Annotated in this window: 58 protein-coding genes and 1 other RNA gene (2 of these 59 running past the window's edge); 29 read left to right on the top strand and 30 right to left on the bottom strand. The window is 32.9% G+C overall.

Annotation, left to right across the window (positions count from 1 at the left end; translation table 11 throughout):
• The 4 genes from AC1EUU_RS02050 to AC1EUU_RS02035 all read left to right on the top strand — a co-directional run.
• On the top strand, positions 1-131 hold the 3' end of the coding sequence (locus AC1EUU_RS02050) for an SDR family oxidoreductase (RefSeq protein ID WP_480199715.1). The gene continues 655 nt to the left of window position 1, outside the view; 131 of the gene's 786 nt are visible here — the last part of the coding sequence; its start codon lies off the left edge, out of view; its stop codon occupies positions 129-131.
• A gap of 94 nt (positions 132-225) precedes the next feature.
• On the top strand, positions 226-765 hold the full coding sequence (locus AC1EUU_RS02045; protein ID WP_480199714.1) for a 3-hydroxyanthranilate 3,4-dioxygenase: 540 nt from the start codon (positions 226-228) through the stop codon (positions 763-765).
• On the top strand, positions 758-1168 hold the full coding sequence (locus AC1EUU_RS02040; protein ID WP_480199713.1) for a PaaI family thioesterase: 411 nt from the start codon (positions 758-760) through the stop codon (positions 1166-1168). Before AC1EUU_RS02045 ends, AC1EUU_RS02040 begins: the two co-directional genes overlap by 8 nt.
• A 71-nt stretch (positions 1169-1239) precedes the next feature.
• Positions 1240-2325, top strand: coding sequence for an amidohydrolase family protein (locus AC1EUU_RS02035; RefSeq protein WP_480199712.1), 1086 nt, complete (start codon positions 1240-1242; stop codon positions 2323-2325).
• Between the two features lie 11 nt (positions 2326-2336).
• Here AC1EUU_RS02035 and AC1EUU_RS02030 read toward each other — a convergent pair whose 3' ends face one another.
• The 12 genes from AC1EUU_RS02030 to AC1EUU_RS01975 form a co-directional block, all read right to left on the bottom strand.
• Complete coding sequence (locus AC1EUU_RS02030) at positions 2337-3062, bottom strand: tetratricopeptide repeat protein (protein WP_480199711.1); 726 nt, start codon at positions 3060-3062, stop codon at positions 2337-2339.
• A gap of 113 nt (positions 3063-3175) precedes the next feature.
• Positions 3176-3589, bottom strand: coding sequence for a hypothetical protein (locus AC1EUU_RS02025; protein WP_480199710.1), 414 nt, complete (start codon positions 3587-3589; stop codon positions 3176-3178).
• 37 nt (positions 3590-3626) lie between these two features.
• Positions 3627-4229 (bottom strand): hypothetical protein, encoded by a 603-nt coding sequence (locus AC1EUU_RS02020; RefSeq protein ID WP_480199709.1) that lies wholly within the window; start codon positions 4227-4229, stop codon positions 3627-3629.
• A 117-nt stretch (positions 4230-4346) separates the two neighbouring features.
• Positions 4347-4889 carry a hypothetical protein gene (locus AC1EUU_RS02015; RefSeq protein ID WP_480199708.1) on the bottom strand — a complete coding sequence of 181 codons (543 nt, stop codon included), beginning with the start codon at positions 4887-4889 and terminating at the stop codon, positions 4347-4349.
• Positions 4890-5004: 115 nt separating this feature from the next.
• Complete coding sequence (locus tag AC1EUU_RS02010; protein ID WP_480199707.1) at positions 5005-5682, bottom strand: helix-turn-helix transcriptional regulator; 678 nt, start codon at positions 5680-5682, stop codon at positions 5005-5007.
• A 73-nt stretch (positions 5683-5755) separates the two neighbouring features.
• Positions 5756-6916, bottom strand: coding sequence for a 4-hydroxyphenylpyruvate dioxygenase (gene hppD / locus AC1EUU_RS02005; RefSeq protein WP_480199706.1), 1161 nt, complete (start codon positions 6914-6916; stop codon positions 5756-5758).
• A gap of 11 nt (positions 6917-6927) precedes the next feature.
• Positions 6928-8094, bottom strand: coding sequence for a homogentisate 1,2-dioxygenase (locus tag AC1EUU_RS02000; protein WP_480199705.1), 1167 nt, complete (start codon positions 8092-8094; stop codon positions 6928-6930).
• A 158-nt stretch (positions 8095-8252) separates the two neighbouring features.
• Positions 8253-8582 carry a 2Fe-2S iron-sulfur cluster-binding family protein gene (locus AC1EUU_RS01995; protein WP_480199704.1) on the bottom strand — a complete coding sequence of 110 codons (330 nt, stop codon included), beginning with the start codon at positions 8580-8582 and terminating at the stop codon, positions 8253-8255.
• Positions 8575-9483, bottom strand: a complete 909-nt coding sequence (locus AC1EUU_RS01990) for a sterol desaturase family protein (RefSeq protein ID WP_480199703.1) — start codon at positions 9481-9483, stop codon at positions 8575-8577. Before AC1EUU_RS01990 ends, AC1EUU_RS01995 begins: the two co-directional genes overlap by 8 nt.
• Before the next feature lie 63 nt (positions 9484-9546).
• A complete protein-coding gene (locus AC1EUU_RS01985; protein WP_480199702.1) occupies positions 9547-10599 on the bottom strand; it encodes an NAD(P)/FAD-dependent oxidoreductase in 1053 nt (350 codons plus the stop codon).
• Between the two features lie 66 nt (positions 10600-10665).
• Positions 10666-10902, bottom strand: a complete 237-nt coding sequence (locus AC1EUU_RS01980; protein WP_480199701.1) for a NifU family protein — start codon at positions 10900-10902, stop codon at positions 10666-10668.
• 3 nt (positions 10903-10905) lie between these two features.
• On the bottom strand, positions 10906-12042 hold the full coding sequence (locus AC1EUU_RS01975; protein WP_480199700.1) for an Mrp/NBP35 family ATP-binding protein: 1137 nt from the start codon (positions 12040-12042) through the stop codon (positions 10906-10908).
• A 114-nt stretch (positions 12043-12156) separates the two neighbouring features.
• On the opposite strand from AC1EUU_RS01975, the gene AC1EUU_RS01970 reads away from it, so the two are divergent.
• On the top strand, positions 12157-13053 hold the full coding sequence (locus AC1EUU_RS01970) for a sterol desaturase family protein (RefSeq protein ID WP_480199699.1): 897 nt from the start codon (positions 12157-12159) through the stop codon (positions 13051-13053).
• Positions 13054-13069: 16 nt separating this feature from the next.
• Here AC1EUU_RS01970 and AC1EUU_RS01965 read toward each other — a convergent pair whose 3' ends face one another.
• A complete protein-coding gene (locus AC1EUU_RS01965) occupies positions 13070-14659 on the bottom strand; it encodes an Ig-like domain-containing domain (RefSeq protein WP_480199698.1) in 1590 nt (529 codons plus the stop codon).
• Positions 14660-14693: 34 nt separating this feature from the next.
• Positions 14694-15380 (bottom strand): ComF family protein, encoded by a 687-nt coding sequence (locus AC1EUU_RS01960; RefSeq protein ID WP_480199697.1) that lies wholly within the window; start codon positions 15378-15380, stop codon positions 14694-14696.
• Between the two features lie 259 nt (positions 15381-15639).
• Between AC1EUU_RS01960 and AC1EUU_RS01955 the strand changes: the two genes are divergently transcribed.
• Together AC1EUU_RS01955 and AC1EUU_RS01950 are read left to right on the top strand one after the other, a co-directional pair.
• Positions 15640-16548: a hypothetical protein gene (locus AC1EUU_RS01955; RefSeq protein WP_480199696.1), complete on the top strand. Its 909-nt coding sequence runs from the start codon at positions 15640-15642 to the stop codon at positions 16546-16548.
• Between the two features lie 94 nt (positions 16549-16642).
• Positions 16643-18184: a glycine--tRNA ligase gene (locus AC1EUU_RS01950; RefSeq protein ID WP_480199695.1), complete on the top strand. Its 1542-nt coding sequence runs from the start codon at positions 16643-16645 to the stop codon at positions 18182-18184.
• A gap of 65 nt (positions 18185-18249) precedes the next feature.
• Here AC1EUU_RS01950 and AC1EUU_RS01945 read toward each other — a convergent pair whose 3' ends face one another.
• The 6 genes from AC1EUU_RS01945 to AC1EUU_RS01920 form a co-directional block, all read right to left on the bottom strand.
• The gene (locus tag AC1EUU_RS01945; RefSeq protein ID WP_480199694.1) at positions 18250-18825 is read right to left on the bottom strand and encodes a DUF3575 domain-containing protein; all 576 of its coding nucleotides are present in this window, start codon (positions 18823-18825) and stop codon (positions 18250-18252) included.
• 286 nt (positions 18826-19111) lie between these two features.
• Positions 19112-19468, bottom strand: a complete 357-nt coding sequence (locus AC1EUU_RS01940; RefSeq protein ID WP_480199693.1) for a nuclear transport factor 2 family protein — start codon at positions 19466-19468, stop codon at positions 19112-19114.
• A gap of 36 nt (positions 19469-19504) precedes the next feature.
• Positions 19505-20725: an outer membrane beta-barrel protein gene (locus AC1EUU_RS01935; protein ID WP_480199692.1), complete on the bottom strand. Its 1221-nt coding sequence runs from the start codon at positions 20723-20725 to the stop codon at positions 19505-19507.
• 76 nt (positions 20726-20801) lie between these two features.
• The gene (locus AC1EUU_RS01930) at positions 20802-24191 is read right to left on the bottom strand and encodes a hypothetical protein (RefSeq protein ID WP_480199691.1); all 3390 of its coding nucleotides are present in this window, start codon (positions 24189-24191) and stop codon (positions 20802-20804) included.
• A 73-nt stretch (positions 24192-24264) separates the two neighbouring features.
• Entirely contained in the window at positions 24265-24753 is a 489-nt protein-coding gene (locus tag AC1EUU_RS01925; RefSeq protein ID WP_480199690.1) for a methylated-DNA--[protein]-cysteine S-methyltransferase, read from the bottom strand.
• A complete protein-coding gene (locus AC1EUU_RS01920; protein ID WP_480199689.1) occupies positions 24737-25504 on the bottom strand; it encodes a TatD family hydrolase in 768 nt (255 codons plus the stop codon). The genes AC1EUU_RS01925 and AC1EUU_RS01920 overlap by 17 nt, the downstream gene beginning before the upstream one ends.
• Before the next feature lie 77 nt (positions 25505-25581).
• Here AC1EUU_RS01920 and arsC point away from each other — a divergent pair, with 77 nt between their 5' ends.
• The 9 genes from arsC to AC1EUU_RS01875 all read left to right on the top strand — a co-directional run bounded on the left by arsC (position 25582) and on the right by AC1EUU_RS01875 (position 35732).
• A complete protein-coding gene (gene arsC / locus AC1EUU_RS01915; RefSeq protein ID WP_480199688.1) occupies positions 25582-25920 on the top strand; it encodes an arsenate reductase (glutaredoxin) in 339 nt (112 codons plus the stop codon).
• A gap of 90 nt (positions 25921-26010) precedes the next feature.
• Positions 26011-28386: a TonB-dependent receptor gene (locus AC1EUU_RS01910; protein WP_480199687.1), complete on the top strand. Its 2376-nt coding sequence runs from the start codon at positions 26011-26013 to the stop codon at positions 28384-28386.
• A gap of 373 nt (positions 28387-28759) precedes the next feature.
• Complete coding sequence (locus tag AC1EUU_RS01905) at positions 28760-29224, top strand: hypothetical protein (protein ID WP_480199686.1); 465 nt, start codon at positions 28760-28762, stop codon at positions 29222-29224.
• A 22-nt stretch (positions 29225-29246) separates the two neighbouring features.
• On the top strand, positions 29247-30134 hold the full coding sequence (locus tag AC1EUU_RS01900) for a hypothetical protein (RefSeq protein WP_480199685.1): 888 nt from the start codon (positions 29247-29249) through the stop codon (positions 30132-30134).
• A gap of 89 nt (positions 30135-30223) precedes the next feature.
• On the top strand, positions 30224-30625 hold the full coding sequence (locus AC1EUU_RS01895; protein ID WP_480199684.1) for a hypothetical protein: 402 nt from the start codon (positions 30224-30226) through the stop codon (positions 30623-30625).
• Positions 30626-30644: 19 nt separating this feature from the next.
• Positions 30645-33092 (top strand): TonB-dependent receptor, encoded by a 2448-nt coding sequence (locus AC1EUU_RS01890; protein WP_480199683.1) that lies wholly within the window; start codon positions 30645-30647, stop codon positions 33090-33092.
• An 81-nt stretch (positions 33093-33173) separates the two neighbouring features.
• Positions 33174-33794 (top strand): YqaA family protein, encoded by a 621-nt coding sequence (locus tag AC1EUU_RS01885; protein WP_480199682.1) that lies wholly within the window; start codon positions 33174-33176, stop codon positions 33792-33794.
• A 60-nt stretch (positions 33795-33854) separates the two neighbouring features.
• Positions 33855-35252, top strand: a complete 1398-nt coding sequence (gene fumC, locus AC1EUU_RS01880) for a class II fumarate hydratase (RefSeq protein ID WP_480199681.1) — start codon at positions 33855-33857, stop codon at positions 35250-35252.
• Between the two features lie 9 nt (positions 35253-35261).
• Complete coding sequence (locus AC1EUU_RS01875; RefSeq protein WP_480199680.1) at positions 35262-35732, top strand: nucleoside deaminase; 471 nt, start codon at positions 35262-35264, stop codon at positions 35730-35732.
• Here the strand turns inward: AC1EUU_RS01875 and AC1EUU_RS01870 are convergent.
• Positions 35729-35911 (bottom strand): hypothetical protein, encoded by a 183-nt coding sequence (locus AC1EUU_RS01870; protein ID WP_480199679.1) that lies wholly within the window; start codon positions 35909-35911, stop codon positions 35729-35731. The two genes, AC1EUU_RS01875 and AC1EUU_RS01870, sit on opposite strands and share 4 nt — an antisense overlap.
• Before the next feature lie 89 nt (positions 35912-36000).
• Between AC1EUU_RS01870 and hutI the strand changes: the two genes are divergently transcribed.
• Positions 36001-37239, top strand: coding sequence for an imidazolonepropionase (hutI, locus tag AC1EUU_RS01865; protein WP_480199678.1), 1239 nt, complete (start codon positions 36001-36003; stop codon positions 37237-37239).
• Between the two features lie 75 nt (positions 37240-37314).
• Here the strand turns inward: hutI and bamJ are convergent, their stop codons facing one another.
• Positions 37315-38046, bottom strand: coding sequence for a BamJ family beta-barrel-assembly machinery protein (bamJ, locus tag AC1EUU_RS01860; RefSeq protein WP_480199677.1), 732 nt, complete (start codon positions 38044-38046; stop codon positions 37315-37317).
• Positions 38047-38166: 120 nt separating this feature from the next.
• Here bamJ and ftcD point away from each other — a divergent pair, with 120 nt between their 5' ends.
• From ftcD to AC1EUU_RS01845, 3 genes are all read left to right on the top strand, one after another.
• Positions 38167-39858 (top strand): glutamate formimidoyltransferase, encoded by a 1692-nt coding sequence (gene ftcD / locus AC1EUU_RS01855; RefSeq protein ID WP_480199676.1) that lies wholly within the window; start codon positions 38167-38169, stop codon positions 39856-39858.
• Positions 39859-39925: 67 nt separating this feature from the next.
• Positions 39926-40417, top strand: a complete 492-nt coding sequence (locus tag AC1EUU_RS01850) for a MarR family winged helix-turn-helix transcriptional regulator (protein WP_480199675.1) — start codon at positions 39926-39928, stop codon at positions 40415-40417.
• A gap of 11 nt (positions 40418-40428) precedes the next feature.
• A complete protein-coding gene (locus AC1EUU_RS01845; RefSeq protein ID WP_480199674.1) occupies positions 40429-40893 on the top strand; it encodes a GNAT family N-acetyltransferase in 465 nt (154 codons plus the stop codon).
• Positions 40894-40928: 35 nt separating this feature from the next.
• Here AC1EUU_RS01845 and aroQ read toward each other — a convergent pair whose 3' ends face one another.
• Together aroQ and AC1EUU_RS01835 are read right to left on the bottom strand one after the other, a co-directional pair.
• Entirely contained in the window at positions 40929-41345 is a 417-nt protein-coding gene (aroQ, locus tag AC1EUU_RS01840; protein ID WP_480199673.1) for a type II 3-dehydroquinate dehydratase, read from the bottom strand.
• A 78-nt stretch (positions 41346-41423) separates the two neighbouring features.
• Positions 41424-41993: a porin family protein gene (locus tag AC1EUU_RS01835; protein WP_480199672.1), complete on the bottom strand. Its 570-nt coding sequence runs from the start codon at positions 41991-41993 to the stop codon at positions 41424-41426.
• Between the two features lie 56 nt (positions 41994-42049).
• Here AC1EUU_RS01835 and xerD point away from each other — a divergent pair, with 56 nt between their 5' ends.
• Positions 42050-42946, top strand: a complete 897-nt coding sequence (xerD, locus tag AC1EUU_RS01830; protein WP_480199671.1) for a site-specific tyrosine recombinase XerD — start codon at positions 42050-42052, stop codon at positions 42944-42946.
• Between the two features lie 57 nt (positions 42947-43003).
• On the opposite strand, the gene rny is transcribed toward xerD, so the two are convergent.
• The 4 genes from rny to AC1EUU_RS01810 all read right to left on the bottom strand — a co-directional run bounded on the left by rny (position 43004) and on the right by AC1EUU_RS01810 (position 45384).
• Positions 43004-44569, bottom strand: coding sequence for a ribonuclease Y (gene rny / locus AC1EUU_RS01825; protein ID WP_480199670.1), 1566 nt, complete (start codon positions 44567-44569; stop codon positions 43004-43006).
• Between the two features lie 48 nt (positions 44570-44617).
• Positions 44618-44745, bottom strand: a non-coding RNA gene (gene ssrS / locus AC1EUU_RS01820) — 6S RNA.
• Between the two features lie 50 nt (positions 44746-44795).
• The gene (locus AC1EUU_RS01815) at positions 44796-45086 is read right to left on the bottom strand and encodes a cell division protein ZapA (RefSeq protein ID WP_480199669.1); all 291 of its coding nucleotides are present in this window, start codon (positions 45084-45086) and stop codon (positions 44796-44798) included.
• A 7-nt stretch (positions 45087-45093) separates the two neighbouring features.
• A complete protein-coding gene (locus AC1EUU_RS01810; protein WP_480199668.1) occupies positions 45094-45384 on the bottom strand; it encodes a hypothetical protein in 291 nt (96 codons plus the stop codon).
• A gap of 164 nt (positions 45385-45548) precedes the next feature.
• Here AC1EUU_RS01810 and AC1EUU_RS01805 point away from each other — a divergent pair, with 164 nt between their 5' ends.
• The 6 genes from AC1EUU_RS01805 to AC1EUU_RS01780 all read left to right on the top strand — a co-directional run bounded on the left by AC1EUU_RS01805 (position 45549) and on the right by AC1EUU_RS01780 (position 51966).
• Complete coding sequence (locus AC1EUU_RS01805) at positions 45549-47249, top strand: M23 family metallopeptidase (protein ID WP_480199667.1); 1701 nt, start codon at positions 45549-45551, stop codon at positions 47247-47249.
• Positions 47250-47267: 18 nt separating this feature from the next.
• On the top strand, positions 47268-49724 hold the full coding sequence (locus AC1EUU_RS01800; RefSeq protein WP_480199666.1) for a TonB-dependent receptor: 2457 nt from the start codon (positions 47268-47270) through the stop codon (positions 49722-49724).
• A gap of 114 nt (positions 49725-49838) precedes the next feature.
• Positions 49839-50378, top strand: a complete 540-nt coding sequence (locus AC1EUU_RS01795; protein WP_480199665.1) for an RNA polymerase sigma factor — start codon at positions 49839-49841, stop codon at positions 50376-50378.
• Positions 50379-50416: 38 nt separating this feature from the next.
• Positions 50417-51091 (top strand): hypothetical protein, encoded by a 675-nt coding sequence (locus AC1EUU_RS01790; RefSeq protein ID WP_480199664.1) that lies wholly within the window; start codon positions 50417-50419, stop codon positions 51089-51091.
• A gap of 8 nt (positions 51092-51099) precedes the next feature.
• Positions 51100-51564 carry a hypothetical protein gene (locus AC1EUU_RS01785; RefSeq protein WP_480199663.1) on the top strand — a complete coding sequence of 155 codons (465 nt, stop codon included), beginning with the start codon at positions 51100-51102 and terminating at the stop codon, positions 51562-51564.
• A 45-nt stretch (positions 51565-51609) separates the two neighbouring features.
• Positions 51610-51966, top strand: a complete 357-nt coding sequence (locus tag AC1EUU_RS01780) for a DUF6515 family protein (protein ID WP_480199662.1) — start codon at positions 51610-51612, stop codon at positions 51964-51966.
• Between the two features lie 49 nt (positions 51967-52015).
• On the opposite strand, the gene AC1EUU_RS01775 is transcribed toward AC1EUU_RS01780, so the two are convergent.
• Positions 52016-53632 (bottom strand): ABC-F family ATP-binding cassette domain-containing protein, encoded by a 1617-nt coding sequence (locus AC1EUU_RS01775; RefSeq protein ID WP_480199661.1) that lies wholly within the window; start codon positions 53630-53632, stop codon positions 52016-52018.
• 155 nt (positions 53633-53787) lie between these two features.
• On the opposite strand from AC1EUU_RS01775, the gene AC1EUU_RS01770 reads away from it, so the two are divergent.
• Both AC1EUU_RS01770 and AC1EUU_RS01765 read left to right on the top strand, forming a co-directional pair.
• Entirely contained in the window at positions 53788-55185 is a 1398-nt protein-coding gene (locus AC1EUU_RS01770; protein ID WP_480199660.1) for a TlpA family protein disulfide reductase, read from the top strand.
• 115 nt (positions 55186-55300) lie between these two features.
• Positions 55301-57046, top strand: coding sequence for a DEAD/DEAH box helicase (locus tag AC1EUU_RS01765; RefSeq protein ID WP_480199659.1), 1746 nt, complete (start codon positions 55301-55303; stop codon positions 57044-57046).
• Positions 57047-57109: 63 nt separating this feature from the next.
• Here the strand turns inward: AC1EUU_RS01765 and AC1EUU_RS01760 are convergent, their stop codons facing one another.
• Positions 57110-57671, bottom strand: the final stretch of a protein-coding gene (locus AC1EUU_RS01760; RefSeq protein WP_480199658.1) for an MFS transporter. It continues 737 nt past the right edge of the window; the window shows 562 of its 1299 coding nt (coding positions 738-1299); the start codon falls outside the window, past its right edge; the stop codon is at positions 57110-57112.

Here is a 57671-nt window from a genome sequence, read left to right as displayed (position 1 = left end):
GAATTCCTGCGAAACGGTTTGCTCAGCCTGGTGAAATTGCAAATGCTGTAGCATTTTTAGCAAGTGAGGCGGCAAGTTATATCAATGGAATTAATGTTCCCGTTGATGGTGGTAGAACAAAATCTTTGTAACTTAGACAAGAGAACAAAGAAATGAGACAAAAAAACCTTTGAAATTTGTCTTTTATCAATTGTCTAATAGCTAACATCTTAAATCTTAAAAAATATGAGCAGTTTAGTATCTCCAATAAATTTTAAAGAATGGATTGAAGAAAACAGACATTTATTAAAACCTCCTGTTGGTAATAAGGTAGTATGGAAAAATGGCGATTTTATCGTAATGGTAGTTGGAGGGCCAAATAGTAGAAAAGATTATCATTATAATGAAACACCAGAGTTTTTCTATCAAGTTGAAGGCGATATTGTCTTGAAAGTTATTGATAAAGGCACTCCAAAAGACATCCATATTCGTGAAGGCGAAATATTTCTGTTACCACCAAAAGTACCACATTCACCTCAACGTGGAGCCAATACCGTAGGGTTAGTAATTGAATATCCAAGAGAAAAAGGGGTACAAGATGCTCTACTCTGGTTTTGTGAAAACTGCACCACGAAATTATATGAAGAAGATTTTACACTAGATAATATAGAAACTGATATGCCTAAAATCTTCGATCAATATTATAATGATTTAGAGAAACGATCCTGCCCCAACTGTAATGCAGTTATGGAACCGCCAAAAAAAGTACAATTAGAGCATGATTGAAGCTTCTAAGGACAGTTTCTATAGACAAGGTTTTATGAAAACCTTAGGCGCTAAATTGATTTCCATTAAAGAAGGGTTGGTAAAAATAGAATGTGACTTTAATGAAAAACTCACACAGCAACATGGCTATTTTCATGCTGGTGTATTAACCAGCTTGGCAGATGTGGCCTGTGGTTATGCTGCACACTCAATGATGCCAGATGGATCTGATGTATTAAGCGTTGAATTCAAAACCAATTTCATTAGAGCTGCAAAAGCAAGTAAAATTGTAGCAATTGGTAAAGTTGTTAAAAGTGGTAAAACATTAACTTTCTGCGAAGCTAAAGTTACAGATGGAGATGAAAACTTGGTTTTTGCAACTATGCAAGCCACAATGATTTGTTTAAAAAAAGAGCAATTATAATTCCGTGCTCGAAACGGAATCTAAATAGAATATAACATTTAAAAAAATGCTCACTTTCGTGGGAAATTAATATGAGCAAAAGAAAGTTAAGAATTAATGGTCATTCGCATTTACTACCCTATCCTGAGGAAATTCCTCAGTTTATGAAAGATAAAGGCATCTTTTGGGTAGATAAAGATCGAAAATTTATGTTACAAAAAGATTGGAGCCGTCCAGTAACAGATTCTAGTTTCTTTTTAAATGAAAAGTTAGAATGGATGGATCGTTTTGATATAGATCATGCGGTAGTTCTAAATCTTTCACAGCTTTATGGAAATGGGCTTCGTTTAGAGGAAATGAAACAAGCATTGAGGTTTCAGAATGATTTCAATGCGCGTATTCAGCATGAAAATCCAGGTAAATTTACTTGCGGTTTCGTGGTACATCCAGGATTTGTAAGAGGTGCCTGTTGGGAAATAGAACGTTGTGTAGAAGTATTAGGAATGCGATTGCTATGTTTGCCAACACACTATATGGATACCATTGGCACCTGGCGATGCATTTTTGATGAAGAAAACGAACCCATATTTGAATTAGCAAATAAATATAATTTAGCCGTTGAAATTCACCCCTATGATGGTGAAAAATTCATTAAATTAGAAAATACTTCTTGGCGTTTTCATTTAATCTGGATGCTTGCTCAGTGTGCAGATGCCTATCATTTCTTGACTTTAAATGGATATTATGAAAAATATCCTAACATGCGCATTTGCTTTGCTCATGGTGGACAATTAGCACAAATTAATTTAGGGCGACGTATTCAAGGTTTCGATGGACGACGAGATTTATTTGAAGAAAAAGTGCATCCGCGTAAGGCAGTTGGGCATAAGAATATTTTCTTTGATACTCTTGTACATGATACGGGCTCTTTGAAATTACTCATTGAAAATCAAACTTCAAAACAAGTTCTTATAGGTTTAGATGACCCTTATCCATTAGGGGAAATGGAAAGTACAACACAATCTTCCTATCCCGGAAAGATTTTAGACCTCGCAATAGACAGAGCGATCATTACAGAAACCGAAAAGGATGCGATGTGGGAAGATAATGTTTTACAATGGTTATATGGCGATGATGAAAAAGCTAAGCAACAATTAATTGATAAAATAGTGTTATAACTCTGTTTATTCTAGTTATTTTTTGAGGAATCAATTTTGGCCTTAATCTCAATGATTTCTTCTGGTATCCAATCGAAAGATTTATCAAGCTCATAAGCTTTTTGCTTTAATTCTAATGCTTCTTTATACTTTCCGAGCTGAAGCATTAAATCTGCTTTAGAATCGTATGGATTTCCATTTTTAGGTTCACATCTTATGAAGTTATTAAAAGCTTCCTCCGCCTTATTAAATTGTTTATTATTTATGAATGCATACCCCAAAATATTATAGCCAGATCCATAGTTTTTATCTAGTTCTACAGATTTTTCTCCTGCTTTGATAGCCAGAGCTGGATTTTTTCTAAAAAGTAAAAAGCAAATAGTATGATGGAGATATTTATCATCAGAACATAATGCCGCCAATTCGAATAACCTTTTTTCTTTTAGGTCATCTGGATGGTTTAATCGATATTCTGTAGCCTCCACCAGCATTTGTTCTTCTTTGGAAACCAGATGTTTATATTTCTTAGCAAGTTCATGATTCGATCTCTTTACTGAATCATTTAATGCATACATCGAAATATAATTATACATTCTTACAAAAGAGCTATCATGCTCAATCGCTCCCTTATAATGCACTTCAGGACTGTTGTTTAGTCCATTTTGAACTAAGGTGCGCGCTTTTATAAAATGCTCTTTTGCATTTTGAGAAGATGTAGTAATTGGAACTGTTTTCAATAGTTTTTCTTTAGTATTCATTCGACCGTTTTTGCAGGATGTAATTGTAATGAATAATAATAAGATCATTAACCTCATATCTTTGATGTTTATTTAGTTTTTTTCCTTCTGTAACCTCCATTTGGGTTCATTAATTAAACATTAGCAACCTCATCACTCCAAATTACCGAAGCAATCTTCCAACCGTTGTTAATTTTTACAAGCTGAAAAATCTTAAGCCCCTTTGTTTCAAAATATTTACCATTAGACTTTCCTGATTTTCTATAATAGCTCGTTCTGTGAGCAATTCTTCCAAAAACGTTGGTTTCTGAAGAAGTTTCTTTTTCTAGAAAATCAATTAAAGTACCATCTTTTAGAATTCTCTCTCTTGGTTCAATAAAGCTCTTTATATTGTAAACTATAGGGCTGCTATTTGTATGGTTGATGATTATCGCTTCAGGAACTAATAAATCATAAATCTTGTTTAAATCTGGTAATTGCTTAACATTTGTAAAGACACTGTAAAAAGTAATTACCAGATTGTTAATATTTTCGTTATCATAATTCATTTCTCACAAAGCTAGTTTAACATTAAAAGTTGGCAGCTTACTCAATAGTAAATTCATACAGTCCATTTTCATTTGCATTTACAATGGAAGTGTATAGATCAATTTGTTCATTTATATTTTTATCGAATGCAATCCTTACGCTTCTTTCTTCACCGAAGTTTCCGCCATTTCGATAACCTCCCCCAATAAAATAAGTGCCGGGTTCAGATATTTTGATTTTAATTCTGCTAGCAAACGCTTCTTTATCCTCGTAAAATAAGTTTGAAATTGATATTCCGAATGCCAGTTCAGATAAAAACACTTCTCCTAATTCCGCCTCAGCATATTCAAAATTTACTCCTTCTAAATCACCATTACTCGACTTTTTAAATAAATAAAGCCAAAATGAGATCTCTTTTCTTATATCTTGCTCAAAAGAATCAGTTATCAAAAGGTTATGTCCATCAACGGTCATCTGAGAATTAGGAATTGCCGTATTTATGACAATGTAATCTTCTTTAGAAAATATATTTTGATCATTAGCTATACTTACTAGGTTTGGATTTTCTATAGTTTCTATAATCTTAGGTTCGTCGTCACTACACTGAAATGCCGATAATAGAGTAATCAATAAAAAATATAATAAGACTTTCTTTTTCATTTTATAATTGAATTAAAATTATTCTTTTGTGATTTTAGAGTTAGGCTTCTTATACACAAAACCAAAAATACCTGAATGCAAATCGAAAATATGTAGCCATATGGCTAAAAATTTCAATTATTCAACCTTGGTCATAAACATATACCAGTTCCACTCCCAAGTTTTACCTTTATCTTTTGAAAAAGCTTGGCACCAATTAGGATTAGAAGGGTTCGTTGCATCCCAGCGAAAAACAACAATAATATCTTCACTATTAAATGTGTCTTTTGTAAAAAAATATCCAACTTTATTTTCAAATGAGCCTACAACCGGTAGATCAAATTTTCCTCGATTCGAATCTGCCCAATACATGCTCCACAATTTTGTTTCAGGATCAAAAAGCCGTACCGTCATTCCTTCAAACGGTTTACCATCTCGTGTCGCTAAAAAATTATCAATATTACCTAAACCATGTAGAATTTTATACATTTCTTGGGTAGACTCAAATTCGATCCATTCATTAGAATTATTAAAGATTGATTTTCTCTTTTTATTTATCAACTTAAACTTCCCTTGATAAAAATCAAAGTCATTTTTAGAAGACGTAATGCTTGGCTTAATAATTAACTCTCCAGCAGCATCAAAAGAAACCTTTGGAACTTCAAAATTTTGAATAATCATGTTTTGAGATTTTACAGATAAAAAATTAATAATAAAGATTGTTGTAATTAAATATTTCATGCTGCAAGTATAAAAAGCACTAATGACAACCCTATGTCAGTAAAACTTAGAAAAATTAAAAACTTTTTAAATAATCTTGAATGGTATATGAATGTTCATTTTTAAAAGGCTGATTTACATTGGTTAACTGAAGAATATTATTAAGCTTAAAATCTCTATAATCTTTTCTCAAATGACACCAGGCAATAAGATGCCATTGATTGGTATAAAAAATTAAACCTATTGCCTCAATTTCCCTTTGCGTTTTGTTACTTTTTTTATCAATATAATCAATTCTTAAAATATTTTTATCGGTAATAGCATTCTGAACTTTAGATAGATAATACTTCTTATCATTAGAATTTTGTGGTATATATACTTCAACTTTAGATTGAATCCTTTCAAATTTCTTCCAATCCTGAAACTTAAGTACAGCTCTTATTTTGTCGAGTGCTTGCTGTGATTCTTTTACAACAGAATCATCGGTGAATTTTGCCGCTAGTGATTGTAATAATAATAATGAATTGGCTTCATCTATTGTAAAAGTTAACGGAGGTAAAAAATAACCTTGTACTAAGGCATATCCTTTATTTGGTTCAAGATAAATCGGAACTCCTATTTCATTTAAAGCCTTAATATCTCTATATATTGTTCTAATACTAAGGTTATATTTTTCTGATAAGGCCTCTGCAGTAACATGTTTTTTTGACTGTAGCGTTAGCAAGAGATTCATTAATCGGTCAATTCTGTTCATTTAAGGTTTTTCTTAGTAAAGTAAAAAAGCCTCAGTAAGTGAGGCTTTTTAAAAAAAAGGTATTAAAATATTATTATAAGGTGCCCCTATTCGCTTGCTCTCTTTCGATAGCTTCAAATAAGGCTTTAAAATTACCAACCCCAAAAGATTGTGCTCCTTTACGTTGTATAATCTCAAAGAACATCGTAGGTCTATCTACCACTGGCTTTGTAAACAACTGCAACAAATAACCTTCTTCATCTCTATCAATTAGAATTCCATGTTCTTTAAGAACCTCAACATCTTCATCGATCTTACCTACACGTTCTAAAAGATCGTCATAATAGGTCTCGGGTACATATAAAAATTCAACACCGCGATCGCGCATGGCCGAAACCGTCGCAACAATGTCATTGGTTGCTACAGCAATATGCTGTACTCCTGCTCCATTATAGAACTCTAAATACTCTTCAATTTGCGATTTTTTCTTTCCCTCAGCAGGCTCATTAATTGGAAATTTAATTCTACCATTACCATTACTCATTACCTTACTCATCAGCGCAGTATAATCTGTTGAAATATCATCATCAGTAAATGAAATAATTTGCGCAAAGCCCATTACCCTAGCATAGAATTCACACCATTCTTTCATTTTCCCCCAACCAACATTACCAACCATATGGTCTATGAACTTTAATCCAACGGGCTCAGGATTATAATGTGATTCCCATTTCTGGTACCCCGGTAGAAAGATGCCATTATAATTTTTTCGCTCCACAAAAACATGAACCGTTTCACCATAGGTATAAATTCCCGAGCGAATTACATATCCATTTTCATCTTCCTCTTTTGTAGGCTTCATAAAAGGTTTTGCACCTCGTTTTGTGGTTTCTTCAAATGCTTTTGTAGCATCATCAACCCAAAGTGCAACCACTTTTACGCCATCACCATGTTCTTCAATATGTCTATTAATTTCACCTCCTTTTTCTAGTGGTGTTGTTAATACCAATCTAATTTTATCTTGTTTTAGAACATAAGAAACACGGTCTTTCAATCCGGTTTCCAGTCCGGCATAAGCTTCCGATTGAAATCCGAATGCCGTTTTGTAGAAATGGGCTGATTGCTTCGCATTGCCAACATATAATTCTACATAATCTGTTCCATTTAACGGAAGAAAATCTTCTGCTTCATCAAATATTTTTTTAATACCATATTCGGTATTTTGTAAATCTGTTAAATCTTTTATTCCTGCCATTTTGTTTTTTTTTAATGATTTTCATCTAACCACGAAGTGTGATAATCTCCTGTATCAATTTTTACTGCTTCTGCAGTTACCATTAATGGTTTAAAAGTATCGACCATTACTGCCAATTCTTCTGTTTCAGTTTGTCCGATACTACGTTCCATTGCTCCGGGATGTGGACCATGCGGAATACCAGCCGGATGTAATGTGATTTGACCAATATCGATATTATTTCTGCTCATAAAATCGCCATCAACATAATACAACACCTCATCAGAATCGATATTGCTATGATTGTAAGGTGCTGGTATTGCCTTTGGATGATAATCATACAACCTTGGTACAAACGAGCAAATTACGAAAGCGCTCGTCTCAAAAGTTTGATGCACCGGAGGTGGTTGATGCACTCTACCAGTTATAGGCTCGAAATCATGAATAGAAAATTTATACGGATAATTGTAACCATCCCAACCAACAACACTAAATGGATGATAGCCATATACATATTCATGAATCATATCTTGCTTTTTAACTTTCAAGATAAAATCTCCTTTATCAGTATAGGTTTCTAGTTCGTTTGGTGGATGCATATCACGTTCACAAAAAGGTGCGTGTTCTAAATGCTGTCCGAACCAATTTCGATAGCGTTTCGGTGTATAAATAGGGTGCTTTGATTCTACAATGAATAAACGATTGTCTTCGGTATCAAAATCAATTTGATAGATCATACCACGAGGGATCACTAAGTAATCTCCGTATTCAAAATTGATATTTCCTAAAAAGGTTCTTAGCTTTCCTGTTCCTTTATGAATAAAGATCACCTCGTCAGAATCAGTATTCTTATAAAAATAATCTCGCAATGACTTCTTAGGAGCCGCCAATATGATATGACAATCATTATTAACTAAAATAGCTTTTCTACTTTCTAAAAAATCATCAATAGCGGGAACCTGAAATCCGTTAAGACTCATTGATTTCATGTTCTTTTCTACTGCAATTTTTGGCGCTACACTATACGACCTTAAAACTTCTTTTACCTGTGTAGGTCGGTGTGTGTGATATAATAGCGATGACATTCCGTCAAAACCAATAGTACCAAATAATTCTTCGTAATAATAGTTCCCTTCAGGGCTTTTAAAAATGGTATGCCTCTTTGAAGGTATTGAACCTAATTTATGATATCTGGGCATTTTTTATATTTTAATGTTATACAATAAAGTTCTCTAATCAAGCTGATTAGGACTTCATTCTGGGTTTCTCTTGATCAAGAATTTGAGAAGTAATAATAATTCTTCGTAAGACGATTGCATCTTCTGTAACATTAACTACTCAAAGATACAGAATAATTTTAAGATTCAGGAGCTAATTCAACTTCTAACCCATCCAATTCTGGAGTAATATGTATTTGGCATCCTAAACGGCTATTGTCTTCTACATAAAAGGCTTCAGCTAACATTAAATCTTCATCTGGCGACATCTCTGGTAATTCATGGTCTGACTTAACATAACACTGGCATGAAGCACACATTGCCATACCTCCGCATACGCCAATGGTACCTTCTGGCGCCAATTCATACGAACGTACTACTTCCATAAGATTCATTGCCATATCGGTAGGGGCAAGAATTTCATGAAATACTCCTTCTCTATCGGTAATTTTAATGGTAATATCAGACATTTTCTAATTCCTTTAATTTTTTTCTTAACACTTTCGCACGTTTATCTTCTCCATCATGGCTCCAACCTGGTGCATAAAATATATACTTTAATTTATCAGATACCTTGGTTGCTCGCTTCACATCTTTATAAATAGCGGCATACTCATGCGTAGCTACTTTAACCGGATGAAAAGTTTCTATATTTATTGTTAACCCATAAACCGGATGATCAATTTTCTTGACTTCTTCAGAAAATGTGCCAAATATACGGTCCCAAATAATAAAAATACCAGCGTGATTACAATCTAAGTAACGAATATTTGATGCATGATGTACTCTATGATGTGAAGGTGTATTGAAAATAAATTCGATGGGTTTTGGAAGTTTATCTACTAATTCTGTATGAATAAAAAACTGATAAATAAGGCTAATTCCCATCATAGTAAACATCATAAGAGGATCAAATCCTAATAACGGAATCCAAATCCAAAACAAAAATTTATGAATACGCTCTCCAACCCCTTGTCGTAAGGCCGTTCCAAGGTTTAGGTAGACCGAAGAATGATGTGGTACATGCCCTGCCCAAAATAAACGAACTTCATGATTCATTCTGTGAAACCAATAATAGGCAAAGTCATCTGCAAAAATCAGTATTACCCAAGCCCACCACTGACGTTGTACAATATCTCTAAGCGGACTAATTTCATGTAGATAGAAAAAGACTATAAAGGCTAAAACTTTGGGAATAAATTCAATAATCCCAGAAAAGATCATCATTAATAATGACACTCCTGTATCTTTAGCGTAGTACTTTTCTTTGGCAATAAAGTACTCTATTACCATAGCAAATAGAAATACAGGAACTGCAAAATAGATAAGCTTATCTTGCGATAGTTGCTGTATGTACTCTAAAAAAGTCATTTTTATAATAATGAAATTCCGAAATAATATTGAATTAAGCTTAGCACAGGGTTTAGGATGATGTTATTCTATTTTTTTGACCACAGCCTTTGGTGCTTCTTTCTTTGTTCCATCAAAACCTTCAACACCACCTACAGTTGTATATTTCATAACATATTTTTTATCGGGATGAATGCGTTTATAAGCACTTTGACACATAAGTGTTGCCTCATGAAACCCGCATAAAATAAGTTTCAACTTACCGGGATAGGTATTTACATCACCAATGGCATATATACCCGGAATATTCGTTTGATAATCAAGGGCATTGTTCACCTTAATTGCATTTTTCTCGATTTCTAGACCCCAATTGGCAATAGGCCCTAATTTAGGTGCCAATCCGAATAAAGGAATAAAATGATCTGTTTCTAATACAAATGATTCTCCAGATTTATGAACTTCAACACCCGTAACATGACCTTTGCCAATAATTCCTTTTACTTCAGCAGGAGTAATAAGGGTAATTTTACCCTCATTTTTAAGTTCTTGAACCTTATCAACACTATCTAAAGCTCCTCTAAATTCGTTTCTTCGATGAATTAAAGTAACTGATTTGGCTATATCTGTTAAGAATATTGACCAGTCTAAGGCTGAATCTCCGCCACCGGCTATAACTACTTTTTTATCGCGATAAATCTCTGGTTCGCGAATCATATATTCAACACCTTTATCTTCGAAATTAGAGATGTTAGGAATTGGTGGTTTTCTTGGTTCAAAGCTTCCTAATCCACCCGCTATTGCAACCACAGGTGCATGATGTTTTGTACCTTTGTTTGTAGTTACTATAAAAGTACCATCATCTTGTTTTTCAATAACATCAGCCCTTTCACCTAAAGTAAATCCAGGTTCAAACTGTTTGCATTGCTCTAATAATTTATCAGTAAGATCTCCAGCAAGAATTTCTGGGTATGCTGGAATATCATAAATTGGTTTTTTGGGGTAAATTTCTGAGCATTGTCCACCAGGCTGTGGCAATGCATCGATTAAATGGCAACGAAGCTTTAATAAGCCTGCCTCAAAAACAGTAAAGAGCCCTGTTGGGCCCGCTCCAATAATTAGTATGTCTGTATTGATCATTTATATAAACTACTGTACAAAACTATCTCGATAACTCCTTTAAAAATATGATAAAAGTCAGCTATTTTAAGCTACACTAATAACCTCTTGAACTTGAGGTGCATATTTTTTTATAGTAGCCTCTACTCCATTTTTTAAGGTCATTTGATTTACAGAGCAACTAATGCATGCTCCTTCTAACTGAACTTTTACTATATCGTTATCAATTGAAACTAATGAAATATTACCGCCATCGGCTTCTAAAAAAGGTCTTATCTCTGTTAAAGCCTTTTCTACATTACTACGTAATTCTTGTTTCTTCATCGTTTAGTTTTTAATGGCACTACAACCTGCCATAGTGGTTATTTTAACTACTTCAGTTGGTGGCAATTCTTTGTTTCGCTGTACTAACTGAGTAACCATATTCTTTGTTATATCTATAAATGCATTCTCTAAAGGAGTTCCTGCTTGTAAGGCTACCGGATGCCCAACATCTCCCGCTTCTCGAATACTTTGTACTAGCGGAATCTCACCTAAAAATGAGGTTTCTAAATCTTCAGCAAGCTCTTTTGCCCCATCTTTTCCAAAAATGTAATACTTATTATCTGGCAACTCTTCAGGAGTAAAATAACTCATGTTCTCTATAAGCCCTAAAACAGGTACCTGAATACTCTTTTGTTCAAACATGGCAACTCCTTTCTTTGCATCGGCTAAAGCAATATTTTGTGGTGTACTTACTATGACAGCTCCTGTTATTGGTACTGCCTGTACAATTGATAAATGAATATCTCCTGTTCCGGGAGGTAGATCAATTAGCATAAAATCTAACTCCCCCCAATCAGCATCAAAAATCATTTGATTCAACGCTTTTGATGCCATAGCACCTCGCCAAATCACTGCTTGATTAGGTTGTGTAAAAAAACCTAATGATAATAGTTTCACACCATAGCTTTCTATGGGTTTCATTTTAGAGCGTCCGTGTACAGTAACAGCAACAGGTTTTTCATCAGCAACATCAAACATTATTGGCATAGATGGTCCATATACATCGGCATCCAGCACTCCTACTTTAAAACCCATCTTAGATAAAGTAATTGCCAAATTGGCTGTAATTGTAGATTTACCCACACCGCCTTTACCTGAAGCCACAGCAATAATATTCTTAATACCTTCAATTTTTTTACCTCTAATAAGGTTCTGTTCAGGTTTTTTTGGTGCATTTACTTTTACATTCACTTTCACATCAGCCTTTTGATATACATGCTCATGTATAGCTTTCATGATCTCCACTTCAACCTTCTTCTTTGCCTGCAATGTAGGGTTTGAAATCATTACATCAACAATAACTTCTTTACCGAAAGTAACTACATTTTGTATCGCTTTACTCTCTACCAAACTCTTTCCCTCTCCTGGGGCTGTAATGGTCTCTAAAGCTTTATATATTTCTTGCTTATCCAGCTTCATATTTATATTCATTCTAAATTACAAAGATACAGAGTTACAACGAGAAAAAGAACCCAACCTATAGATATTATTTATGGTCATATTATGTTATTTTAGCTCGTCTTAATTTTAATAATGGAAGTAATTGATTTAATAAATAAGTTGGCATATCCAATAGCGATTCCATTCTTTATTTTATTAATATTAATTGAGATTTATTTAGGATGGAAAGACCGTCAACAAAACCATGAGCTAAAGGATACGTTCATTAATATAAGCTCGGGGCTAGTTTATTTTATTATAAGTCTATTAACTAAATCGATTAAACTTATACTATTCTTTTATATCTATTCCAATTTTAAAATTTTTACTGTTGATTATAGTGTTTGGTGGAGTTGGCTGTTACTTTTCTTTTTAGATGATTTCACTTTTTATTGGGGTCATAGAATTGCGCATTCTGTATCGTTCTATTGGGCAAGTCATGTGGTGCATCATTCGTCACAACATTTTAATTTTTCTACTGCTTTGCGAAAAACATGGACTTATGATGTTATCGGGCATTTTCTATTTTGGGTTTGGTTAGCCGTATTAGGGTTCCATCCATTGCAAATTTTTGCAATGAAGACCATTAATTTTATTTATCAATATTGGATACATACCGAGAAAATAGGAAAGTTGCCAAAACCAATTGAGCTTATTTTCAATACACCTTCACACCATAGAGTGCATCATGGTTCAGATTTAAAATATTTAGATAGAAATCATGCCGGTGTTCTTATTATCTGGGATAAATTATTTGGCACCTTTCAACCCGAAGAAGAAACTCCTAATTATGGATTAACCGCTAATATTCATACTAATAATTTATTTAAAGTTGAATTTCATGAATGGAAAAGTCTTTTCATAAAAATGAAACATAGCCCAAACTTTTTCACAGCAATGAAACAGCTGCTAATGCCACCAGGATGGAGTCATGATAAAAGCACCTTAACCACTAAAGAAATGAGAAAAGAAACTGCTCGGAATTCGTAAACGATTATTACACAAATTACTTCAAAACAAAGGTCTCCGTCATTTCCCAATTTGCCCGTACATCTAATTCTGTAGGATAATAAACTACTTTTTCTGGCTGCAGTTTTAATAGAAAATTACCAGTATCCCATTTGCCATTTTCATTATCATCATAAATTAATCGAACCCTATATTTGGCCGGTTCAAGATTTTTAAAAGTAAATTCCTGATCGGCTTCAGCATAAATCTCTTCTATAATTTCTCCACTCGATTTTAATAATTGTACAATTATAGGGTAACGATTTACATTTTGCAGTGTTAAATAAAGATTCCCATAATCTGAAGCTTTCTTGGTTTTAAAATTATAGCGCAAAGAGTCATTTACATTATCAAGAAAATCTTTAAATGCTCCTGGCAATAATTCTAGTTTATAGGCCTCTTGTTCCTTCTTATCGAATTCAACATTTAACTCTTTAGAGAATTTATTAAATCTAATAGCATAATTTACACTAACCGTATCCTTATCAGTAAAAACAAATTTAGTGGTATCAATAGATGCTATTGGAATATTACTAACAAGTTTTAATGTATCTCTTAAAGATAATGTGCCTCTTGCGTTACTGGTAACTTGCAATGAATCTACATCTTTTGATCTTCTTCTGATAGCCAAAGTATCAACATAGGTTTTATTACGCACTTCCAATAAAAGAGAGTCAATCGTGGCATTTTTATACCAATAGTTCAAACTATCCTTGTCTTTTTCAAACACAATTAATGAAGGAATAGATTCATTAAGGTTTTTTATTTTAATACTATCCACAATACCTTCATAGCCAAATAGCAAACGATTTTTTGTTTGTTCACTAGGTCGGTTAATTTTATACGCTAAGGTTTCTTTGAATACTATGATTTCATGACCTATAGAATCTTCAGGAATGTTTATCTCTTTCTCTAAAAATCCTATTTTATCTTGTTTTGGTGTAAAAACATAGTCTTTACTAGCATCTTTTAAAGCTATAAGTTTATACTTTCCTGCTTTTATATTACTTATCTCCCAAATACTGGTGTCAAGTGAGTTACCAACATAGAGTGGTTTTTCTTTGTAGATTAATGAATCGGTATATGCTTCATTAAATTCGTAGAGTAAAATAGAAACATCTTTATCAACTTCTTCTTTAAATGCGTCTTTGATAGTACCGCTTACTTTTAATGAATCGATATAATTTCCCGTTGAGAATACATATTTAAAATTTCGTAAAATATTGCCTTCGGTATTATCAATTACACTTTGCCCGAAATTAAAAGTATAAGTAGTATTTTCTTTTAAGGTATCTAATAATTTAATTTTAATATACTTGCTAGGCGTACCCAAAGGGGTAATTACCGGGGCGTATTTCATTGGTGGTGAAATAACTAGTTGTTTGCTTAAATCTTTTAGCTTAATGTATTCATCAAAATAGATACGTATTTCATCGTCATCAAAGTTAGTAGACTCAAATGGTGGTCGGGCGGTAACCATTATAGGCGCTATTGAATCTTTAGGCCCTCCAGTTGGGCGACCTCTTTTAGCACAATTAGAAGTGACTAAGATTAGAAAAAAAACAATTACAAATACTCTAAAAATCATTCAAAAATATTTATGGCAAATTAACAACTATTTTTTACGATGTAAAAGCCAAAGCAGCGATGCTTAGTTTTATTTTTTTTGTTCTTAGTAACTGAACACCACAGGCTTCTATGGTTGCTCCCGTAGTGATAACGTCATCAACCAATAAAACACTTTTATTTTCAAAGAACAGCGTATTTTCCAGATAGAATTTTCCAATTACATTTTTCCATCTATCCATTCGTTGCTTATCAGTTTGTGTTTCATTAGTTAAAATTGACAATAGCTGTGTGTCATTAAACTTAGCACCAATTGCAATTGCTATTTCTTGGGCGAACCTAGTTACTTGATTATATCCTCTTTTCTTTAATTTCTTAGCATTTAATGGAACTGGTATTACATAATCTATTTTGGGCAATCTAGTACAACCTGATAATTCACTTCCGAGCCATTGTCCAAAAAGAACTCCTAAATTTTCCTGATTACCATATTTTAATTGATGAATTAATTTTTGAGTAATTCCTTTACGTTTAAAAAGTAATAACGCTGTTGCAAATTCAATATTAAGTCTACCGTAGAATGTTTGTTCTACTTCATTATTAATAACTTCGGTCATCTCCGCTAAAGGTAGATCGAATCTACATGTTAGGCATATAAGCTCTTCATTTTGTACTAGTGGCTCCTCGCAATTTTCACATATTTCAGGGAAAAATAAATAATAAAGATCTTTAAGGATTTGCATCTCTAAACATTTTATTTCTTGTTCAAGAAGTCAAAATTATTTAGATATGCTCTTTATTTATATTTATTCTTACCAGTTTCTTTAGATTCTCTTTAGAATCTTAAACTAATTTTGCGCATTTGAAAGATTTAAATAAGTCTTTTTTTATAAATTGTTATTAACGAATTAAAAAAACAAGAGTTTAATTATACCAATTTAGCTATCTTTACGTTAAAGCAACTATAGTTAATTTTAAACTCTAAAACTAAACTTTTAAACCATGGAAGAAAACAAATCTTCAAACAGTAAACAAATTATCATTTGGGCTTTATTAGCTTTATTGGTAGGTCTAGGTGTCTACACTTTTAGAAGCAATACAAAGCATAAAGAAGCTGAACAATTCCTTAAAGAAGAAAAAGAGCAAATTTTAGGAAACTTAACAGCTATGGAAGAAAAGTATGACAAAGCCATAGCACAGAATACCTCTTTATCTGATGAGTTGAAATTAGAAAAAGACAAAATTGTTCTTTTTATGGATTCTGTTAAAAATCTAAAAAACACGAATTGGAGGTTAATTAGAAGATACAGAAATCAAATTGCCGGCTTGGAAAAAACAAATGAAAGATTAATTAACCTAACTGATTCATTAAAATTAGTTAACAATCTTTTAGTGGTTGAGAAAGATAGTATTACCGGCGAATTAGTTGAGCAAAGAAGCTATAATGATACGTTAGTAGCTCAAAACTTAGACTTGGCGAAGAAAGTTGAAATTGGAGGTGCATTAAGAGTGAGTACTGTAAATGCAACTGCAATGCGTTTAAGAAGTAATGGAAAATATACAGAGACAAATAAAGCACAAAAGGCTACAGCAATAAGAGTTGGTTTTAGAGTAGAGAAAAATGAGATTGCTGAAGTTGGTGAAAAATTATCGCATGTTGTAATAAATACACCTTCAGGCAAGATTATTAGTCAAAAAGGTACATTTAACCAAACAAGTGACGGTTCTGAAGTAGGTTATACTGATGAAATAGCTATTGACTACCAAGGTGCGGCGAAAGATGCAGTGATCTTTGTAGAAAATATTTCGCATAAATTTGAAAAAGGATTATACCCAATTAAAGTATATGTTGATGGGGTTTTAGTAGGCGCTACAACACTAGAATTGAAAGATGCTTTCTTAGGATTATAAGAGAGAAAAACCTAATTTAACCAAATATTGAGGGAAGCAAATTGCTTCCCTTTTTTATTTCATCATTCTTTGAATTTAGCTATTTTTGCGCCCTATGGCAAATCAAGACGATCAATTTAAAAAGGTAGTATCTCACGCAAAAGAATACGGATACATTTTTCAGAGTAGCGAAATCTATGACGGACTAAGTGCTGTTTATGATTATGCTCAAAATGGTGTAGAATTAAAAAAGAATATACGTGACTATTGGTGGAAAGCAATGGTGCAAATGCATGAAAATATTGTTGGCATTGATGCCGCAATTTTTATGCACCCTACTACTTGGAAAGCCTCAGGTCATGTTGATGCCTTTAATGATCCATTAATTGATAATAAAGATTCAAAAAAACGCTATCGTGCTGATGTGCTAATTGAAGATTATTGCGCCAAAATTGAAGCTAAAATTGAAAAAGAAGTAAAGAAAGCTCAAAAAAGATTTGGTGATTCATTTGATAAAAAACAATTCCTAGCTACCAATCAACGCGTCTTAGGTTATCAAGAAAAGATCGATGCTACGCTATCAAGAATGGCTAAATCATTGGAGAATGAAAATCTTGCTGATGTTAAGGCACTAATAGAAGAACTGGAAATTGCAGATCCGTTAACCGGAAGTAAGAATTGGACAGATGTTAAGCAATTTAATTTAATGTTTGGCACCAAGCTAGGAGCTTCGGCAGAGAGCGCCATGGATTTATATTTACGCCCTGAAACTGCACAAGGAATTTTTGTAAACTTTTTAAATGTACAAAAAACAGGACGTTTAAAAATACCATTTGGTATTGCTCAAACAGGTAAAGCATTTAGAAATGAGATTGTTGCTAGACAGTTTATCTTTAGAATGCGTGAATTTGAGCAAATGGAAATGCAATTCTTCATAAAGCCGGGAACTCAGAAAAATTGGTTTGAATATTGGAAAGAAACACGTTTAAAGTGGCATTTATCACTAGACATGGGTGAAGATAATTATCGTTTTCATGACCATGAAAAACTAGCTCATTATGCAGACGCCGCTACAGATATTGAATTCAAATTTCCCTTCGGGTTTAAAGAGCTTGAAGGTATTCACTCAAGAACAGACTTTGATCTAAAGCAACATGAAGAATTTTCTGGGAAAAAATTACAATATTTCGATCATGAGGAAAATAAAAGTTATGTTCCTTATGTATTGGAAACTTCAATCGGTTTAGATAGAATGTTTTTAGCTATATACTCTAACTCTCTAAAAGAAGAAACATTAGAAAATGGTACTACAAGAACTGTCTTGAAATTACCGGCTGTTTTGGCACCTACAAAAGCAGCAATATTGCCGTTGGTAAAGAAAGATGGTTTACCAGATATTGCTCGTAAGATTATTGACGATTTAAAATGGGACCTTAATGTGGTTTATGATGAAAAAGATGCCGTTGGACGTCGTTATCGTCGTCAAGATGCTGCAGGGACTCCATTTTGTATTACAGTTGATCATGATACTTTAGATGATAACACGGTTACCATTCGACATAGAGATACTATGGAGCAAAAACGTGTAAAAATTGAAGAATTAAGAACTATTATTAAACAAGAGGTTGATATGCGTTCTTGGTTAATGAAAATATAAGTATTATAACTTCTAATAAAAAAGGCTGCAAATTAGATTGCGGCCTTTTTTTTATTATTTTTTTGTTAGAATCGATATCCTAATGCAACTCCTAATCTCGGCACCAGCTCAGAACCCACGTCGTTATTTGAGGTAGACAAATTTCTACCAATACCACCAAAAAATTCAAAAGCAAATCCTTTTTTACTAACGAACTTTCCACCAACAGAAATACCTACGGCAAAATTATTAGAGGTTTCTCCTGAGTCTCTGCTCACGAATACATCATTCACATTGTCATAATAGTCATAACCATCAAAATCTTTCTGAATATTATACATCCCAAAAGCTTCTAAGAAAAACCCCCATGCATGCTTCCTTGAAAAGAAACGTCTATAAAATGGAGTAATAGCCAAGGTTTCATTATAATAAACATTTATATCGTCATCTCTAATATCATCTTCATCTTGAAGGTTTGCCAAAATGGAAATCCCCACAGATGACTCTGAATCAATTAAATATTCATATGAGAAATCTAAGGATTTAAAAATAATTATATTAAAAGCATTTGCCTTTAACTCATGATGTTTAGTAATTTCTTTTTCTTGGGCAAATAAAGAAGTAACACTTATTAAAAGTATTACAAACAGCGTTCTTTTCATTCGGTTGAATTTTAGTTATTATGGCATAGATGCAACAAGTTCTGTGCCGTTGCTTTATAATTCTATTAAATTTTAGGGATCAATGATTAAATATCGAATGAATAAGTGATGTAATCTATTTAAATAAAGAAATTTGTGCAATCTGATAAGTTTCTGTTACACTTTTAAACCCTTCTAATTTAAGAACATCAATTAATACCACATATCTTTTTAAAATAAAAGCTTTCATTAAGAAGTAGTTTTCTTAATATTCGGCGTTCAAGTGAGTTATTTGTTACAGTATTTCTTAATCAGAAAGTTTCCGTTCTTCTCGTATTTCACCTATATGGTAGTGAGCAATGATTTTTTCAATTAATCCTTCTCTAATATAATACCATTCACTTACATCTAACTTGAAATCTTCTCCTTGTTTAGCAGTATAGCGAACACATGCTGTATTATTAGCATAAATTTCATCATGAATTACAAACTCATAACCTAAAAATTTATCCTTATTTGCTTCTACCAGGTCTAAATAGGCTTTTTTACCTTTGATGGTTCCAAAAGGGCTTGTATGTTCGAAATCTTTAGATACAGGAATATCTTGAAAATCTCCTTGCCTCCATACATAGAACCATTTTTCAACTAATGCTTTTGTATCCATAAATGTTAGTATGTACTAACAAGTTACGCATTAATTCTAAAATATTGTATACCCAAATATTAGTGCAATAGTTTTATAATCTGATTTCCAACCAGAATGAGTAGATAATAAATCTCTAGAAGTGGCGTATCTAATTTCTAAGCTATATCTATCATTATATTTATATCCAGCTCCAAAAGCCAGATTGCTATTACCTTTGATCTTCAAATCGGGTAGTCTCTCAAACTCAAACTTTGAGCTAGACAAATCAAATGCAATAGTTGCATTTATAAAAAATTTAGATCTATTATTTAAAAACATATAATGTCTAAACCCAATTGGTAGTTCAACAGAAGAATATTTTACCGTTATTTTATCATCTATAGGAATTGTACTGGTGGGTATATCAATCAACTCCTCTTCAGCCTCATAACTCTGATAAGTGGGTTCTAACAAAAGACTCCATTTGTTTTTATTAAAAGGTAGAACATACTCGAGTTCGAGACCAATTCGAAACCCGGTTTTGCCACCAAAATCAGTATCTCTGTTTGAAAACGCTCTGTGTAGACTTTCAATTTCTAAAGAAGAATTCTTTATACCAGGTCTAATTGAAATATGAAAAGGACTCTTTTTATCTTCCTTTTTTCGATACATGCTATAACTGACATTACTACATTCATTATACCTAACAAAAAAGGCTATTAATTTATTTTCGGTATAATTGATCTTCTGAAAATCTCTAATACTAACTTCTCCACATCGCATATCGTTTAACAGCTGTTGCCTAAAAATATTATTAGTCGCCACACTTCCTTCTTTAGTACGATATTTTTTATGAATTAATTGATCTACAATAGAATTTTCAATTTTGTAGAAAAATCTGGTTAAATTATTATCTACATATTTATATAAAATTGCTTTCCCATCAACAAGCACTTCTAAAAACAGTTGCTCTTTCTTAAAAATTGCCTCCTTTACACGACTCATTTGGCCTAAAACCTTACTAGATCTATCTATATCTACAGTATGTCTTGCATATTTAATGGCATTGTTTATTCCAAACTCTTTTACAGAAGTTATATGCGCCGTTTGTTCATCACCATCTTCAGTTAATTTATAGATAAATGCTTTCGGATTTTTCTTCCAATCAATATTTTTAATAAGACACGCTATTTTTTGGTCTGAATTATTGATATAATACCCTTTATCGAAAGAAATTTGTGAGAAAGAATTTAGGCTAATTGCCAATAAATAAAAGAAAAACAATCTCGTTTTCATATACTTAATTTTTGGTTTTAAAGCTGCCAAAGATGCAGAATAAGTTCTTAAAAAAGAAACTTCATTAAATAAAAAATTAAAATGTCGCTCTAAGTTGCACACTACCAGTATGTATTGCTTTTGAAGTGGGTGATTTTCTTCCTAGGTAATTTAAATTAACATCTAAATAAGAGGTTATTTTGTGTTGAAAATTCAGATTCCAAGTGTAATTGGTACCTGGCTGCAGGCCTTCTAACATCTGAAAAGCAACAGGTGAATTTTGATTTCCAGAAAAATCATTGAAAAATATGTTTGCGCTGGCATTAAATGACAATCGCTGTTTATTAGTAACAAAAAAATTGGCTCCGATATTTTGACTTTTTAAACTTTCTGAATTTCCAAGTTGATTTTCTTTATTCTTAAAGATGTAAAAAATTTCAAAACGTGCATTATTACTATAGATATAGCCAATTTTTGGGTTTAGCGTATAATTTTCCAGTAGAAAGTTTCTACTCACAAAATTGTTTGAAATACTTTCATTCTCGGCAACAATTCCCTTCATATCAAACAGCCAAAACTTTCCAATTTTATGAATAAATTGCAGTTGATGCGACCTTAATGTATTTTCTTGGTTTCCAAAAGAAAAAGCAGTCTTAGTTCGTGTGTCAAGATATGTGTAGATTGTTGAATATCGTTGCTTTCCTCTATTAAAATATAAACTATTCTTGAAGTTTAATGTTAGTGCAAGCGCATCATTAATATCAAATGGATTTAAATTAAATGAATTGCTGTTTTTTTCATTTTTAGCATCGATTAAAACAAAAGATTGATTTACAAAATGCGATAAAAACCTTTTAAAACCTTTTTCTGTACGCCATTGAGTGGGATTTAGCACTATAGACTGGCTAAATTTATTTTGGTGAGTCTTAATGAAACGTGTAGTAGGTAAAGCAACCCGCACATAGACTGCTTCGTCAGGAAACTGAGCAATTTCAAATTCATCTAACTCCTGAATTCCATTTTCATTATAATCAATCCAGGTATAAAACCCCTGTCCTGGCTCCACCTGAACATAACTAAATTCCTGCTGCGGCAGCGATCCAGAGTTTGTTTCATAGATTGTATTTAGAGTAATTATATTCTTTAGTAGTTGTTGACGATAAACAATCCGTGAATTCAATGCCTCTTCATCTTCGGTAAATTGGTTGTCAATCAATCTGTAGCTTGCAAAAATTGATAAATCAGACTTTTTATTCTGTAAAAGCTTAGATCGTAAGAAATAAGTATTCGTTTTGTTAACATTTTGCAATGAGTTTACTCTTACGCTATCTGTGGTTCTATAATTGTAGCCTAATTCAGCATAAATTTTGGTAGTATCTCCTACTCCAACAAAAGCTTCATATTCTATAAATTTATGATTATGTGGTGATGGCAGGCCCGTTGCTACCTCGTTTCTATTATTAAATTCTGTGTTGAACTTTACTCCTATCCATTTTTTCTTAAAATAATGTCTTGCAAACGAATAAAATCGAAGAAATTCTGTTTCTGTTAGCTCATTGTCATTATTTAATAAACTTCCTTTAGCTTGAATTTTACTGTTACTTAAATTTAAACTGGCATTAAGGTTATGTTTTATTCCTTGAAAATTTTCACTAAAACGGAGGTTTTCAAAGGTATAATTCAAAAAGCCAACAGAATCTCGCCTATAATCTAAACCTGCCGTTAAAAATTGTTGATTTCCACTTGGGTTCACTAAATCCCAATCACGATTAAATTCAATATTCCTGAAACGCTCTATAGTTTTAAAGTCTTTGTTAATTAATTCAACATTTGCAGAAGCTATTAATTTCCATGGCCGATCAACCAGTAATTGATTATAGCTAAACGTACCTGCAAAACCAGTGTTATCATTATCATCTAAAGAAGAAAACAAGTTTTGATCGTTTAAACTATAGGCTATTTCTGTTTTAAAATTTGTCTTTTCAGAAGGTGTATATTCAGCGTTTATTGTTGCCATTTGTAATTTTACCGGCGCTACCAACTGCACCACAGGTTCGTAATCTCCTTGTAACGTGCCGTTCACAGGAGCTATATATTCATAAATTCTTCCTGTAGCAATTGTAGTTTGTATTCGATAATTTCCTTGACCGGTTCCAACAAAATTAAATCGAACATTAAAAAGGTCATCATTTTCATTAGTAGAAAAAACAAAAACTTCTGCTCCGCCTACAAGTTCTTTTCTGTATTGAATCACATTCTCTTCAAAAGTCTGTGGTACTGCTGATGGAACTACCATTAGGGTATTATCATCTCCTGCATTTGCTAAAATCTGCTTTTGCGAATCGGTTAAATCTTGCTGTAATGTTTGATTTTTTGCATCATTTTCATTGTAAAAATCAAAGCCTAATTTCAATTTATCTGAATGATATTGCGCTCCGTTATAGGTAACAAAGCGAGTAAAATTACGGTCGGAAAACTGATACTCAACAATAATACGCATGTTGGCATTAACCGGAAATGTAGGGTTGAAAGTAATTTCTGCAGTATTGTAATCAATAATATAGTCGTAATTTTCACCTCTACGTAATGGTGTGCCATTCACAAAAACAGTTTCTGTACCAGAAATTATAAGTAGAAGTTGTTCAGAATTATTGCCAGCAATTTTATATGGGCCTTGATTAGCTTCTTGAGCAAGAATAGGGTTTCTAGCGAATTGCCCACGTACAATTGCTCCTGACGCATAGGCATTAGTTTTACTATTTTTATGATTAAGGGTAGCATCAATACTCACTCCAGCTACTTTTTTATTGAAGCGCATAAAAGTACCTTCGGTATTTTGAAGGTTTACATCTCCAGCTTTTAGTGACCAATTTTTACTGAACAATTCTATAAAAACACGATCAAATTCATTTAAACGTTGTGTATAACCACCCTCTTGCAATGGGATATTTGTATCTGTAATCGAAGCTCTTAACTGTACTTTATCAGATAGATATCCTGAAATCTGCAAATCAAAATTTGAGTTTAATACGGCATCCTGATTATTACCAATAGTCACACCTCTTGAAATACTCCCACTTGTAGAAAGGCCATCAAAAGGTTTAAAAAATTGATTTTTTTGTTTTGGGATGGCAGTATAAAGTTTAGAGGTATTGGTTCTCTTAGGAACTATTATGTTTTCATCAAAAACCCTATAAGTCTTTGTTAGAAAATCTGGCAAGGCAAAATATTCAACAGTTATTTCATCAAATTTTTTACTATCCAAAATAAGTAAAGCATTTCCAAAATCAATTTTATAATTTGAAATGTCTATTAATATTTTATCCTTAGTGAATACTTTAAAATTGTTTGGGCTTATACTTACAGTATCAACTTGTACACTATCTTTTACTACTTTAACGGTTTTAGTTCTAAATCTTTTAGAAGTTGTTTGTGCAACCATAGAGAAACCCAAAAGCAAAAAAAAGATACAGCAAGCTTTTCTCATTAACACATAAACGTTTTAATAGTAAAAATAATTCAGAAACTAATTTAAAGTAGTTTTTTAGCAAATAGAGCGTTTAGAATAGGGACTGCTGCTGTGGCGGATTTTCATGTTCTAATAACCAGCGTTTACGCCAAAGACCACCTGCATAACCGGTTAAAGAACCATCACTACCTATAATTCGATGGCAAGGCACTACAATCCATAATGGGTTTTTAGCGTTTGCATTGGCAACAGCACGAATAGCTTTAACATCACCAATCTTCTCGGCTTGTTGCATATAACTACGTTTTTCTCCATATGGTATGTGTTGTAATTCTCCCCATACATTTTTCTGAAAATCAGTTCCTTCCGGATTTAATTTCAAACTAAAACTTTTACGTTCCTTATTAAAATATTCTTTAAGCTGACGTACGCATTCTTGTAATGGTTCTGGAATAACATCAGTAGTTTCTTGCTCTCCATCTAATATTGAAATTGACGAAATACCATTCTCATCTCCAACGATACGAGCAATACCAATTGGTGTTTTATAATAAGCTACTTTATCAAATTCGAAAAACATCTTTAGAATTTTGCGTGGTAATTTCAGCGATTTCTGCTGGAGTGAAATTATAAATATCTACTAATTTATCCAAAATATTAACAAGATATGCACTTTCATTTCTTTTACCTCTAAATGGTGTTGGAGCCAAATAAGGGGAATCTGTTTCTAAAACAATATTCTTTAAGGGTATTTCTTGCAAGAATTTATCAATACCGCCATTTTTAAAAGTTACTACCCCACCAATGCCTAATTTCATATTATAGGATAATGCACGATGTGCTTGTTCTAAATTACCTGTAAAACAATGAAAGATTCCATACAATTTTTCGTCCTTTTCCCCCTCCAATACCTCAAAAATCTCATCAAAAGCTTCCCTGCAATGAATGACTATTGGTAGTCCTTTTTCTTTAGCCCATTGTATTTGAATTTTAAAAGCTTCTTGCTGCTGGTTTAAAAAAGTTTTATCCCAATACAAATCTATTCCTATCTCGCCTACCGCGTAAAATTTATGTGTATCTAAAAGCTCTTTAACTAATGTCAATTCTTTTGAAAAATTTTCTTTTACCGATGTTGGATGCAATCCCATCATTAAGAAGACATTTTCAGGGTATTGTTTTTCGAGCTCGAACATTGCCTTATGATACTCTGAATCAATTGCCGGAATAAAAAATCTTGATATTCCAGCATCAAATGCGCGTTGTATCATTGCTGATCTATCATCGTCAAACTGTTCGACGTATAAGTGTGTATGTGTATCAGTAAGCTTCATAATAAGAGGCCAAAGATAGTTTTATAAATAACAAATTAAAAAGGCTTAACTATATTTGCAGACTTATACATAGCTTTATGAAAATTTATCATAATAACAGATGCCGAAAAAGTAGAGAAGGACTTGCCATATTAGAAAATTCGGGGCAAGAATTTGAAGTAGTAAACTATCTAGATACACCTCCCTCTGTTGAAGAACTTAAAAATATTCTAGATAAGTTAGAACTAACTCCAATTCAGCTGGTACGCAAAGGTGAAAAAATTTGGAAAGAAAACTTTAAGGGTAAATATCTTTCCGATAGCGAAATTATAGAAGCTATGGTCGCTTACCCAAAGCTAATTGAAAGACCTATTGTTATCAAAAATAATAAAGCTGTTCTAGGAAGGCCTCCTGAGAATATCTTGAAACTGATTTAAAATTGGCGGTTTTTAGTGATTAAATTCACCATAAACCACTATTTGCACCTCGAATATTTAATGATACATTTGCTTTACTAAATTGCCAGCATGAAAAAGCTTTTTTTTCTCATCTTTTTATTGTGCTCGACTATTATTCATGGTCAGTCTGCAAATACAAAAGACATCTCTTTATCTGGTAAAGTAGTAGACGCAGAAACCAACACGCCCTTAGAATATGCAACATTATCTGTTCATCATATTGAAAACGATAGTATCATAGCTGGTACTTCTGCAAATAAACAAGGAAAGTTTAACCTAAAAATCACATCAGGAACATATACGGTTAGAATTCAGTTTTTATCATTTAAAACCTTAGAGATTAAAGCAAAAACTTTTACCCGTGATTTTAATCTCGGAGTTATAAAGTTAGAGCCTAATACTACGCTAAAAGAAATTGAAGTTGTAGCTGAAAAGAAATTGTTAGAATCTAAATTTAATAAGAAAATATATAATGCCTCCATTGATATAGCGAATAGAGGAGGAAATGCTTTAGATGTATTAAATAATACACCATCGGTGCGAGTAGATGATGAAGGAATAATTACTGCAAGAGGAGGTCAGGCAACCATTTTAATAGATGGTAAACCTCAATTTGGCTTAAATAATAGTACCGATATTCTAAAGGCCATTCCTTCTAATAGCATAGACAAAGTAGAAATTATTACCCGTTCAGCAAAATATAGTGCTGAAGGCAGTGGTGGTGCTATATTAAATATTATAACCAAAAAAAGACAGGGGAAAGGGTTAAATGGCTCTATTGAAATGCATGGAGGAATTCCAGACAACCATGGCTTTTCAACTTTTATTAATGAAGATACCGATAAATTAAATCTTTACTCTACTATTAGTTTTAATCATAGTGACCGCGAAAAGTATACAAATATTTATCAGCCAGATTTTAATTTCGACGAGCATAGAGTTGATGAACAACAACGTAATAGCTTTTTGTTCAATTTAGGAAGTGATTTTTATTTAGACGATAAGAATACGCTCTCGGCTTCCTTTTTAATTAACTCAAACAATAAAAATTTTAGATCAAACCTATTAGAACCTGACTTTACAAGAAATGTTAGCGAAAACGATGATGGTTCAAGAATTGAAGCTTCTATTGGTTATAATACCAAATTCAATGATGATGGTCATGAATTATCATTAAACTTTAAATACGATAATACAGATTCTGATAGTAATACTAATATCACCGAAACAAGGACCGTTAGCTCGGTATTTCAAAAATCTACAAAAGATCAAAAATTAGATAATTTATTAGCTCAAATTGACTACAAGCTTCCATTCGATAAAAACACGAATCTTGAATTAGGCTATAAAGGAACCTTTAGGTTTTACGATAATGACTTTAATGTATCAGAGTTTGATAATACAATTAGTGATTTTGTAACGATTGGAGGTCTCGATAATACGATTGGATATGACGAAAAAGTACATGCCTTTTATGGATTGTACAACGCTACACACGATAAATTTTCCTATTCATTAGGATTAAGAACAGAAATCTCTGATATTGTCTTAAAAGAAGTAAACAGTAGTGATAAAGTTTCTAAAAATTATACTGATCTATTTCCATCTTTAACTTTAGGTTATGAGCTAGCTGACAATAGCTATTTATCATTAAACTATTCGCGTTCTATAGATAGACCTACTGTAGCTCAAATAAACCCTTTTATTGCATTCACAGATGAACGTTTTCAAACAGTAGGTAACCAAGAGTTAAACCCATATTACACAGATTACTTAGAGGTTTTATATGACCATAGCTTCGAGAAACTAACGTTGGTATCTTCATTCTTTTTAAACTTTGCTTCAGATCATTTTTTAAGTATTATAGAAAACTCAGGTGAGCAAACTTCGGATGGACAAGATATTTTTAGAAGAATTCCTATTAACAGTGGAGATAAAAATATTATTGGCGTTGATTTAGATCTAACTTATCGATTTTCAAAGAATTTTAGATTAAATACATACATAAGCCCATTCAGGCAAAAAATTACTAATACCATTGATCCGGCGTATAGCAATGAAAATACAACCTGGTATTTAAGTGGCACTGCTTTTTTAGCGTTAAACAACGGATTAAAAATAACTGCCACTCACGTTCATCAAACTCCAATAAAAAATGGGTTAACCGAACTGAGAACGATTAATTTAACAAATTTAACCGCCAGTAAAGATCTATTTAAGAAAAAAGCAACATTAACCTTTAGAGTTAATGATGTTTTTAGCTCAAAAAAGTTTAAATATGAGTCTTTTGAAGCCAATACTTTAACACTCAGAGATGTACGTTATGAGAATCAATATCTGTTAACTTTTACCTATAGATTTAACCAGAAGCGTAGAAGCTCTAAAGACAGAAGTAGAGATATCAATAAGGACGATTTAGAAGATAATCAAGACAAGAAATTATAATGTAATAAAAAAAGGATGGTAAAATTTACCATCCTTTCCTATATAAACATTATCCTAAAACTTATTGTTTATTCTTTTTTGCTTCACGTTTCAATTTAAACTCTTCTCTCAAGTAACCTATTATCCAATATGGAATTACAAAAGTCAATAAAAAAATCATCATCCAAAATCCCATTGTAAAAACGGTCAAGAATATTAAAAAACCGATAAAATGTTGAAATTCCATAATAAATTTAGCTGCGTTTAAATTCATGCCAAAAATAAAATATATTTTTTACTTTGCATATAAGTTTTTAGTTTTTTTCTAAAATCAAACGATATAATTTAAACCTTTGCCTTAATTTGAAGTCTAAGATTTAAAATTGAAAAAGTGATGGAATTTTATAAAAAGCTCTTATTAATATTCTTAGTAGTGTTTATGAGCACCTATAAAACCAATGCCCAAGAAGAAAGTAACAATAGCGAAACGTTAAAATCTTTAGCACTAACCGAAGAGCAAAAGCGTATTCTAAAAGAGCAATTAGAACTCACAAAACAAATACGAGAAAGTATAAAAAGCAATCTTACGTCTGAGCAAAAGAGAATGCTTACCAGTAAAAACCTTTCACGTGCGGAACGTTCAAGGTTATTTCGTAAATCGTTGTCTAAAATTCAATTAGATAATCTAAGGAGAAACCAAAAACTATTAAGAGATAAGCGCATACGATTTAAAAAAACAATATCTAAAAAACAAATGATTCGTTTTAGACATTTTGTAAGAGGTAAAAATATTCGTGATAGAAAAAGATTAGTGCGTCGATTAAGACGACTGATAAGAGAAAATATAGACCAACAGTAAACTTTAGAACCTAAATCTAACTATGAAGAAGTTTTTACTATTTATTGGTTTTATATGCTTAACTACCAATTCATTTGCTCAAACTAATGAAGAGGAAGATGTAGAAATTGATGCTATTATAGACGAGTTGATCTTAGATGAGAATAGCATACTAGCCTATATCGATGAGGTCAATAAATATCATATCGTCCTTTTTGCGGTAGACTATGCTGATAAAACTTACTTTTTGGGAAGGGATCTAAATATTGATCAATTTACCCTTTCTCCTCAAGTGCTTTACCAACACCATAGTGGTTTTTACGTTGGAGCGTCTGGTGTTTATTATAGTGAATTTGATCCTAATTGGGATCTCACAACGCTTTCTGCCGGTTTCAATAAAAGTTTTGGAAAATACGATAGTTTTAATCTCGATTTGAGCTATAGTCGTTACATTTTTTCTGATTCTGATTCTCGTGATTTTGAAAATAGCCTTGATGCCTCCTTAAGCATAGAAACCAAAGATGAACTTATCGGTGCCTCTGCTGGGGTCACTTACTTTTTTGGAGAAGAACAGGGAGTTCAAAATAATTTTGATATCTATAGCTCTGTAAAGCTATTTAAAATAAATCAAAAGCACCAAGTTTCCGTTAATCCAATTGTATCCTTCATATTAGGAAATGAATCAATCGATACATCAAGAATTAATGACCTGGTAATAGACCTCCCTATCATTGATAGAATTATCAATGAATTTGAAACTTATGCCCTGCGAAATACACAATTGTCGATTCCACTAAATCTTGAGATAAATGATTTGGAAATCGAATTCGGTTACAATTTTAACTTTCCTAATGCGCTAATTTTTGAAAGGAATTTGGATGATTCTTCCTATTTTAATATTGGACTAAGCTATATTTTCAGCTTTAAATAAAAATTTCTTTTAACACATTTTTAACGATAACTAATTTAAACCAAGCTTACTTTCGTTTGTCTTAAAGGCTATAACTCTAAATTAAAAAAATGAATATTTTAAAAAGTACAACTTTAGTTGTTATGCTAATGTTTGTAGCCTCTTACACTTTTGCTCAAAATCAAAACCCAAACTTTGATCCTGAAGAAATTATTGAAAAACGAATCCCTAAGATCCAAGACAAACTTGGGCTTGATGATTTACAGGCGGTAATGGTTAAAAATATAATTACCAAATATGTAAAAGAAAAAATAGCATTAAGGAACTTGCCAGAAAATAGGGCGATAAAAGCCGAAAAAATTGGTACCATAAATTTAAAACAGACAGAAGAACTATCTAAAGTTTTGTCAGAAGAACAACTTGTGCAATTCAATGAACTGCAGAAGGAATGGAGTCAAAAAGAACGATCTCGAAGAAGAGGAAACCAAAATAGAAGGAAAAGACAAAACTAATAGCACCTAAAACGATAAAATGAAAAAAATAATATGTCTTTTATGCTTTTTTAGCTTTTCAATTGCATTCGCTCAACAAAGACCACAATTCAAAGTTTCAGGAAAAGTTATAGATAAGGAAACAAATCAACCGCTCGAATATGCCACAATAGTGTTTACACCTACTAATGGTAAAAGAGTAACTGGTGGATTAACAGATAAGAAAGGTAATTTTAGTATCGATGTGTTTGAAGGTATCTATAATATTTCAATTGAATTTATTTCTTTTAAAACCTACAAAGTTTTAAACAAAGTAATTTCAGGAAATCTTAATCTTGGTACTGTTGCGCTTACTATAGATGCCGAAAACCTTGAAGAAGTAGAAGTTATAGCAGAAAAATCTACGGTAGAAATTCGTTTAGATAAGCGTATCTATAATGTTGGAAAGGATATGACAATTAAGGGTGGGACTGCTTCAGATGTGCTTGATAATGTGCCTTCGGTCTCTGTAGATGTAGAAGGAAATGTGAGCTTACGCGGAAATGAAAATGTACGAATATTAGTAAATGGAAAACCCTCTGGATTGGTTGGATTAAGTTCTACAGACGCCTTAAGACAGCTTCCCGCCGATGCCATTCAAAAAGTAGAAGTGATTACGTCTCCTTCTGCGCGATATGACGCCGAGGGGACCGCCGGTATTTTAAATATCATTCTTAGAAAAGGTAAAGCACTTGGATTTAATGGTTCGATAACCTCATCTTCGGGAGCACCAGAATTATATAATATTGCTACCAGTTTAAATTATCGTACAAAAAAAGTAAATTTCTTTTCTAATGCCGGTTATCGGTATAGAACTGGCCCTGGTAATTCTGAAAATGATATCACCTACCTAGATAATAGTGGTCTTAACGAAAGTTTTCGTTCAGAAGAAAGAACCTATGATCGAGAAAGTAAAGGGTTTAATACAAATTTTGGATTAGAATACATCATAGATGACAAAAGCTCTATAACCGGTTCGATGGTATATCGAAATTCTGATGGCGATGATCTCTCAACAAATTTTATAAATAACCTGGATCTATTAAACACAGTAACCTATACAAATGAGCGTTTAGAGCAAGAAATTGAAGAAGATGAAACCATTGAGTTTTCATTAAACTACACCAAAGATTTCGCAAAAGATGGTCATAAACTTACTATAGATTTGCAACATGGTATTAGCAGAGAAACAGAAGCTGCTTATATTTCTGATACAGACCTATTCCCAATCATACAAATAAATAATCCAGAGGATAATATTACCAAAGAAAAGTCAAAAGATATCTTACTACAAACTGATTATGTACTTCCAGTTGGTGAAAATTCGCAGTTAGAATTTGGGTATAAAAGCATGTTACAAGATCTAACCTCTGATTATGTAGTTAATGATCCAGATTTGGCTCCAGAAAGTAATCCGTCAAATAATTTAGATTTTGGACAAGATATACATGCCATTTATTCTCAGTTTGGGAGCAAAATCAATAAGTTTTCATATTTATTAGGCTTAAGATATGAGTACACGGATCTAAAAATTAGACTAGAACAAAACAATGAAAATTTTGACAAAACATATAGTCAATTATTTCCTACAGTTAATTTAGGATATGAATTAAACGATACAGAAAGTTTTACGTTAGGATATAGTCGTAGGTTACGTAGGCCAAGACATTGGTTTTTAAACCCATTCATTTCAAGAACGAGTGAAACTTTTATTTTTGCGGGCAATGTAGATCTTGATCCAACCTATACAAACGCCTTAGATTTAGGTTATTTAAAGCAATGGGAAAAATTTACATTAAATTCTTCTATCTATTACCAGCACGCTACCAATAATATAGAGTTTGTAAATCAAGAAACTGGTGAATTGATAAATGGTGTTCCAGTAATTATTAGACAGCCGATTAATTTATCGTCTCAAGATCGCTATGGATTTGAATTTACCGCTAATTATAATCCGTCAAGAAAAATTAGATTATCAGGTAGTTTTAATCTCTTTAATTTTAGTACAGATGGGGACTATACATACCAAAATAGTTTAGGAGAAACAATAACTCAAAACTTTGATGCCGACAACACTAGCTGGTTTGCAAGATTCAACTCAAGAATTGTACTCCCTTTAAAAATTGATTGGCAAACACGAATGATGTATCGAGGGCCTCAAAAAGGAGCGCAAAGTGATCGTGAAGGCATTTTTGTAACAAATCTTGCTTTCAGTAAAGATATTTTAAAAGAAAAAGGAACACTTACATTAAATGTTAGTGACCTCTTCAATTCTCGAAAAAGAGAATCTATTACCTATACAAATAATACAATTACTGATGGTTCTTTTCAATGGCGTGAGCGACAGGTTACCTTAAGTTTTGTATATAGATTTAACCAAAAGAAAAAACGTCAGCGCCAACGTAATGGTTTCAGTGGAGATGATGGAGGCGAAGAATTTGGGGGCTAATTATTAAATTTTAGTTAATCTATATTTTCTTGTTGGTACGACATAAAATAGTTCTTATTTTTGCGCTCTTATTTTCAGCTGATGAAAAAGAGCACAAGGGTACAAAAGAAATCTAAATTTAAATTATTACACCAGTATTACACGTATACCGGGTTTTATAGCTTTATAGGTAAAAGCCTAAAAAAAGCTGTTTTACCTATTGCGATCGTTGTTTTAGTTATTGTACTGTTTAATACTTATGTATATAATATTAATGACGGGCTTCAGAAGATTACTGAAACCTATTCTATGAATGGAATTTTAGCTATTTTCTTTGCCTCTGAATCGTTTTTAGGGCTAATTCCTCCAGAAATTTTTATCGCTTGGTCAAAAAAGACGAATAATCCCATTTTTACTTTATCAATTTTAGCTACACTTTCTTATTTAGGAGGTATAATTTCTTTCTTTATTGGTAAAGCAACACTTAGAATAACCGCAGTAAAAGATTATTTAGAGAATAAAATGGCCAAACATTTAAAAAATACAAAAAAGTGGGGTGGTTTTCTAATACTAACAGGTGCATTACTTCCAATTCCATTTTCTATTACCTGTATGGCTGCAGGAATGATAAAATATCCGCTAAAAGGAGTTATTACTTTTGGCCTATTCCGTTTTTTACGATTCGCAATATATGCTTTAGCAATTTTTCAAATCGTTCAATAAAACTCAGCGCTTTATATAGCTATTTTGTAACTTTGTTGTCTACAAAATCATTTTATTTAAATGGACTACAGAATAGAGAAAGATACTATGGGTGAGGTAAAAGTACCTGCCGATAAATATTGGGGTGCTCAAACAGAACGCTCTAGAAATAATTTTAAAATTGGCCCGGCGGCTTCGATGCCTTTAGAAGTGGTTTATGGGTTTGCATACCTTAAAAAAGCCGCGGCTCATACGAACTGTGAATTAGGAGTATTATCAGAAAGCAAGCGTGATTTAATCTCTCAAGTTTGTGATGAAATATTAGCTGGTAAACACGATGATCAATTTCCTTTAGTGATCTGGCAAACGGGTTCTGGTACGCAAAGTAATATGAATGTTAATGAGGTTGTTGCCAATAGAGCTCATGAAATTGCAGGGAAGAAAATTGGTGAAGGTGAAAAGACGATTCAACCTAATGACGATGTGAATAAATCACAATCTTCAAATGATACATTTCCAACAGGTATGCATATTGCCTGTTATAAAATGATTGTAGAAACTACGATCCCTGGAGTTCAAAAATTAAGAGATACGTTAAATGAAAAAGCCATTGAATTTAAAAACGTTGTAAAAATTGGCCGTACACACTTAATGGATGCAACACCATTAACGGTTGGTCAAGAATTTTCTGGATACGTATCACAATTAGATCATGGAATAAAAGCACTTAAAAATACCTTAGACCACTTATCTGAGTTAGCCTTAGGAGGTACAGCAGTAGGTACGGGATTAAACACTCCCGAAGGTTATGATGTTTTAGTGGCGAAATACATCGCCAAATTTACAGAATTACCATTCGTAACAGCAGAAAATAAGTTCGAAGCATTGGCGGCGCACGACGCCATTGTTGAAAGTCATGGTGCTCTAAAACAACTAGCCGTTTCATTAAATAAAATTGCAAATGATATTCGTATGATGGCATCAGGGCCTCGTTCTGGTATTGGCGAATTAATAATTCCTGCTAATGAACCGGGCTCATCTATTATGCCTGGCAAGGTAAACCCTACCCAATCTGAAGCCCTAACAATGGTCTGTGCTCAAGTGATGGGTAATGATGTTGCTGTAACCGTTGGAGGTACCCAAGGTCACTATGAATTGAATGTATTTAAACCTATGATGGCTGCCAATCTATTGCAATCAGCGAGGTTAATTGGTGATGCCTGTGTTTCTTTCAATGATAATTGTGCATCTGGCATTGAACCAAATACAAAAGTGATTAATGAGCTATTAAATAACTCTCTTATGCTGGTAACAGCATTGAATACAAAGATTGGGTATTATAAAGCTGCAGAGATTGCTAATATGGCACATGCAAATGGAACTACGTTAAAAGAAGAGGCTGTTAGATTAGGCTATGTTACAGAAGAACAATATGATGCTTGGGTAAAACCAGAAGATATGACCGGTAGTTTAAAATAACAAAAATCTATGGAACATAAATTTTTTATGAGTGAAGCCGTAAAAGCGGCTTTAAAAGGCATGAACACCAATGAAGGAGGCCCTTTTGGATGTGTAGTAGTAAAAGATGGTGAAATTGTAGGTCGTGGTAATAATAAAGTTACCTCAACAAACGATCCAACAGCGCATGCTGAAGTTACTGCTATTCGAGATGCCTGTAAAAATCTGGGTACATTTCAATTAGACGAATGTATTATATATACTTCGTGTGAACCTTGCCCTATGTGTTTGGGTGCCATTTATTGGGCTCGCCCGAAAAAAGTGTTTTACGGAAGTAATCAAAAAGATGCTGCAGCTATAGGTTTTGACGATGAGTTTATCTATAAAGAAATACCTCTACCCTATGAGAAACGTAGCATTCCATTTGAGCAGTGCGCAAGAGATATTGCTTTAGAACCTTTTAAACAATGGTCAGAAAAAGAAGATAAAATAGAATATTAATATTCTAAATCAAAGTTTCCTTGAGCCCTGACATTTTCTAGATATTCTAAATATTTTTTATATTCTTTTAATTTAGAAATTGTGTATTTATCACGCTTGTATGGGTCAAATTGTTTCTTTCTTTTTTTCTTTTTTTTAGGGTGCTGAGACTCATTCTCTTGGTCATAGTTATTTTTCATGTTTAGCGAGTTTGATTTAACATAAATAACGCTTGTAAAAACAGCTTTAGTATATTATTCAATTATTTACCTTTATAGCAAATAAAAATATGCGCACACTATTTACCAATATTAAAGAACTTCTTCAAGTAAGAGATACAACAATACCTAAGGTTTCTGGTAAGGAAATGAAATTCTTACCAACAATAAAAAATGCTTATTTATTAATCGAAGATGACCTTATTATCGACTATGGTAAAATGGACGAAATGAGCGAAATTGCTAATAATAAGACAATTGACCTTTCGGGTAAAATGGTACTTCCTACATGGTGTGATAGTCATACGCATTTGGTCTATGCAGGCAATAGAGAAGGTGAATTCGTAGATCGTATAAACGGTCTCTCCTATGAAGAAATTGCTGAAAGAGGTGGTGGTATTTTAAACTCGGCGAAAAAACTACAGCTTACCAGTGCATCTGAACTCTATGAGCAATCAGCCAAACGATTAGAAGAAATCATGAAACTTGGTACAGGTGCGATTGAAATAAAGTCTGGCTATGGACTTACAACCGAGGCTGAGTTAAAAATGCTTCGTGTCATTAAGCAACTATCCGAGAATTATCCTATTGCAATTAAAGCAACTTTTTTAGGAGCGCACGCTTTTCCCGCTGAATACAAACAATCGCCAGATACCTATATTAATATACTTATTAATGAGATGATTCCGAAAATAGCCGAAGAGAATTTGGCAGAATTTATTGATGTATTTTGCGAAAAAGGCTATTTCACTAATGCGCAAACCGATAAGATTTTAGAAGCGGGTACTAAATATGGATTGATTCCAAAAATTCATGTTAATCAATTTACAATTAGTGGTGGAGTTCAAATTGCTGTAAAACATAATGCCTTATCGGTTGATCATCTAGAAGTATTAGATACAAATGATATTTTGGCTTTACAAAACAAGGGCACTATGCCAGTAGCGCTACCTTCTTGCTCTTATTTTATTAGCATACCTTACACTCCAGCTCGTAAAATTATTGAAGCTGGTTTACCATTAGCTCTGGCTACTGACTATAATCCGGGTTCTACCCCAAGCGGTAATATGAATTTTGTTGTGAGTACCGCCTGTATAAAAATGAACATGACTCCAGAAGAAGCTATAAACGCAGCTACCATTAATGGTGCTTATGCTATGAATTTGTCAAAAACACATGGAAGTATAACTAAAGGTAAAAAAGCTAATTTGATTGTAACTAAAGAAATTCCATCTTATGGATTTTTACCGTATGCTTTCGGGTCCAATAATATTGATACCGTATTATTAAACGGAAAGGCTCTAGACTAAATAGACAGATAAAATTATAATAAAAAAGAGGTTACAAAATTGTAACCTCTTTTTTATGTGATATGATACTTTTAATTATTTCTTTACAATATCTAATAATTCAACATCAAATATTAATGCATCAAAAGGTCTCACTTTTCCGGCTGGTCTTGGATATGCTCCATACGCCAATTCTTGCGGAATAAAGAATCTGTATTTAGATCCAACTGGCATTAACTGTAAACCTTCGGTCCATCCTTTTATAACGCCATTAACGCCAAATTCAGATGGTTTATTACGTTCAACCGAGCTATCGAAAACGGTACCATCAACGAGTGTACCATGATAATGTACTTTAACTCTTGATGTTGCTAATGGTTTTTCACCATTTCCGGCTTCTAAAACCATATACTGTAATCCGCTATCAGTGGTTTGAATTCCCTCCTTGGCCTTATTTTCAGCTAGGAAATCTTCGCCTGCTTTTCTAACATCAGCAAACTCTATTTCGGCTTTCTTTAGGGCTTCTTCTTGACGTTTTTTCTGTTCAGCCATCTGTTTTTTCATCATATAGTCGCGCACAATACCGTTTACTTTACTTACTTCAATCTTCAAGTTCGCAGAATCAAGTCCGTTTTTAAAACCTTGTATAAAAAGATCTTCATCAACTTCAGTAAAACTAATTCTCATTTGACTTGCCATATTAACACCAATAGCATAACTTACAGAATCAACTTCAGTCTTTAACTCTTTATTGGTAACACCTGAATTATTACAAGCTACTAATGTAATCGTAGTAATTACAACTGCACAAAATTTAAATATTCTCATTATTTTTATTTTAATAAGCGCCAAATGTAATGAATTTGATCATTATTTTTTTACATAAAGGTTATCTTTTTATGAAAAACAAAATTAAATTTGAGTCATAAATAATCAGACATCAAAAAAATGCAGAAACAACTTATAGAATGCGTACCAAATATTAGTGAAGGGCGTGATACTCATAAAATTAATGAGATTGCTCATATCGTAGAAACTGTTGAAGGTGTTAAACTTTTAGACATTGACCCGGGTAAAGCCACAAATAGAACTGTTATTACATTTGTGGGAGCGCCTGAAGACGTAATAGAAGCGGCTTTTAGATTAATTAAGAAATCTTCTGAACTTATAGATATGAGTAAGCATTCTGGCGAACATCCACGTTTTGGTGCAACCGATGTATGTCCATTAGTACCTATTTCTGGTATAACCTTAGAAGAAACAGCCAAGTATGCTCATAAGCTAGGAGAACGTGTAGGTAGAGAACTCGGTATTCCTGGTTATTTTTATGAGAGTGCCGCAAAAGAAACGAAGCGTAAGAATCTTGCAAATTGTCGATCGGGTGAATATGAAGGCTTAACGAAAAAACTGGTTGATCCCGAGTGGAAACCAGATTTTGGTCCGGCAGAATTTAATGGTTCTGTTGCAAAAACAGGTGCCACAGCTATCTCTGCAAGAGATTTTTTAATCGCATACAATATTAATTTAAATACAACTTCAACTAGACGTGCAAATGCTATAGCTTTTGATATTCGTGAAGCTGGACGTATAAAGCGAGAAGGTAATCCTATTACCGGTAAAAAAATAACCGATGAAAATGGAGAGCCTGTTCGCATCCCTGGAAAGTTAAAAGCTGTAAAGGGCATTGGGTGGTATATCGAAGAATATGGAATCGCACAGATTTCTTATAATTTAACCAATATTTCTATCACACCGATGCATATTGCATTTGATGAAAGTTCAAAAGCAGCAGAAGCAAGAGGTCTTCGTGTAACAGGATCAGAATTAGTTGGTTTAGTTCCACTAAAGGCTATGGTAAATGCGGCAGACTATTTTTTGACCAAACAAGGGCGTTCTCTTGGAATAGCTGAATCAGAAAAAATAAAAATCGCTGTAAAATCACTCGGACTTGATGATTTAAAACCTTTTAACCCAAGTGAAAAGATTATTGAGTACATCTTAAATAATAATTCTAAAAAATTAGTCGATTTTAAATTAGATGATTTTGCCGATGAAACGGCAAGTGAATCTATGGCTCCTGGTGGAGGGTCAATTTCTGCTTATGTAGGCGCCTTAGGGGTTTCATTAGGTACCATGGTGGCTAATTTATCAGCTCATAAACCGGGTTGGGACAATCAATGGGAATTCTACTCCAATTGGGCTGAAAAAGGACAGGCATATAAAAATAAATTACTTTTTCTAGTAGACGAAGACACCAATGCTTTTAATAAGATTATTGAAGGTTTTAGAATGCCAAAGAGTACTGATGAAGAAAAAAAAATCAGGTTGCAGGCAATAGAAGATGCTACGAAATATGCTACTGAGGTTCCTTTTCAAGTAATGCAAACTGCGCATGATTCTATAGAAGTAATGTTGGCAATGGCTAAAGATGGACTCCAAAATTCGCTTTCTGACGCGGGTGTAGGTGCATTGTGTGCAAGAACGGCTGTTATTGGTGCTTACTTTAATGTACGTATTAACGCCAAAGACATTAAAGACAAAGACTTTGCAAACAATATTTTAGAAAAAGCAAAAAAAATCTACCAAGCTACCCTTCTAAAGGAAAAAGAGATCATTGATTATATAGATGGTAAAATGTAAATCATAATACCTTTTTGTTATTAAAATATAAATTTATAAATTTGCATAAGTATTTATATAAATGTTTATGAGTTATAATAATAACGATTTACTGGCCTCTTATCAAGAACTAGCTTTAGGTTCTAGACTTAAGCGATTGAGCGAACAGTTAATGAAGGAAACCTCGATAGTTTATAAGACTCTTGCCATTGAATTCGACCCTTATCATATGCCAATCTTCAAACTTATAAATGAGCAAAACGATCTTACCATAAGCGAAATGAGTTCTATTTTGGGTGTTACGCAGCCAGCAGTAACTCAATATGTAAATACCTTGATTAAAAAGAGATTGATCATTTCAAAAATAGATGCGATAGATAAAAGAAAGCGTAAAGTTGCGTTGACCAGTAATGGAAGAAAACTAATTGATCGATTAGAACCCATTTGGAATGTTGTTGTTAATGAAGCAAAAAGAATAACACAAGTTACGAGTAATAAAACACTATTAGATCATATATCATTTATTGAAAATGCATTAAAGGAGAAATCTTTCAGTCAACGAATATTAGAAAACATATGAAAATGAAACTAATGAAAACCAATATTGCAATAGTAGCATTTGAAGAACAATACTCCGATCACTTTAGAGATTTAAATATAGAATGGTTAGAGAAATATTTCTATGTTGAACCGCATGACAGAGAAGTACTTCAAAATGCAAAGACGTATATCATAGACAATGGAGGGTATATTTTCTTTGCTTTATATAAGAGCGAAGTTGCCGGTACCGTAGCACTTATGAATGAATTTGAAGGTTATGAGCTAAGTAAAATGGCCGTTTCACCCAAATTTCAAGGACTAAAAATCGGACAACAATTAATGCAGTATTGTATAAATTTTGCAAAAGAAAAAGGTTGGGATAAGCTCCTACTCTATTCTAATACCACCTTGGAAAACGCTATTTATATTTATAAAAAGTTTGGGTTTGAAGAAGTTGAACTTGAAAAGGACAGTCCGTATCAACGAAGTAATATTAAAATGGTATTAAAGTTTTAGGCTGAAATTCTTGTTAAATACTTATCAGAGAATTATTATTTCACAAAGCTTTCTATAGCTAACTTGTAGCCTTTTAGTCCAAAACCAATAATAATACCATGAGCTCCAGAAGCAATATATGAATGATGTCTATACTCTTCACGTGCGTAAACATTTGAAATATGGACTTCTATTACCGGAGCTTTGATCGCTTTAACCGCATCTCCTATTCCAATAGAAGTATGTGTATATGCAGCAGCATTTAAGATAATTCCGTCATAGTCAAAACCAACCTCGTGTAATTTATCTATAAGCTCTCCTTCAATGTTAGACTGAAAATAGTTTAATTGAACTCCAGAATATGCTTTCTGCAACTTATTAAAATAATCTTCAAAAGAATTGCTTCCATATACTTCAGGCTCTCGCTTACCTAACAAATTTAGGTTTGGACCATTTATTATCATTAATTTCATGAAGCTAAAATAAAAAAAGGAAGCGAATGCTTCCTTTTAAATAACTATATTTTTAAATACCAGACTATTTTAAGTTATCTAGTTAAAATTATAAACCACCCCAGCTTGAAGTGTATTAATTTTTAAACTCGAAGAAATAATTCCATCAAGATTATTATCCAAACGATCGGTCAAACCAAAGGTATATTTAGCTTGTACAGAAAATTGTTCGTTTATATCATATCCGGCTCCAATACCAAAACTTAGTCCAAATTCATTCACCACTGGCTCTACTAAATCTGGAATATTTAAAACGTAATCTAATTGCGGGCCCGCCTGTATATTAAACGCTTCGGCAACATAATATTTAGCCATTACTGGAATTAATATTGCTCCTTCTCCACCAATACTTGCATATAATAGTTCTGGTTGTACATGAAATTTATCAGTAGCTTCAATATCAACTACCCCACCTACGAAGAATCCTGTTCCGTCTAAAATATCAACGTTTAGACTGGTTAAAAGACTTCCTAAATCAATTCCACCAATTGAGACATTACCGCTACCGTTGATTACACCACCGGTAACACCAAATTTCACACTTCCTTGTGCGTTTACATAAAAAATAGATAGAAGGGTAATTACTAAGATTAAAGCTCTTTTTTTCATAATAATTGATTTAAAGTTATATTGCAAGGTACTAAAAAAAGCATCTACTCAACTCGATGAATTGGCAGCAAGCACTAAAAGATTATCAGCTTTATCTTAAAATTGAGCGTGGATTATCTCAAAATTCAATAGATAATTATAGCCGTGATGTTAAAAAATTGATGCTCTTTTTAGAAAACACAAAGAGTTCAGTATCTCCCATTTCAATTTCAGAAGAAACAGTTCAACAATTTATTTACGAAGTTGCTAAAAGTGTTAATACTACATCGCAATCGCGTATAATTTCTGGTTTGAGAAGTTTTTTTGATTATCTAATTTTTGAAGATTATAGAAAAGACAATCCAACTCAGCTAATAGAATCTCCTAAAATTGGCAGAAAATTACCCGATACACTTTCAGAAAATGATATAAATGCCATAATTAAGGCCATTGACCTTTCTTCTACACATGGCCAACGTAATAAAACACTTTTGGAAACTTTATATAGTTGCGGTTTAAGGGTTACAGAGCTTATTACATTACAGCTTTCAGATTTATTTTTTGATGAAGGATTTATTCGTGTAATTGGTAAAGGAAATAAACAGCGGTTTGTTCCTATTAATCTACATACACAAAAATTAATATTGATCTATGTGAATCAGGTTAGAAATCACATTAAAACCAAAAAGGGATTTGAAGATACCCTCTTTCTAAATCAACGAGGAAAACAGTTAACTAGAAATATGGTGTTTTTAATTGTTAAAGAGGCTACAGAAAAAGCTGGAATTAGAAAAAATGTGAGCCCTCATACTTTTCGTCATTCATTCGCAACTCATTTATTAGAACGTGGTGCCGATTTACGGTCAATACAACAAATGTTAGGTCATGAAAGCATTACCACAACAGAAATCTATATGCATGTTGATAAAACATTTTTAAAAGAAGTGGTAGAAAAATTTCATCCTAGAAAATGAAAAACCCTTCTCCATAATAGAAAAGGGTTCTTCGTCATTATCTGAATTAGTATATTTTTATTTGGCAATATTAACTGCTCGCGTTTCACGAATTACGGTAACACGCACCTGACCAGGATAGGTCATATCATTTTGTATTTTTTGAGAGATGTTAAATGAAAGCTCAGAAGCTTTAATATCATCTACTTTCTCACTTTCTACAATTACACGTAATTCTCTACCTGCTTGTATCGCATAGGCCTTTTGAACACCTGTAAAACCAAAAGCTACCTCCTCTAGATCTTTTAATCGTTGTATATATGAATCAAGTACTTGTCGTCTTGCTCCTGGTCTTGCTCCTGAAATTGCATCACATACCTGAACAATTGGTGAAATTAAAGACTTCATTTCAATCTCGTCATGGTGAGCACCAATGGCATTACAGACATCATCTTTTTCACCATATTTCTTCGCCCATTCCATACCTAGTAAAGCATGAGGCAATTCACTTTCGGTTTCTGGAACTTTACCAATATCATGTAATAAACCAGCTCGCTTAGCTATTTTTGGATTAATCCCCAATTCCGAAGCCATTAAAGCACATAGATTAGCAACTTCACGAGAGTGCTGTAAAAGATTTTGCCCATAAGAAGAGCGATACTTCATACGGCCAACAACTTTAATAAGTTCTGGGTGTAAACCATGTATACCAAGATCAATCACAGTTCGTTTACCAACTTCAATGATTTCTTGATTGATTTCTTTACGAGTCTTTGCTACAATTTCTTCAATACGTGCTGGGTGTATTCTACCATCAGTTACTAATTTATGCATTGATAAGCGTGCAATCTCTCTACGGATTGGATCAAAACAAGATAAAATGATTGCTTCAGGTGTATCGTCAACAATAATTTCAACACCTGTGGCAGATTCTAAGGCACGAATATTCCTACCTTCACGGCCTATAATACGTCCCTTTACATCATCTGATTCTAGGTTGAAAACTGAAACGCAGTTTTCAATGGTTTGCTCTACGCCAATACGTTGTATGGTACTCAATACTATTTTCTTCGCTTCTTGCTGTGCTGTGAGCTTAGCTTCTTCCAATGTATCTTGAATAAATGCCATCGCATCAGATTTAGCTTCTTCCCTTAAGGAGGCAACTAACTCTTTCTTGGCATCATCGGCTGATAAACCAGAAATCACTTCTAATTGCTCTACTTGTTTTTTGTGTAGTTTTTCGGCTTCAGACTTTTTCTTATCTAAAAAATCCAATCGGTATTTGTAGTCTGCTTCTTTAGACTCTAAAGACTTATTAAGCTTTCCGTTCTTATCAAGTTCTTGTGAAACTTTAGATTCTTTTTCGCGAATTCTTTTTTCAGCTTCAGAAACTTTCTTATCGCGTGCTAAGATTACTTTTTCATGCTCTGCCTTAAGCTCAATAAACTTTTCTTTGGCTTGTAGTATTTTATCCTTCTTTAAATTATCTCCTTCTAATTTTGCTTCTTTTAATACAGAAGCGGCTTGCTTTTTTGCGTTTTTTATGATTAATGATGCTTTATTTTTTTCTAAGGTTTTGGCTATAAAAAATCCTATAGCTAAACCGACGATTCCAACAACAATTGGTATGATCATTCCTTCCATTTCGTAAGTTTTGGGGTAAAAAAAACCTACACTAGTCTGGGGTTTTATAAACTCCAGTTAAACAAGTTTAGGGCTAACTAGTTGGTCGATAATCCACGGTACCGAATAAATTCAGTACAAGTTGTGGCGCGCTCTTACAACTAAAACTCACCCTTTTTAATTTGATAGTGTTGAGTTTATTAAACAAATAACTAATGTAGGCAGTAATTGTTATATTTAAAAGAACTTATAAATGAGCATCTAAAGTGGCACTCATTTCTTTTAATTTATTTTCGATTTTATGAGCATCTTGCTCATTATAAATACTTTTGACTTCTTGTAAAGACGCAAACTGCAACGCACACATAGCCAACACATCTTGTTTGTCTCTAACCTCATAGTTTTCTTCAAACTTCTTAATAAGGTCATTTATTTTCTTTACTGCTTTGCGTATACCCTCTTCCTCTCCTTCACTTTTTATAGTTAGCGGATAAACTCGATCACCAATGGTAACTTTTATTTTAAGTTTTTCATCCATTTCTAGTTTATTCGCCTAGTTGGGCTATACATTTATCAATTTCGCGTATTAACGTATTTATTTTAAGCTTTGTTAAATGTTTATCTTCTTTGCTGCCTACGATTGCATTTGCAATCTTTAATGACTCGTATTTGCTCTCTAATTCGTTAAGCGATTCTTTTCGTGAATCGATTTCTTGAATAAGCTTGTTGCTCTTTTCAAGTAATTGTTGATTCTCTATTTGCAACAATTCATATTTTGAAAGTAGCTTATCTAACTTACTTTGCAGAGAATCAACTATTTCTAAAACACTACTCACCAATACAAAGAGTATAAACTATTTCAACAAATTTAGTATTACTGATTTAATTTAACAACTCTTTTCATAAATTAAATTGATTTTTGGCGCCAATTAATTGGTTTGCAATATCTTAACATTGCATTTTTAATTTATGTTTCTAATGAGTATTTTAGCCCACAATTATGGGGAGAATACGTTTAGCTTTACTTTTTACTGGCATTATTTTTTATGGTTTTACACAGGCAAAATATCCAGATGGATATTTTGAAAAACCACTCGACATTCCGTTAATTCTATCGGGTACTTTCGGTGAATTACGGAGCAATCATTTTCATTCTGGTTTAGATATTAAAACACAAAAACGAACCGGACTTAATATCTATGCTTCCGCGGAAGGATACGTTTCACGTATTAAAGTTTCTCATTGGGGCTATGGAAAAGCATTATATATTACACACCCTAATGGTTATACCACAGTTTATGCACATTTAAAGAAGTTTGCTCCGAAAATTGAGGCCTATGTAAAAAAGCATCAATACAAAAAAGAAAGTTATGAGGTTCATCTATTCCCAAAAGCAAATGAGCTAGTAGTAGACAAAAAAGAAGTGGTTGCTTATAGTGGAAACAGTGGTAGTTCAGGCGGTCCTCATTTACATTATGAAATACGAGATGGAAATGCAAAACCCATCAACCCAATGTTTTTTGGAATTGATATTGCCGACACAAAACAACCCGAAATACGAGCTGCAGTGGTTTACTCGTTTGGAGATTCTTCTCATGTAAATCAAAGTAATCGAGTAAGGGAATTATTTTTTAAGAAACAGCCTGATGGTACCTTATTAGCCAATAAAATTGAAGCTTTTGGAACTATCGGTTTTGGTATTAATTCTATTGATAAACAAAATGCGGCATTAAACAATAATGGTATTTTTAATCTAGAGGTGAAAGTTAATGGTAAGACCACGTATCTACATACCGTAAACACATTTTCGTTTAATGAGACACGATATATAAATACATTAATTGACTACTATAGGTTCTATAAAAAAAGACAGCGTATTCAAAAATGTTTTGTTGAAGATGCTAATAAACTTACCATTTATAAAACACTGGAAAACAAGGGATATTTGAATGTTAGGAACGGCGCTTCTTATAATGTTGAAATTATGGCCAAAGACTTTAAAGGAAACGTAACCAAACTCATTATTCCTGTAAAAGGAAAAAAAGATTCTGTTTTTGTTCGTCAAAAAGTTAAGACCACTCCTTATTATTTTAAAAGTGATCAGTTCAATAAAATATCTGATAGTACTGTAACGGTAGCGTTTCCAAAAAGAAGTTTTTATAATGATTTATATTTTGATTTTAAGCATGAAGATGATGTTGTAAAATTGCATAATGGCGGTACACCATTACATAAGAATTTCACACTTACTTTTGACGTTTCTAAGTATCCAAAAATTGAACAAGATAAATTGTTCATAGCAAGAATCAATAACAAAGGAATACCATATTATTCAAGAACAAGAAGAAAAGAAAACAAATTATATACATTAAATAGAACTTTAGGCAATTATGCTTTGTTTTCTGATAATCAAAAACCTACTATAAAGTCTTTAAATTTTAAAGATGGCCAATGGCTTACCAACTATAAGTATCTTAAAATGCGAATTTCAGATAAACTCTCAGGAATAAAATCATATAGAGCTGAAATTGATGGTGAGTGGATTCTTATGGAATTTGATGCCAAAAGAGGACTACTAACTTATGATTTTAATGACAAAACTTTAAGTGGTGAAAAACACACCTTAAAAGTAATGGTTGTTGATAATGTTAATAATACGAATACGTATATTGCAACGTTTTACAGGCATAGTGATTTATAGAATGTTAAATCTTCTTTTTTGAAAAATTTTAGTATCTGCTTTATCGTTTTTATTCTGTTTAGTGGTCATATAATTGCCCAAACTGGTACGTTAAAAGGAGTTGTAAAAGATGAAAAGGGCAACCCCATTGAAGGTGTATCTATTCGCTTCGAACAAAATGGTACCGCATCTAACAGTAAAGGAGCATATCAATTATTAATTCCCTCTGGTAGATTTATTACTGTTATTTTTAGTCATGTCTCTTTCAATACACTTACCAAACGCGTTAGGGTACCTAGAAATAGAACCGTTAATTTCTCACCAAAATTAAAAACCAAAACAGAAAAGATTGAAGAAGTAGTTGTAAAAGACACACGAGATAAAGTTCAAGGTATTGATAAAGTAGATGTTGAAACTGTTAAAAAACTACCAAGTGCTAACGCAGGTATTGAAGCAACACTTCGAAATATTGGTTTAGGTGTTAGCGGTAATAATGAATTAAGTACCCAATATAATGTTCGCGGTGGAAATTATGATGAAAACTTAGTTTATGTAAATGATATAGAAGTATATCGCCCATTTTTAGTGCGTTCAGGTCAACAAGAAGGATTAAGTTTTGTAAACCCTAACCTTACCCAGAACGTAAAATTTTCTGCTGGAGGGTTTCAAGCCAAATATGGTGACAAATTATCGTCGGTATTAGATATTCAATATAGAAAAGCCAGAGACTTTAGTATTGCCGCAGATGCCAGCTTATTAGGAGCTAGTTTAACTATTGAAGGACAGCCGTTTAAGAAGCTATCAGCAATTTTAGGTATGCGCTATAGAAATAATAATCTATTCGTTAATTCTAAAGATATTGAAACAAATTTCAAACCGGTATTCACAGATGTACAGTCATTCGTTTCTTATGCTATTTCGGATAAATTAAGCATAGATTTTTTAGGAAATTTTTCTTTAAATAATTATGACTATACTCCCATTTCGAGAAGAACAAATTTTGGTACAGTAGCCAGTACACAAGCACTTTTAGTTAATTATGATGGGCGCGAAAAGGACAATTATCTTACTTTATTTGGAGCTTTAAAGGCTACTTACGTAGCTAATGAAAATCTAATATTAAATGTAATTACATCGAGTTATAATACGCAAGAAGAAGAACATTTTGACATTTTGGCCAAATATAGTATCGGTGAAGTAAATGCTGACTTCGGAAGTGACGACTTTGGAGATGTATCATTTAGCCAATCTATAGGCTCTCAGCTTGATCATGCTCGTAATGATCTTGATGCTTTAATCTCAAACATTCAATTAAAAGCTACTATAAAAAAAGGCGATAATATTTTCGAACTAGGCGCTAAATATCAAACCGAAAATATTAAAGATCGTATCATTGAATGGGAAGTAATTGATTCTGCAGGATTCTCAATAAGACCACCAAACCTTCTTCCTAGAAATGATGAACCTTATACTCCGTTTACCGGACCTATTGTACCATTTACAAGTGTAAATGCATTTAATGAAGTTACAACAGATAGAATTTCAGGATTTGCACAATGGAGCCGTCAATTTGATCTTAATGAACATCAGTTATGGGTGAATTTAGGAGTACGTGGGCAAAGTTGGACGGTAAAGCCTAAAAATGGAATTTCAGATAAACATACCGTAATAAGTCCTAGAGCGCAGTTTTCTTTTAAACCTGATTGGAAAAAAGATATGCTTTTTAGAGTTTCGGGTGGTTATTATTATCAACCTCCTTTTTATCGTGAATTACGTGATTCATTAGGTATTGTGCGTCCAAATGTAAAAGCACAACGATCAATTCATATAGTTTTAGGTAATGATTATAGTTTTAAGCTCTGGGGAAGACCCTTCAAATTAGTTTCTGAAGCCTATTATAAATCACTTACTGATGTGAATCCGTTCACTATTGATAATGTACAAATTCGCTATAGGGCGAGAAACAACGCTAAGGCATTTGCAACTGGTTTTGACGCTCGTTTGAATGGTGAATTCGTGCCAGGAACAGAGTCATATTTTACTTTTGGTTATCTCTTAACAAAAGAAAATATTGAAGATAGAGGCTATATTTCACGTCCTACAGATCAGCGATTAAAATTTGCTGTCTTGTTTCAGGATTATGTACCAAGTAATCCAAATTTAAAAATGTACTTAAATATGGTCTATAATACAGGTGTTCCGGGAGGTTCTCCATCGTATGCCGATCCGTATATATTCCAAAACAGGCTCAAGGATTACTTTCGCTCTGATATTGGAATTTCGTACGTTTTGGTTGATCAGAAAAAGAAGCCGCGAGCTGTATGGTTACAAAAATTCAAAGAATTTTCTATAGGAATCGAACTATTTAATATGTTTGATGCCCAAAATTCTATAACGAATACTTGGGTACGAGATATTTCAGCGCAACAGTCAGTGGCGGTACCTAATTTTTTATCAGGAAGAGTACTGAATATAAAAACAAGCGTTCGTTTCTAAAACTCAAGCATTTATAAATAGTTATATTCAATTTTAATACATAATACCGTAAAAAGAAAGATTCAATATTAAACCTTTTTCGGCGTTAATAGTCTAAGTACAAAATCCAAGCTAGTGATTGAAGAATCAGTACTTATCGAACAACTTAAAAACGCTCAAACACAAGATGTTGCATTTCGGCAACTAATGAGTCAATATAAAGATCGCTTGTATTGGCATATTCGTAAAATAGTAATCTCTCATGATGATGCAGATGACGTTTTACAAAATACCTTCATAAAAGTTTATAGAAATATTGATAAATTTAATGCACAAAGCAAACTGTTTTCGTGGATGTATCGGATCGCCACCAACGAGTCGATTACATTCATTAATAAAAGAGCAAAGGCGCAGAATATTGATATTAGTGAAATACAATACAAATTGGCAGAAAGTTTAGAAGCGGATGTCTATTATGATGGTGACGAAATGCAAATAAAGCTGCAAAAGGCTATAGCTCAATTGCCTCAAAAGCAACAGCTCGTTTTTAATATGAAATATTTTGATGATATGAAATATCAAGAAATCTCTGAGGTACTTGAAACCTCTGTTGGAGCATTGAAAGCTTCATACCATCATGCGGTAAAGAAAATTGAAAATATTTTAACACAATAATATTAAACCTTGGCACCATTTTTTAGTCTAAGTGGCAAATGAAATCTAATAGTTTAAACATATTAAAAGACAAAGGAAGCGGTTTTAAAGTACCAGAAGGGTACTTTGATTCGGTTGATGAAATGGTAATGTCTAAACTAATTATAGACAAGCTTCCAAAGAAACATGGGTTTTCTACACCAAAAGGCTATTTTGATACATTGGAAGAAACTGTACATGCAAAACTAAATATAGATTCTAGAACCGGCAATAAAGGCTTTAAAGCTCCAGAAGGTTATTTTGATGCTATAGAAGATACTGTTTTTACTAAACTTGGAAAACATACGCAAAAAGTAGATATTTCTAATGTGCCTGCGGACTATTTTGATACACTTGAAGATAAGGTTTTTGCTAGATTAAAGAAAGAAGCCATAAAAGAACCAAAAGTAATACCTTTAAGCGCTCGTTTGAGAAAAGTTTGGGCTCCGATTACAATTGCGGCTTCGTTTGCGTTGATTTTTATACTTACCTATAATAAATCAGCTATTATTGAACCAGGTATTGAAACAGTTGTAGTTGATGAGCTTATTGAAGAAAACCTTATCAATCTAGATAGCTATGAAATAGCTGAAGTATTTAATGATACTGAACTTGTAGCTAATGAAGATGAAGATGCCGAACTACTTGATTACTTAAATGGCACAGATGTTGAAAGCATGTTATTAGAAAATTAAAATAGTTAATGAAACGAATATTATTTATAACCTTATTTATAGTAATAACATCTCAAGTTTCTGCACAAGCAAACCGCGAGAAGATAAAAGCTATGAAAACAGCTTTTATTACCAATGCTCTTGATTTATCATCAAAGGAAGCTGAACAATTTTGGCCAATATACAATAGATACGACAAGCGCATTTTTCAAGCAAAAACGTTAAAAACAAGAGAAATTGCCAGAAGAGTAAGAGTCGCCGGTGGTGTACAGCAACTATCTGAAAAAGAAGCTAATGCTATGCTTCAAGAATTTATTGATATTGATTTTGAGGTTGCTAAAGCCAAACAAGACTTAAAAGACGATTTAAAAAATGTTATATCAAGTAAGAAAATAATCCTATTATTTAGAGCTGAGCAAGACTTCAATAAGAAACTACTCAGAGAGTTTAGAGAACAACGTAAAAAGAATCTGCAAAAACGTATAAGAAATTGATATTTCTCACGTTATTATCCATAAAATAACCTAAGTTGAATGACGATGAAAAGATTTAAAATACTTTCTACAATAATACTTACTGTTTTAGGCTTAACTACTTTAGAAGCTCAAGATCAGTCTTCTGTAGAATCAAAGAATCAAAAAGAGACTATTAAAGTTACAGAAAAAGAAGAAAAAACAGTTATCCATAAAGGCATTACCTATTATGTCATTGATGGTATGTGGCATACCAAAATGAAGAATAGATACATCTTAAAAACCGCTCCAGAAGGTGCTAAAACCAATTTTATACCTAAAGGTGGTAAACTTGTTACTTTAGCTGGCACCAAATATTATAAGTGTAGAGGTGTTTTTTATAAAAAATTAAAAGATGGTTTTTACGAAGTAGATCGACCTTAACATAAAATATGATTCTGTAAAAAAAGAAGCCTTTTGGGCTTCTTTTTTATTATGCATACATTTTATTGCGTAATTCTTTAATTTTTGAGTCTTGAAAATATTCGTCAAAAGTCATGTAGCGGTCAATAACCCCGTTTGGTGTCAATTCAATAATTCTATTAGCAACGGTTTGAGCGAATTCATGATCATGTGTAGAAAATAATACCGTCCCCTTAAAATTCTTTAATGAATTATTAAATGCTTGGATTGACTCTAAGTCTAAGTGATTCGTAGGTTCATCTAAGAGTAAAACGTTTGCTCGTATCATCATCATTCTTGATAACATACAACGCACCTTTTCACCTCCAGACAATACATCACACTTTTTTAAGGCTTCTTCACCACTAAAGATCATCTTACCCAAAAAGCCTCTAATATAAACCTCTTCACGTTCTTCTTCTGTTGTAGCCCATTGTCTTAGCCAATCAACTAATGTTAAATCACCAGTAAAGAATTCAGAATTATCTAATGGTAAATATGCCTGCGAAGTTGTTACACCCCAAGCATATTTTCCTGAATCAGCTTTTATTTTATCATTTATAACTTCATAAAAGGCAGTTACCGCTTTGGAGTTTCTTGAAAAGACAACCACCTTATCTCCTTTGGTCAAGTTTATATGAATGTCTTTAAACAATAATTCTCCATCTAATGTTTTGCTCAATCCCTCAACATTTAAAATTTGGTCTCCAGCTTCACGATCACGATCAAAAATAATCGCCGGATAACGTCTACTAGATGGACGAATATCTTCTATGTTTAGCTTTTCTATCATCTTCTTTCTACTAGTAGCTTGTTTAGATTTAGCTACGTTTGCAGAAAAACGACGAATAAACTCTTCTAATTCCTTTTTCTTTTCTTCGGCTTTTTTATTTTGCTGGGCTCTTTGTCGTGCAGCCAACTGACTCGACTCGTACCAAAAAGTATAATTACCAGAATAATGATTTATTTTACCAAAATCAATATCAGATATATGTGTACAAACCGCATCTAAAAAGTGACGGTCGTGAGATACTACAATAACAGTATTATCATAATTCGCTAAAAAATGCTCCAACCAAGCAATTGTTTCATAGTCAAGATCATTGGTTGGCTCATCCATTATCAATACATCAGGATTTCCAAATAAGGCCTGGGCTAGTAATACCCTTACCTTTGATTTTCCATCGAGATCAGACATCAAAGTATAATGCATACCTTCTTTAATATCTAAATTAGATAATAAAGCAGCAGCATCACTTTCTGCATTCCACCCATTCATTTCTTCATATTGCACTTGCAACTCTCCAATCCTATCGGCATTTTCGTCAGAATAATCAGCATACAATTTATCCATCTCAGTTTTAACCTCATATAAAGGTTTATTCCCCTTTAAAACAGTTTCCAATACTGGAAAGTCATCATAAGCAAAGTGATCTTGTGAAAGTACAGACATACGCTTACCAGGTTCTAAATTAACAGTTCCTGAAGTCGGTTCTTGTACTCCCGATAATATTTTTAGAAAGGTAGATTTCCCTGCCCCATTAGCACCAATGATGCCGTAACAATTGCCCTTAGTAAAAACGGTATTTACTTCATCGAATAAAATGCGCTTCCCGAATTGTACGGATAAGTTTGAAACTGATAACATACTGTCTTTTTGAAAATTTTGGCAAAAGTAATGAAATAGCGCATTTTTTAACTATAATTAGGCTTATATTTTAACATCTAATTAACAGGATTGCACTAGCCAGATAGCTACTTTTGTTTTGTTGAATGGATTATGCTAGTTTTGCGAGAATTTTAATGAAACCGCTATTGAAATATAAATTACTATTACTAATACTTGTTTTACTTTCTGCTTGCGTTGGCGACAAGCATCTAACCGAGGCTACATACTTTGGTGGTAAAATCATTAACCCAAAAGATTCTAAAGTCTTTTTCTATAAAGGTGAACAGCTTTTAGATTCTGCCAAATTATCTGCAAAGAATAAATTTAAATTTAAATTCGATTCTATAAAAGAAGGCGTATATACTTTTATGCATGGCCCAGAGGTACAATTTGTATTTCTTGAACCAACAGATAGCTTATTAATGCGCTTAAATACTTGGGATTTTGACGAGTCGCTAGTTTATAGTGGTAAAGGGGCTGATAAAAATAATCTAATGATCAACCTCTTTTTAATCAATGAAAAAGAAGATAAGCTTTTTTATAATTATTATACCTTAAACGATAGCTTATTCAATATTAAGGTTGATTCATTATTAAAAGAAAAACAGCAACTTTTTGCAAATTTTAAAATAGAGCATCCTGAAGAATCGCCCTTATTTGATAAATATATAAACGCAATTATCGAGCTTCCGTTGTATACAAAAAAAGAAGCGTATCCATATCGACATGGAAAAGCAATGAAACTTAAGGAGCATCCACACATGCACCCAAGGTTTTATAAGTTTAGAAAAAAATTAAACTTAAAAGATAAAGAACTCCATAACTTATATGTTTTTCATGATTATATTAAAACTTATTTATACCATTTGAGTTATGAGAAAGAAGTTTTAAGCGACAAAAAAGAACCAATGACGGTGAATTTTTTGCAAGCAGTGGCAGATAATGTTAAGAATGAAGATTTAAAGAACAGACTTTTAGATGAAGGTATTTGGAATGTTGCATTAAGCAGTTATTTACCTGAAGAACAAGTTGATAAGGCACACAAAATATTCTTTGATAATTGCAGCAATGAGAAACTTCGAAAGAATATAGAATTAACAATAAAAGCTAAGGAGACTCTACCAAAGAATTCAAACTTACCGGAACTCGTAGTATTGAACTCTTTCAATAATAAAATTTCAATTAACGATGTGGTTAAAGGATCAACTTCTGTTATCTATTTCTGGCCTAAGAGCTATCGACAAATGGATAATATGGTTAGACGTGTGAAATATCTAAGCAATAAATATCCTGACGTACAATTTATAGGGGTTAACGCTGTAAAAACATCTAAAGACTGGAAACATAATATTAAATCTTATAAACTAAAGGATAAAACTCAATTCTTACTAGATAAATCTGATAAAAACGATTGGCTGTTTATTGATTACTCAAGAGCAATTCTTTTAAATAAAGAAAGTACCGTAGTGAATAATTTCACACATCTTTCAAGTAGAAACATTGAGTATCAACTTAAGAAATTAGAAAAGTAAGGGCTATGGCATTAGTTACATTTATTTAACGTACTTTTGCAGGCTCATAAACAAGAGGCTTATTTATCTGCTGTCGGCATTTTATTTCGGAGCCTTAGTTTGATAAAATATATATATGTCTCAATTTAATGAACTTGGCTTAAGCCAAGTAATCGTTTCTGCTCTAGACGATCTAGGGTATGAACAACCAACTCCTATTCAGGAGAAAACAATTCCACAAATTTTAATGTCACCTGATGACCTAAAGGCTTTTGCTCAAACGGGTACCGGTAAAACTGCTGCTTTCAGCTTACCTATTATCGAACAGGTGGATACAACTTCTAAAGAAACACAAGCAATTATCTTATCTCCTACTCGAGAATTGGCCATTCAAATTGGTAAAAACATCGAAGAATTCTCTAAGAATTTGAAGAACTTAAACGTAATAACAGTTTACGGCGGTTCTGATATCGAAAAACAAATTAGAGGGCTAAAAAAAGGTGCACAGATCGTTGTAGGTACTCCGGGCAGAACCGTTGATCTTATTAAGCGTAAAAAATTAAAGTTAAGTAATATAAGATGGGTGGTATTAGATGAAGCCGATGAAATGCTTAACATGGGTTTTAAGGAAGATCTTGATAAGGTTTTAGAAGTAACCCCAGATAGCAAGCAAACATTATTGTTTTCGGCTACTTTTCCAAGAGAAGTAAATGCCATTGCAAAGAATTATATGAACAACCCTGTTGAGATTGATGCAGGCAAGCGTAATTCGGGTTCTGATAATGTTTCGCATGAGTTCTATTTAGTTTCAGAACGCAATAGATATCCTGCTTTAAAACGTTTAGCAGATATCAATCCAGATATCTATGGTATCGTTTTTTGTAGAACACGTAGAGAAACAAAGGATGTTTCGGCTAAACTTATTGCTGATGGTTATAACGCCGATGCTTTACACGGTGATCTATCACAGGCACAGCGCGATATCGTTATGGAAAAGTTTAGAAATAAACATCTGCAGATTCTTGTTGCTACCGATGTTGCCGCACGCGGACTAGATGTAAATAACTTGACACATGTTATTAATTATAAACTACCCGATGAGGCAGAATCTTATACACATCGTAGTGGTAGAACCGGTAGAGCAGGCAATAAAGGTATCTCAATAGCCATAGTTACTAATGGTGAGAAAAGAAAACTCTCGCCAATTGAAAAAAAGATAGGTAAGAAATTTGTTGCAAAGCAAGTACCTAACGGAAAAGAAATCTGTGAAAAGCAACTCTTCAAACTAATTGAAAAGGTTAAAGATGTTGAGGTGAATGATAGCCAGATATCTGGATATCTCGAAGGAATATATGCGAAATTAGAAGGCCTTGATCGCGAAGAGCTTATACGTAAATTTGTCTCAATAGAGTTTAATCAATTCTTGTCTTATTATGAAGATGCTCAAGACTTAAATGGTGACACCTCTAAAGAACGAAGAAGAAGTGGTGATGAAAACTTCACTCGCTTCTATATTAATTTAGGAAAGATCGATAAATTAAATCCGGCTAGATTAATAGGACTTATAAATGAAAATCTTAAAAAACGAGACGTAGAAATTGGTCAGATTGAAATTCTTAAGAATTTTTCATTTTTTGAAATTGATAAAAGCTTTGAAGAAAGCGTTTTAAAATCGTTTAGAAATAGTGAGTTTGAAGGAAGAGGAGTAATCGTTGAAGTTACCAAAAAGCAAAAACAACAGAACCGAGGCAGAAAACGTGGTGGTTTCGGTGGTGGTAGGCGTCGCTCAGGTAGTAATGACTTCAAAAGAGGTAATCGATCTTTTAACTTCGAAAGCAGCAATAAAGGCCAAACTAGAGGCAGAAGAAATAGAAAAAGGTAGTTTTTAGTGGAAATTTAAATTGCCTTAGGTCAGTTAAGAACTTTTGTTTTTAGCTGACCGTTTTTATTGTACATACTTTGTCTTCTTAACATAGCTTAAGACAATAAATGAGGCCAAAAAGAAAACCGCCAAGAGCAAAACACTATATTGCATTGAGCCTGTTAATGCAATTAAAGCCCCAAAAACAAAGGTTCCTAATACAATAGCTATTTTTTCGGTTACATCATAAAAACTAAAATAAGTAGCATGATCTTGCGTCTCGGGTAAGAGTTTAGAATATGTCGACCGCGATAAAGATTGGATAGCTCCCATAACCAATCCAATTAAGCCCGCCAAAGAATAAAACTGAATTGCAATACTTTCGCTTTGCTTATTAATCATAAATGCTACAAAACATACCAAGCCCCAAATGGCTATTGTAATTTTTAAAGAAGCTATATTACCAATTTTATCAGTTAATCTAGAAAATATAAAAGCACCTAAAATAGCAACAATCTGAACCAATAAAATAGCTGCGATTAAATCCGCAGTGGGTAAACCAAGTTCTTGACTACCAAAGATACCCGCCATTAAAATAATAGTTTGTACACCGACACTAAAAAGGAAAAATGATATTAAAAATGTT

The organism is Maritimimonas sp. 2205BS37-2 (genome assembly GCF_056591755.1).
Note: the sequence above shows the minus strand (reverse complement) of the source record. Positions and strands in the feature narration are given on the sequence as shown.

Coding starts and splice junctions, on each gene's coding strand:
- AC1EUU_RS02045 (WP_480199714.1), top strand. CDS start 226: ATGAGCAGTTTAGTATCTCCAATAAATTTTAAAGAATGGATTGAAGAA.
- AC1EUU_RS02040 (WP_480199713.1), top strand. CDS start 758: ATGATTGAAGCTTCTAAGGACAGTTTCTATAGACAAGGTTTTATGAAA.
- AC1EUU_RS02035 (WP_480199712.1), top strand. CDS start 1,240: ATGAGCAAAAGAAAGTTAAGAATTAATGGTCATTCGCATTTACTACCC.
- AC1EUU_RS02030 (WP_480199711.1), bottom strand. CDS start 3,062: ATGAATACTAAAGAAAAACTATTGAAAACAGTTCCAATTACTACATCT.
- AC1EUU_RS02025 (WP_480199710.1), bottom strand. CDS start 3,589: ATGAATTATGATAACGAAAATATTAACAATCTGGTAATTACTTTTTAC.
- AC1EUU_RS02020 (WP_480199709.1), bottom strand. CDS start 4,229: ATGAAAAAGAAAGTCTTATTATATTTTTTATTGATTACTCTATTATCG.
- AC1EUU_RS02015 (WP_480199708.1), bottom strand. CDS start 4,889: ATGATTATTCAAAATTTTGAAGTTCCAAAGGTTTCTTTTGATGCTGCT.
- AC1EUU_RS02010 (WP_480199707.1), bottom strand. CDS start 5,682: ATGAACAGAATTGACCGATTAATGAATCTCTTGCTAACGCTACAGTCA.
- hppD (WP_480199706.1), bottom strand. CDS start 6,916: ATGGCAGGAATAAAAGATTTAACAGATTTACAAAATACCGAATATGGT.
- AC1EUU_RS02000 (WP_480199705.1), bottom strand. CDS start 8,094: ATGCCCAGATATCATAAATTAGGTTCAATACCTTCAAAGAGGCATACC.
- AC1EUU_RS01995 (WP_480199704.1), bottom strand. CDS start 8,582: ATGTCTGATATTACCATTAAAATTACCGATAGAGAAGGAGTATTTCAT.
- AC1EUU_RS01990 (WP_480199703.1), bottom strand. CDS start 9,483: ATGACTTTTTTAGAGTACATACAGCAACTATCGCAAGATAAGCTTATC.
- AC1EUU_RS01985 (WP_480199702.1), bottom strand. CDS start 10,599: ATGATCAATACAGACATACTAATTATTGGAGCGGGCCCAACAGGGCTC.
- AC1EUU_RS01980 (WP_480199701.1), bottom strand. CDS start 10,902: ATGAAGAAACAAGAATTACGTAGTAATGTAGAAAAGGCTTTAACAGAG.
- AC1EUU_RS01975 (WP_480199700.1), bottom strand. CDS start 12,042: ATGAAGCTGGATAAGCAAGAAATATATAAAGCTTTAGAGACCATTACA.
- AC1EUU_RS01970 (WP_480199699.1), top strand. CDS start 12,157: ATGGAAGTAATTGATTTAATAAATAAGTTGGCATATCCAATAGCGATT.
- AC1EUU_RS01965 (WP_480199698.1), bottom strand. CDS start 14,659: ATGATTTTTAGAGTATTTGTAATTGTTTTTTTTCTAATCTTAGTCACT.
- AC1EUU_RS01960 (WP_480199697.1), bottom strand. CDS start 15,380: ATGCAAATCCTTAAAGATCTTTATTATTTATTTTTCCCTGAAATATGT.
- AC1EUU_RS01955 (WP_480199696.1), top strand. CDS start 15,640: ATGGAAGAAAACAAATCTTCAAACAGTAAACAAATTATCATTTGGGCT.
- AC1EUU_RS01950 (WP_480199695.1), top strand. CDS start 16,643: ATGGCAAATCAAGACGATCAATTTAAAAAGGTAGTATCTCACGCAAAA.
- AC1EUU_RS01945 (WP_480199694.1), bottom strand. CDS start 18,825: ATGAAAAGAACGCTGTTTGTAATACTTTTAATAAGTGTTACTTCTTTA.
- AC1EUU_RS01940 (WP_480199693.1), bottom strand. CDS start 19,468: ATGGATACAAAAGCATTAGTTGAAAAATGGTTCTATGTATGGAGGCAA.
- AC1EUU_RS01935 (WP_480199692.1), bottom strand. CDS start 20,725: ATGAAAACGAGATTGTTTTTCTTTTATTTATTGGCAATTAGCCTAAAT.
- AC1EUU_RS01930 (WP_480199691.1), bottom strand. CDS start 24,191: ATGAGAAAAGCTTGCTGTATCTTTTTTTTGCTTTTGGGTTTCTCTATG.
- AC1EUU_RS01925 (WP_480199690.1), bottom strand. CDS start 24,753: ATGTTTTTCGAATTTGATAAAGTAGCTTATTATAAAACACCAATTGGT.
- AC1EUU_RS01920 (WP_480199689.1), bottom strand. CDS start 25,504: ATGAAGCTTACTGATACACATACACACTTATACGTCGAACAGTTTGAC.
- arsC (WP_480199688.1), top strand. CDS start 25,582: ATGAAAATTTATCATAATAACAGATGCCGAAAAAGTAGAGAAGGACTT.
- AC1EUU_RS01910 (WP_480199687.1), top strand. CDS start 26,011: ATGAAAAAGCTTTTTTTTCTCATCTTTTTATTGTGCTCGACTATTATT.
- AC1EUU_RS01905 (WP_480199686.1), top strand. CDS start 28,760: ATGGAATTTTATAAAAAGCTCTTATTAATATTCTTAGTAGTGTTTATG.
- AC1EUU_RS01900 (WP_480199685.1), top strand. CDS start 29,247: ATGAAGAAGTTTTTACTATTTATTGGTTTTATATGCTTAACTACCAAT.
- AC1EUU_RS01895 (WP_480199684.1), top strand. CDS start 30,224: ATGAATATTTTAAAAAGTACAACTTTAGTTGTTATGCTAATGTTTGTA.
- AC1EUU_RS01890 (WP_480199683.1), top strand. CDS start 30,645: ATGAAAAAAATAATATGTCTTTTATGCTTTTTTAGCTTTTCAATTGCA.
- AC1EUU_RS01885 (WP_480199682.1), top strand. CDS start 33,174: ATGAAAAAGAGCACAAGGGTACAAAAGAAATCTAAATTTAAATTATTA.
- fumC (WP_480199681.1), top strand. CDS start 33,855: ATGGACTACAGAATAGAGAAAGATACTATGGGTGAGGTAAAAGTACCT.
- AC1EUU_RS01875 (WP_480199680.1), top strand. CDS start 35,262: ATGGAACATAAATTTTTTATGAGTGAAGCCGTAAAAGCGGCTTTAAAA.
- AC1EUU_RS01870 (WP_480199679.1), bottom strand. CDS start 35,911: ATGAAAAATAACTATGACCAAGAGAATGAGTCTCAGCACCCTAAAAAA.
- hutI (WP_480199678.1), top strand. CDS start 36,001: ATGCGCACACTATTTACCAATATTAAAGAACTTCTTCAAGTAAGAGAT.
- bamJ (WP_480199677.1), bottom strand. CDS start 38,046: ATGAGAATATTTAAATTTTGTGCAGTTGTAATTACTACGATTACATTA.
- ftcD (WP_480199676.1), top strand. CDS start 38,167: ATGCAGAAACAACTTATAGAATGCGTACCAAATATTAGTGAAGGGCGT.
- AC1EUU_RS01850 (WP_480199675.1), top strand. CDS start 39,926: ATGAGTTATAATAATAACGATTTACTGGCCTCTTATCAAGAACTAGCT.
- AC1EUU_RS01845 (WP_480199674.1), top strand. CDS start 40,429: ATGAAAACCAATATTGCAATAGTAGCATTTGAAGAACAATACTCCGAT.
- aroQ (WP_480199673.1), bottom strand. CDS start 41,345: ATGAAATTAATGATAATAAATGGTCCAAACCTAAATTTGTTAGGTAAG.
- AC1EUU_RS01835 (WP_480199672.1), bottom strand. CDS start 41,993: ATGAAAAAAAGAGCTTTAATCTTAGTAATTACCCTTCTATCTATTTTT.
- xerD (WP_480199671.1), top strand. CDS start 42,050: ATGAATTGGCAGCAAGCACTAAAAGATTATCAGCTTTATCTTAAAATT.
- rny (WP_480199670.1), bottom strand. CDS start 44,569: ATGGAAGGAATGATCATACCAATTGTTGTTGGAATCGTCGGTTTAGCT.
- AC1EUU_RS01815 (WP_480199669.1), bottom strand. CDS start 45,086: ATGGATGAAAAACTTAAAATAAAAGTTACCATTGGTGATCGAGTTTAT.
- AC1EUU_RS01805 (WP_480199667.1), top strand. CDS start 45,549: ATGGGGAGAATACGTTTAGCTTTACTTTTTACTGGCATTATTTTTTAT.
- AC1EUU_RS01790 (WP_480199664.1), top strand. CDS start 50,417: ATGAAATCTAATAGTTTAAACATATTAAAAGACAAAGGAAGCGGTTTT.
- AC1EUU_RS01785 (WP_480199663.1), top strand. CDS start 51,100: ATGAAACGAATATTATTTATAACCTTATTTATAGTAATAACATCTCAA.
- AC1EUU_RS01780 (WP_480199662.1), top strand. CDS start 51,610: ATGAAAAGATTTAAAATACTTTCTACAATAATACTTACTGTTTTAGGC.
- AC1EUU_RS01775 (WP_480199661.1), bottom strand. CDS start 53,632: ATGTTATCAGTTTCAAACTTATCCGTACAATTCGGGAAGCGCATTTTA.
- AC1EUU_RS01770 (WP_480199660.1), top strand. CDS start 53,788: ATGAAACCGCTATTGAAATATAAATTACTATTACTAATACTTGTTTTA.
- AC1EUU_RS01765 (WP_480199659.1), top strand. CDS start 55,301: ATGTCTCAATTTAATGAACTTGGCTTAAGCCAAGTAATCGTTTCTGCT.